Raw genomic sequence first — 45,593 nt, 5'->3', positions numbered from 1 at the left:
CTGCCAAGAACGAGCTCATGCCAACCGGCTGAGCCAAGAAAAACAGTCTCCGGAAACTCCGGGGCGGTTCACGCCGACATCTGTGTCCGCCAGGGCACGTGCGAGACCACGGCCAACCCCAACGGCGGCCCGCCGAAGCCGAAGCACATGGACTCCGGCCCGTCAGAGGAGCAGTACGCCGAGGTGCGTCTGCAGCAGCTCAAGGCCTCGATCGTTGATGGACCCAACCTCGAGAACCCGCTGGAGGCGATGACGGGGATCGAGATCCCTCAGAACTACCGTTACCACGCCAGCGGTAAGTACTTCGCAGCCGCTGGAAGCTTCCTGGGCAACACGCTGAAGGTGATCGGAGAGGACTTCACTGAGTGCGGCCTCGGCTCAGCCTCTGGGGCCGGCCACTGTGCACTCGCTGCGTTTGACCTCACTGGTTTTGTCGACTTCGGCGCGAGCGACGGTCTCCGTGTGGGTGCCGCTGGCGTCCAGGCCGGAGTCCGAACAGAAGCAGAGATCCGCGCCGGTGCTGCGGCTGTAGATGCAGCAAAGACAGAATCCCGACTCCTCGACGACGTGACGCATCTGCCGTGCAATTGCTTCGTTGCCGGCACCAAGGTTGAGACCGTCAGCGGCTTGAAGCCCATCGAAGACATCGAGATCGGCGACAAGGTCTGGGCTCGCAACCTTGCGACCGGCGGGAGCGAGCTCCGCACCGTTACCGGCCTCTTCCACAAGCACGCTGATCAGGTCATGACGATCACTGTTGCCGGCGGCGCCAAGGTCACCGTCACCGAGGAGCATCCGTTCTATGTCGCGGGCCTCGGCTGGGTCATGTCAGGCGACCTTAGGGTCGGCGACCACCTAGCCCAACGAAATGGCGGCTCGACCGCCATCCAGGGGATCGACGTCCGTCCAGCCGACACCACCGTCTACAACTTCTCCGTTGGTGGTGACCACAATTACTATGTGACTGAGGCTCAGATACTCGTTCACAACTGCCCGGTCGATGACGTTCACAATATCCTCAACTCGGCAGCGCGGGGTGTCGATGTCGATCACGTCTGGGCGAACGGGGATCTCTACTACCAGGTCCGAGGCACAGATACTCGCCTCGTCCGAGTCCTCTCCCGAGGAAATGGCCAAAATGACGTTGTGATTCGTGAACTCGATGGGAGCCCAGTCACCTCGATGCTCATTTCGGACGACAGTTTGGCCGCTAGGATCGCCGACGGGAGATGGGAATGACCGAAGCGCAACTGACGAGCGAGGAAATCGTGATTATTCTCGAGGCACTTCTCGAGGGAAGAATGACTCGAGCGTCTGCTTGCTGTCTCGTCACCCCTTGGGTCGAAGGCGACCGGCGAGCGGACGCTTTAGCGGAAGACATCGCACAATCGATCCACGGTCTCGACGTAGTACGAGGCGAAGACGGACTTGATCGACACGAATCACGCGGAGCAAGTGGTACGCACATCGTCGACGACCACGCGATGCGGCAATTGCTCCTCAAGCTTCTCGCTAGACTCAAGGGACCGCCGCGGTGAATGAACTTATTCCAAGTCGGGGGACTTCCCCCGGTTTGGTTGACACTCTGACCTGCCCTACTGACTGGTTTCCAGTTCCGCTGTTGAGTCCTCAGGCGGGGACGGTGTTTGCGGGTGAGGTTAGTTCGTACTCGATGGGGGTTCTGTAAGCCGAGGGCTGAGTGACGACGTTGGCGGTTGTGGAAGATCTCGATGTACTCGAAGATCGCGTTCGCGAGTTCGACGCGGGTCTTCCATTTACGCCGGTTGAGCAACTCGATCTGCATCGAGGACCAGAAGCTCTCCATCATCGCGTTGTCGAGGCCGTCGCCGACGGTCCCGAAGGAGGGCAGCAGGCCCGCGGCGCGGATGCGTTCGCCGAAGGCCCACGAAGTGAACTGCACTCCGTGGTCGGCGTGCACGATGCCGCCAGGTGCCGGCCGGCGGTTGCGGATGGCCATGTCCAGGGCGTTGACGACCACGGTGGAGTCCTGGCGCGAGTCGATGGACCAGCCCACGATGCGGCGGCTGAAGGCGTCGAGAACTGCTGCGCAGTAGACCTTTCCCTCCCGGGTGGGGTGTTCGGTGATGTCGGTGACCCACAGCTCGTTGGAGCGCAGGCGATGGAACTTCCGGTTCACCAGGTCACCAGACGTCGCCACGCCCTTGAGGCGTTTCACGCGTGCTGGGCCGGGGAGTCCGTAGATCCCGGCCTGCGTCATCAGCACCGACACCAGGCGCGAGCTGACCTGAACGTCCATCGCCATCGTCAGCTCGGCGTGGATACGCCGGTAGCCGTAGGTACCGCGGGACGCTACGTGGATCTCGCGGATCAGGCCGGTGAGCCACTGGCGGCGCATCTGGGTCGCGGACAGGGGTCGCCGCTTGTAGCGGTAGTAGCCCTGTCGTGAGACCCCCAGGACGCGGCATGCGACGTCGGCGGGCATCCCGGCGTCGGCCAAGCGGTCGATCACCGGGTGGACCCTTTTGGGTGCGGCTTGTCCTGGTCCAAGAAGGTCGCTGCCTCACGGACGATCGCGAGTTCGGTCTCGAGCGCGCGGATCCGCTTGCGGGCCGCGCGCAGCTCGGATGACTCGCTCGTCGAGACGCCGGGCCGCTCGCCGCGATCGATCTGGTCTTGACGGATCCAGTTGTGCAGGCAGCCGGCGCTGATGCCCAGCTCGTAGGCGGTCTGCTTGACCTGCTTGCCTGAACGGACCAGCGCCACAGCACGGGCACGGAACTCGGGCGGATATGGGACAGGCACTCTCGGAGCCTTTCAGCCAGGCCCTCGACTCATCACCGGAACTGGAACCCAGGCTGTAAGGCAGGTCAAGGTGTCAACCAAACTCGGGGCAGTCCCCGATGACCTGGCAGGTGACGTTGACGAGCGGACACGTGATCCTGATTGCTGCCGATGCCACGTACGTCGACGGGGATGACCAAGTCTCTGAGATCGCGACCGTCGCAAGGCCTCCAGCGCTGATCGAGGTCGCTCGACTTCCGGCCCTACTCGTCCGCGAAATCACATCGACCGCAAGGAGCACTCGCTGAAACAGTCGGGACTGGTGCACCAAATTGGGGACACCTCGAAGGGTTTTTTCGCGTGGGGAGGATGCCGGGTTCGGTGACGCGTGGTGGATCACGACGCTCGCTCCCGCTCCTGACGATCTCGCATGGCTACGCCTGCGTCCTTGAGCACCCGCCACACTGCTGACTTGTCTCTTCTGATCGCTTCAGCGACTGCGAGTGTCGACATCCCGGTGGCGTAGAGCTCGATGCAGGTTGAGATCTCGTCCTGGGTCATCGGGCCGCCTCGGAGCGTGACGCCGGCAGCCTTGAGCTGCTTGGCGATGGTGGTGCGATTCAGCCCGAACTCCACGGCCAGCTCCCGAACCAGGGCTCCTGCCTCGTAGCGGGCCACCAGGCGATCACGTTCGCCGTCGTTGATCCATCGGGCTCGCTTCGGCACCGTCCGCTCAGGCTTAGCAGGCTCCTCGGGCGCCGCGGTGACACCGGTCAGATCCAGCTCTCGGTACGCCCGGAGCACTACGTCCAGTGTGGGGTAGGAGTTCGCCAACCATCCGCTCAGGACCACCAGATTCCGCGGAGGTCACCTCCGTCGTCGAGGTCTCGTCGATGAGACCTCAGTCGGAACAGCGTCACTGATGTTCCAGCGCTCGCGGTCGGAGGCCGGCCTCAGAGCGGTTCACATGCGCTCAGCTCGACGTCCGTGATTGGCTCCTCCTGACTCCGGCCGTCAGCGAGGTGCATCGCCACGCGAGCGGCCGTGTCTCGACCCCCACCGCAGATCTCGGAGACCCTCATGCGCATGGCCCGTCGCCTGGCGACCCTGACCCTCGGCATCGTGGGAGCGGGTGGGCTCGTCGTGCCCTCCGGGCCCGGGCTCGCGGCGGACGATCCGGTCGCGCGTCCCGAGATGGGCGTCGACCTGGTCGCCGACCTGCGGCCGGGGCCGGCGTCGGGACGGCCCGAGAAGGTCGTCGACGTGGGCGGGCGCGCCTTCTTCCTGGCCCGGACCGGGCCAGCGGGGGAGACGGAGCTGCACGCCCACGATCCGCGCAGTGGCGAGTCGACCCGACTGGAGGTCCCTGCGCCCGGGTCTCCGGTCGCGGCGGGTGACCGCGCCTTCCTCAGCGGGGCGGCCACGTCGGGCGGACGTGCCCTGTGGATCACCGACGGCACCCCCGAGGGCACCCAGGAGCTGCGGGCCGTGCAGCCGTTCACGAGGCTGATGGCCGTCGGCGGGCGGATCTACTTCGGCGCCTCCGAGCCGGGTGGAGCCGATCGGGAGCTCTGGACCAGCGACGGCACCGTGAGCGGGACCCACCGTGTCGCCGACATCAGGGCGGGCGACGGCTCGTCGAGCCCGGTGCCGCTCGCGGCCGTCGGCGACGAGCTGTGGTTCGCGGCGAACGACGGCATGCACGGCGAGGAGCTGTGGCGCACCGACGGCACCGAGGCCGGCACCCGCCTCGTCGTCGACCTGCGACCCGGTGAGGCACCGGACGGCCAGGCCCTGTCGGCCGCGCCGCGCGACCTCGTCACGGTCGGTGACGCGGTGTACTTCGTGGCCTACGAGGACGTCCGCGGGCTGGCGCTGTGGCAGACCGACCGAGCCGGCACGGCCCCGCGACCGGTCGTGCCGGACGACCGCGTCAGCCAGCGCTCGGACATCCGCCCGATCGCGGTCGGTGGACGGGTGGTCTTCGGGCTGCGTGCCTCCGCCGGCCAGCCGGTCGCCCTGTGGGCGGCCGATCCCAGCGATGGCAGCGTCGGCGAGATCGCCCCGGCGGTGCCGGCCACGGTCACGGGCTCGCCGGCGTTCCTGGGCGGCGTCCTGCACTACCTCGCCGAGGACGCCTCCGGGCGCAGGGAGCTGTGGCGCACCGACGGCACCGCCGCGGGGACGCGCCGCGCCGTCGATCTGGTTCCGGCCGGCCAGGGCGGCACGAGCTGGATCGTCAGGCCGGAGCAGCTGACCGCCGCCCGTGGTCGCCTCTTCTTCGCAGCCTCCGACGCGGTGCACGGGCGGAGCCTGTGGTCCTACGCCCCCGGCGAGGCCGGGCCGGTGATCGCCGAGGACACGGACCTCTCCTTCTACGATCTCGGGCTCCCGACTCCGGTGCTCGAGAAGCTGGTCGGCAACCTCGCCGCGGTCGGCGACGAGCTCTACCTCGGGGTGGGCGACCTCGAGCACGGGTTCGAGCTGTGGAGCACGTCGGCGCCGTCGGCCACGGTTCCGCGCGTCACCTACGACGTCGCCCCGGCCATCGAGGGCACTCCCGGCGTCGGCAGGACCCTGACGGCCGTCTCCGGCTCCTGGACCCCGGGCACGGCCACGCTGAGCCACCAGTGGCTCCTCGACGACCAGCCGATCCCCGGCGCCACCGCGACCACCCTGCGCCTCGACGCCTCGACCGCGGACCATCGGGTCCGGTTGCGGGTGACGGCGGCCGCGCCGGGCCATCGCACGCGCAGCGCCACCACGCAGGCACTGGAGGTGCACCAGGACGTCGTCAACCTGACGCCGCCGTCGATCGTCGGCACCGCGCGCGTGGGCTCCACCCTCACGGCCCGCGTCGGATCCTGGGCGCCGGACGGGCTGAGGTACGCCTACTCCTACGAGTGGTTCGCCGGCACGGACCTGATCCCCGGCGAGGTGGGACGCTCGCTGCGACTCCCCGCGAGCACGGTGGCGCGGCGCATCTCCGTGCGGGTGCGCGCCTACGCCTTCGACGGGCGCTGGGCGGTCGCGAGGTCGTCGGCGACCGTCCCCGTCGAGCGGGCCGTCTTCCGGATCGTCCGCCGCCCGTCGATCAGCGGCACCGCTCGCGTCGGCTCCACGCTCCGCGTGTGGACGGGCTCGGCCACCCCGTCCGCCGGGATGATGGAGATCCGCTGGCTGCGCGCCGGCCGCAGGCCCCAGACCGGTGGATCGCGCTACCTGATCCGCCGCGAGGACGCCGGGCACCGCATCGTCGTCGAGGTCCGGCGCTATCGGCGCGGGTGGCGCACCTCCGTCGTCACGGTGCAGTCGGCCCGGGTGGCGTCGCGCTGACCTCGACGTCTCAGGGGACGGCGCCGGTGACCGTTGGCTGCGTCAGCGGGCCGGTCGCCGGTCGACGATGCGGCGCATCTTGCCCACCGACCGCTCCACGGCGTCGGGCGCGACCACCTCGACTCCCACCGTGACGCCGATGCTGTTCTTCACCCGCTCCGCGAGCCGGACGCCGGCGACTGCGGCGTCGGCGGTGGAGGCCTGCTCGCGGCGCTCGACGACGACCGTCATCGAGTCCAGGGTGCCCTCGCGCTCGAGGCGGCACTGGAAGTGGGGGGAGAGCTCGGGCAGCGCGAGGATCAGCTCCTCGATCTGGGTGGGGAAGAGGTTCACGCCGCGCAGGATGATCATGTCGTCGGTGCGTCCGGTGATCTTCTCGATGCGCCGCATCGTGCGCGCGGTGCCCGGCAGCAGCCGGGTGAGGTCGCGGGTGCGGTAGCGGACGATCGGCATGCCCTGCTTGGTCAGCGAGGTGAACACCAGCTCGCCCACCTCGCCGTCAGGCAGCACCTCGCCGGTGACGGGGTCGATGACCTCGGGGTAGAAGTGGTCCTCCCAGACCGTCAGGCCGTCCTTGGTCTCGACGCACTCGCTGGCGACGCCCGGGCCGATCACCTCGGAGAGGCCGTAGATGTCGACCGCGTGGATGTCGAGGCGCTCCTCCATCTCCCGGCGCATGTCATTGGTCCACGGCTCGGCGCCGAAGATCCCGACCTTCAACGAGGTCGAGCGCGGATCGACGCCCTGGCGCTCCATCGCGTCGATGATCGCGAGCATGTAGGACGGCGTCACCATGATCAGATCGGGGCGGAAGTCGACGATCAGCTGCACCTGCCGCTCGGTCATGCCGCCCGACACCGGCACGACCGTGCAGCCCAGACGCTCGGCGCCCGCGTGGGCGCCCAGGCCGCCGGTGAACAGGCCGTAGCCGTAGGCGTTGTGCAGGACGTGACCGCGACGCCCACCGGCCGCGCGGATGCTGCGCGCCATGACGTCGGCCCACATCGACAGGTCGCCCTGGGTGTAGCCGACGACGGTGGGCCGGCCGGTCGTCCCGGACGAGGCGTGCACCCGCGCGATCTCCTCGCGCGGCACCGCGAACATCCCGAACGGGTAGTGGTCGCGCAGATCGGCCTTCGTGGTGAACGGGAGCCGCGCGAGGTCCTCCAGCGACGTGACGTCGTCGGGGTGCACGCCGGCGGCGTCGAAGGAGCTTCGGTAGAACGCCACGTTCTCGTAGGCGTGACGCACGCTGGCCCTCAGCCGCTCCAGCTGCAGGGCGCGCAGCTCGTCGACGGAGGCGGTCTCGATGGGCTCGAGGTCGCTGGGGCGTGGTGCGAGGTCCTCCACCGTCACGTGCTCCCGTCCGTGATCGCCCGGCCCCACCCGAGTGCGACCGTGACGGCCAACGTAGACGATGCGCTACCGGGTGCGCGCGAGCAGCGTGGCCAGCGGCTTGGGACTCCAGTCCTGGTAGGCCAGCGAGCCGTAGTTCTGGGCGTGGATCCAGCGGTTGCGGCCGGCGTCGCGGATCGCGTAGATCATCGCCGGCCCGGAGTACGGGACGTCGGCGAGCACCCCGAGCAGCGCGAGGACGTAGTCGGCCTGCTGGTCGGCGTTCGGCCCGCCGGCGACCGTCGGGACGCCGAGCTCGGTGGCCCAGATCAGCCGGTCGCCGTCGCCGTGGTCGGCCAGGGTGCGGTGCAGGTCCTCGAGGTCTGCCAGCGTCATGGCGCGCCCCTGCACCTGCGCGCGATAGGTGAAGTAGGGGTGGATCGAGAGGGCGTCGAAGGAGTCGCCGCCGCCGTCCTGGTAGACCGCCTCCAGGAAGGCCACGGGATCCGAGCCGCCGAGCGTCAGGCCCCCGAGCAGCACCTGGGCGTCGGGGTCGCTGCGCCGGACGGCGTCGGCCGCGGAGACGAGCAGGCCGGTGTAGGAGGCGGGGTCGACCCGACCGCCGTAGAACTTCGCGAGGTTGGGCTCGTTCCAGATCTCGTAGGCCGCCACCTGGCCGCGGTAGCGGGTCGCGGCGGCCTCGACGAAGGCGCTCCACGCGGGCAGCGAGCGGGGCGGTGCCGAGGCGCGCGAGAAGCGTCCCCGTGCCCAGGCCGGCGCGTAGGAGATGTTGGCCAGCACCCGCAGTCCGTGGGCGCGCGCGGCGGCGACGACGCGGTCGGTCGCGGTCCAGTCGGGCTGCCCCTGACGGGCCTCGACGACGTTCCACTGCACGGGGACGCGCAGCCAGGTGGCGCTGGTGGCCGTGACCAGGTCGAGCTCGTGCTCGAGGTCGGCGGGGGAGAGCTGCAGGAGGCCGGCGCCGTCCTGGAAGCCGTAGCCGCCGCGCGGCACCCGCACCTCCCCGGCCGCCGCGGGCGCGGCGCCGGGCTCGTCGCCGGACGTCAGCACGCCCGCGCGCTCGGAGACGGCGTAGGCGGTCAGGGCGACCACCACGAGGAAGGCGAGGAGACGCAGGGTCGGGAAGCGGGGGGAGGTGCTCACGGGGGATTCCTGGGGGAAGGTGCAGCAGCGCGGTCCGCGGTGCGGGGACGGGAGGGGCACGTCCGGGGACGAGCGGCGGGATCGACCGCTGCGACGTCACACGTGGGGCGCGTGGTGCAGGTGTGGCGAGATGGTCGCAACCTAGGGCGCGGTGGCGATGCTGTGCAAACCCGTCTCGGGCCCCGGGTGTGTCGCGGCCCGAGGTCCGGCGTCGGCCTCCGCGGGGGTCTCGGCGGCGAGGCGACGCGGGTCGCCCTCGGGCAGGTCGGCGAGCCGGATGCGGCGCGGGTGGGCCGCGGAGCCGGTCACCAGCCACACCTGGCCCGGACGGATCGACGCGGCCTCGGCCACACGCGGGTCGTGGATCGGCTCCGGTGCGTCCCGGGCGGCACCTGGCGCGGCAGCGGCGGGCCCGCGCAGCGCGTCCTGCACGAGCCGGCGCGGCTGGTAGCGGGAGAGGTCCCGGGCCCGGTCGAGCGGCACGCCGAGCTCGGTCTCGGCCTGGGCGCGCGCGGCGTCGAGCAGCGAGCGCAGCGAGCGGAGGGTCGCGGCGAGGCGGCGCGCGTGCTCGGGCAGCCGGTGCGGGCCGACGACGAGCGCCGCCACCAGCCCCACCAGCACCAGCTTCTCGAGGGTCAGGCCGAGCATGAGGGGCTCCCGGAGGTGAGGGCCGCGGCCCGGCGTGCCACCCGGTGGTCGTGCACGCCGGCGATCGCGACGGAGGCGAGGAAGAGGGCGGTCATGGGCGCGGCGACGAGGAACATCGCCAGCACGTCGGCGGCCGGCGTCACCAGTGCGCTGAACAGCGTGATGACGACGACGATCGCGCGCCAGCCGCGGCGCAGGGTGCGCGCCGGCAGCACGCCGAGCAGGTTGAGCACCACGACGAACACCGGCAGCACGAACGCCAGGCCCAGGGCCAGCACGACCCGCAGGACGAAGTCGACGTAGTACGAGGCGTCGAGGATGGTGCTGTCCTGGTCGGAGGAGAAGCCCGCCATCACCTCGATCATGTGCGGGAAGAGCAGGAGGCCCATCGCGCACCCGGCCGCGAACAGCGGGATCGCGGCGGCGGCGAAGCCGACGACGTAGCGCCGCTCGCGGGCGGTGAGCCCGGGCGTCACGAAGCCGAACAGCTCCAGGAGCCACACCGGGCTGGAGAGGATCACGCCCGCGACGACGGCGATGCGCATCCGCAGGTCGAAGGCGGCGGTGACGGTGGCGTGGTTCAGGCTGGCCTGCCGCTCCCCGGCGAGCTCCTCGATGGGCGCCCGCAGGACGTCGAGGATCTCATCGGAGAGCAGGAAGCCGGCCACCATCGCCACCGCGAGGGCGAGCGCCGCGCGGGTCGCCCGCCGGCGCGCCTCCCGGACGTGCGCGGCGAGCGGCATCGCGCCCCCGGACGTCGGGGGGCGGCCGGGCGCGGCGACCGGTGCGGCGAGGCTCACGACGCCGAGCGGTCGTCGGCGGCGCTCACGCGGGAGAGGTTCGCGGGGGCCGGCTCGTGCACCTCGTCCTTGAGGATCCGCACGGACTGGCCGACGCTGCGCGCCAGCATCGGGAGCTTCGCGGAGCCGAAGACGAGCAGGACGATGGTGAGGATGACCAGCGCGTGCCAGCCACTGAGGTTCGAGAGCATGGGAGCTCCTCCTGGTTGAGGTTCGGTGGGGGTCGGATCAGGTGATGGATCGGGTGGGATCAGCTGGACTGGGGACGGCCGCTGGGCGGGGTGCCGCCCGGGCCGCCGCCCTGGCCGCCGCTGGGCGGGGCGCCGCCGCCGGCCTCGGTGGTGGTGTCGATCGCCACGGCCAGCGAGCCGGTGTAGCCCGAGCTCGGGTCGCCGTCGAAGGTGCCCATCTGCAGGTCGTAGCCGTCGCTGAAGACGTTGTCGGTGGCCAGTGAGATCTGGGCCAGGTTCGCGGCGGAGCCGTCGTAGGATTCGAGGGCGTAGACCTTCGTCAGCATCGCCTCGGGGAAGGCGAGCTGCGAGGTGGCGATGGCGTTCTCGACGTTCGTGGCGGACGTCGCGTCGGGGTAGACCTCGAAGTGGACGTGGGTCCAGCGGCCCGCGTAGCAGCCGGGGACGATCGTGGTGAAGGTGACCTTGCCGTCGGCGTCGGCCACCTGGATGCCGCGCAGGTACGTCTCGTCCTCGAGGCCCTCGGAGTACATGGAGTACCCGCCCTGGGCGTCGCAGTGCCAGACGTAGACCGCCGCGCCCTCGAAGGGGGCGTCGTCGTTCGCCATGTCGGTGAGGGTGAAGGAGAGCTCCAGCGGGACGCCCTCGGCGACGGTGCCGCCCTCGAGGCTCGCGGTGATGTCGCGGCGCACGATGCCGGAGTCGTCGAGCACGTTGACGCCGTTGGTGCCGTCGGAGGGGTAGGGGCCGTTGGTCTCCTGCGGGATCTCGCCGGACGCGGCCGTGCTGCTCGTGCCGGTCGAGCTCGAGGCGGACGCGCTCGCCCCGGACGAGGCGGAGGAGGCGGTGTCGCTGCCGCAGGCGGCCAGCGCCAGGGCGCCCGCGCCGAGGCCGACGACGGCCAGCACGTTGCGGCGGGTGATGAGGGTGCCGAGGTCGAAGCCGGCGCCCTGGTCGACGACCTCGTCGTCGGGACGCACGAGCAGGCGGCCCTCGTAGGCCGGGCCGTCCGGGGTCTGGTCGGGCTCGGGGATGGTGCTCATGGGGGCCTCCTGGCTGCGTCGTGCGGTGGGTCGGTGCGGTCGGTCGGTGCGGTGGTCCGCGTCGTTCGAGGAGGACACTGCCGACGCCGTCTGTGCGTCTCCTGTGGCGCCGGTGCGAGTCGTCGATGCGTCGGATCCGGCCGATCCGGCGTCACAGGGGACGCACAGGAGGGCCATGCCATGAGCAGAGATCGACGCGTCATCGTCAGGACCATGACCACCTCACCCGGCTCACCCGACACGCGCGGCCCCTCCGAGCGCCGCCGCCGCACCACCGCCTCGCTCATCCTCGGCTCGATGGTCGGCACCGTCGCGCTCACCGCCTGCGGCACCGCCGCCCTCGACCAGGCGGGCGGGTCGGGCAGCACGGGCTCGACCGGCTCGTCCAGCAGCTCGTCCACCTCCGGCTCCAGCACGGGCTCGACCTCGAGCGGCACCTCGGTGTCCTCGGGCTCCGGCGACGCCCAGGCCTCGAGCCACGGCTCATGAGCACCGGCACCGGGACCAGGGCCGGGATCGACCTCGGCGTCCGCGAGTGGCCGCTGTGGTCGACGACGGCCCGCCTGGTCGTCACCGACTCCCGCGCGCTCGACGAGGCCCACGCGCTGGCGGTCGACCTGCTCGCCGACGTCGACCTCGCCGCCAGCCGCTTCCGCGACGACTCCGAGCTCTGCGCGGTCGACGCCGCAGCGGGGGAGGAGATCGCGATCAGCCCGCTGCTGGCCCACCTCGTGCGCGTCGGCCTGACCGCCGCCGAGCAGACCGCCGGCGACGTCGACCCGTGCCTGGGACGCCAGATGCGCGCGCTGGGCTACGACCGCGATCTCGCGCTGCTGACCGCCGTGCCGGCGGCGAGCCTGCCGGGCGCGGCGTCCCCGCGGCGCGACACCACGCTGCTCACCTCGGCCGGGCACCGCGTGGTGGTCTCGCGCCCGGTGGGCTGGCGCGACGTCGTCCTGACGCAGGAGGCCGGCGTCGACCGGCTGCGCGTGCCGGCGGGCCTGTCGCTCGACCTCGGCGCCACCGCGAAGGCCGTGGCCGCCGACCTCGTCGCCACCGTGATCCCCGCCGAGCTCGGCGTCGGCGTCCTGGTGAGCCTCGGCGGCGACATCGCCACCGCGGGCCCCGGTCCGGCGCACACCGCGGGCTCGGACTGGCAGGTGCTGGTGGGCGACGGACCGGGGGAGCCCGAGGGTCTGATCGCGCTGCCGGCGGGATCGGCCGTGGCCACCTCGAGCACGCTGCGGCGTCGCTGGACCCACGACGGCGAGGTCATGCACCACGTGCTCGACCCGCGCACCGGACGCCCGGCCGCCGAGGTGTGGCGCACCGTCTCCGTCGCCGCCGAGACCTGCGCTCGCGCCAACACGCTCACCACCGCCGCGCTGGTGCGCGGCGAGGCCGCGGTGCCGTGGCTGCGCGGGCTGGGCGTGCCGGCGCGGCTGGTGGCCCAGGACGGCTCCGTCGTCCGCCTCGGCGGGTGGCCCGCGGACGCCTGAGGCGCATTCGCCCGGCGCAGTCCTCAGGCGCGGGGGCCGGTCTCCTCGCCGGCCCGCTCGACGGCGTCCCCGGCGATCAGCATGAGCACCCGCCCGAGCAGGTCGTCGGGCACGGCCTCGGGGTCGATGCCGGCCTCGACGGCCAGGCCGTTGGAGAGCGCGAGCAGGACGATCGCCAGCTGCGGTGCCGGCAGCGGCAGGGTCAGGCCGACGGCCTCGCTGACGTCGACGAGCACGCGGGCGAGCGCGTCGCGCACCTCGCGATGACGCAGCCGCAGGGCCTCGCGTCGGCCGGGGTCGTGGGCGGCGAGGGCGAAGAACTCGGCCAGCAGACGGTGCCAGGCGGCGTCGGCCCGCATGCCGTGCACCAGGGCGTCGGCCATCGCCGTGAGCGACGCGCGGCCGTGGCCCGCGCCGTCCCAGCCGGCGAGCGCCGCCTGCATGCGGTCCGACGCGTGCTGCTCCATCAGGGCGAGCACGAGCTCGTCCTTGCTCGCGAAGCTGGAGTACACCGCGCCCTTGGTGAGCCCGGCGGCGGCCGCCACCTGCTGCAGGGAGGACGCGGCGATCCCGCCCGTGGAGAAGACCTCGAAGGCGGCCTCGAGGATCCGCTCGCGGGTCTGGGCGCGCGGCGGGCGGGTGCGGGTCATGGGGTCCTCGTCGGCGATGGCGGTGGGGTTGACAGGGTGACGGGCATCACAATACTGGTGGGTATCCAATACCGAGCGGTATCGAGTCGCCGACCCGAGGTCCGCTCCCTCAGGAGGACCCCATGATCCGACGACTCAGCGGCGTCCTGACCACCGCGGTGCTGGTGCTCGGGGCGCTCGGCGTCGTGACGACCCCCGCCCAGGCCGCGCCGTCCAGCGGCGTCAACGACCTCTCCTGCCGCCCCGGCGCGGCCCATCCCGAGCCTGTGGTGTTCCTGCACGGGCTCGGCGCCACGTACTACGAGGACATCAACCTCCTCCAGGCGCACGTGGCCCGCCAGGGCTACTGCACCTTCGCGCTCACCTACGGCGACCACCCCGGCTTCCCGTTCGTCGGCGGCCTGCGGCCGATCGCCGACTCCGCCACCGAGATCCGCGCCTACGTCGAGGAGGTGCTCGCACGCACCGGGGCGGCGAAGGTCGACCTCGTGGGCCACTCCGAGGGCGGGTTCCAGTCGCTCTACGTGACCAAGACCCAGGGCATCGCCGACCGGATCTCCACGGTGGTGGCCATCGCCCCGCCGACCCACGGCACCACCTTCGCGGGGCTCTACCGCCTGGCCTACGTGCTCGGCGGCGCCTCGCGCGCGCTGGTCAGCACGGTGCTGCGCACCTTCGGCTGCCCCGCCTGCGACGACCTGGGGATCGGGGGACGCGCCGTCCAGCGGCTCACCGACGGGCCGATCGCCCAGCCGGGCGTCGACTACACGATCATCACCTCGCGCTACGACGAGCTGGTGACGCCGACCGACACCGCCTTCGTGCGCGAGCCCGGCGTGCGCAACCTCTACGTCCAGGACTCCTGCCCGCTCGACCCCGTCGGCCACCTCGGCGAGGCCTACGACACCAACGTGTGGAACCTGGTCACCCAGGCCCTCGACCCGAGCACGGCCGGCCCGTTCACCTGCTCGTTCGGCTCGCCGGGCTGAGCCTGCCTCAGCAGCGCAGCGAGGAGATCTGTCGGACGTCGGCGAAGGCGCCGTCGGAGGAGTCCTGCAGGCGGACGACCGCGCGGCAGGTGCGCACCTTCGGCGTCGGGAACGTCACGGAGAGCCGGCTGCCCGGGCTGAGGCGGGTGACCTTGTAGCCCACCTGGCGCCAGCGGCCGTCGCTGCGCACCTGCAGCTCGACGCCGACCAGGCGGCCGCCGCGGTTCGGCGCGACGGTGCCGCTGAGCCGGATGCCGCGCCCGGCGACCCGCTTCACCGGCGCCGTCACCGCGACCTGACGCGTGCTCGTCGGCCACACGCCGCAGGTGCCGCCGGGGCAGGCCTGCCAGTCCAGGGCGCCGTGCCGCACGGTGCGCGAGGAGCCGTCGAAGAGGGTGATCACCTGGCCGGTCGAGGCCTGGGCGCCGTCGACGAGGATCGCCGCGCCGCTCGGCGACCAGCTCACGACCGGCGCCACGACGCCGGTGGTGTCGGGCAGGATCGCCGACGGGGCGGTGTCGCCCGAGCGCACCAGGGCGACGTCGCGCTTGACCGTCGAGGCGCTGCCGTCGGCCTTCGGGGTGCGGGTGTAGTGCGCGGCGACGAGGGCCGTGCCGTCGGGGGACCAGTCGAGGTCGCCGGAGTAGCCGTCGAAGGGGTCGCAGGGGTCGGTGTCGCAGAACTCCTGGTCGTCGGTGGTGAAGGCGGTGAGCGCGCCGGTGGCGGGGTCGACCAGCGAGATCTGGTCCTGGTCGCCGGTGACGATCCGCGAGATCGCGATCGCGCCGGTGACCGGGTTCCAGGCGAGGTCGTGCACGTAGCGGACCGCCTGGCCGGTGCTGCCGGCCTCGAGCACCGTGCGCTGGGCGCCCGACGCCACGTCGAGGACGACCAGCCGCTCGACGGTCGGGGCGCCGGAGGTGAAGACGAAGCTGAGCAGCGCCACCTGCCGGCCGTCGCCGGACCACGACAGTCCGGTGATCGCGCCGGGCACCGCCGCCACGACCCGCGGCGCGCCGCTGGTGGCGAACAGCAGGACGTCGGTGACCAGGCCCTCGTCGTCGGGGCAGGTGGCTCGCGCGCACCGCAGCGACGTCGTCGCGAGCCGGCGGCCGTCGGGGGAGAGGGCCGTCTGGGCCTCGGACTCCAGGTTGACGCCGATCGAGCGGCCCGTGCCCGTGCGCGGGTTCTGCAGCGACGCGGGCGCGGTGGTGGAGGTGCCGGGGTAGAGGAGGGGGCCGTCGGCCGGGTAGGCCGCCTGCGCCTGACCGCCGGTGGCGACGAGCAGGGAGGCGGCGAGGGCGGTGAGGGCGGCGGCCGCCGTCGCGGGACGGCGGAGGATGCTGCGTCGCACGGGGGTGCTCCGATCAGGCGGGGTGGCGCGCCGGGGCGCGGGGAGAGTGCTCGGAGGCTACTGCCCGGAGATCGTCGTCACACGAGGATCGCGCGATACCGCTGCGCGGGGCAGGTCGGCTCCGGAAGGCTGGAGACGCCCCGGCAGCGAGGCCATCCCCCTCTCCCTCTCTCCACCCCTCCCCCACGCCCCATCTGAGCCCAGGAGTGCCCCCATGCTCGGCAGGAAGAAGGACGCCGCCGCGTCCGCCGCCGCCCCGGTCGACGCGTCGGCGGAGGTCCCCGTCGACGCCCCCGTCGACGCCCCCGTCGACGCCCCCGTCGACGCCCCCGTCGACGCCTCCGTCGACGCCTCCGTGGAGGAGGCCGGCGTCGTCGCGGCGCCCGGCCGCCGCCGCGGACCGGTGCTCGTCGCCGCGGCCGTGGTGCTGCTCGGCGGCGCCGTCGCCGCCGGGGTCACCTGGCTGTTCGAGGACGACGCCCCCGCGCCGGCCGCGGCCGCCCCGAAGGACGCCCCCGGTCCGCTCGGCGAGGACTCCACCGGCGGCACCCAGGACGCGCCCGTGGCCGCGGCCGACGCCGATCCGGTCGGCCGGATCACTCGCGCCGTGGCGCTCACGCCCGACGCCACCTCCGACTCCTCCGAGGCCACCCCGGGCTCCGCCGAGGAGATCCCGAGCACGTCGACGGACGGTGGCTCTGACGACGGCTCTGACGACGGCTCTGACGACGGCTCGAGCGAGGAGCCCGGCCCGACCCCGACGCCGACCCCCGAGCCCGGGCCGGCACCCGGTCCGATCTCTGCGGCCGTCGACCCGGTCGTCGCCACCGTCGCGCACGGCCTCGACGCCGGCACGGGTGGCGCCACCACTCCCGTGACGACGCCGGTCGTCACGGTGGTCGACACCGCCACCGACGCCCTCGACGGGGCCGTCGGCGGCCTCGTGGGCGGACTGCTCGGCGGCGCACCGGTGGTGCCCGCCACGCGCTGAGCCGCTCGGCACCTCCCGACGACGAACGCCGGACCGATCCCCTCGGGATCGATCCGGCGTTCGCGCTGTGCTGGGTGGCTCAGGAGTGGCTCAGGCCATCCCGAGCGCGCCCTGCTCGATGGCCTCGCGGATGCGCACGTAGGTGCCGCACCGGCAGATGTTGCGGATGGAGTCGAGGTCGGAGTCGCGGATGGAGCGGCCCTCGCGTCGCACCTTCTTGACCAGCGCGACGGCGGCCATGATCTGGCCCGGCTGGCAGTAGCCGCACTGGGAGACGTCGTTCTCCAGCCAGGCGCGCTGCATCGGGTGCAGGTCGGCCCCGGGGTCGGTGTCGGCCAGGCCCTCGATGGTGGTGACCTGGTCGGTGCGCTGGAGGTCGCCCACCCGCACGGCGCACGGGTTGAACGCCTTGCCGTTGATGTGCGAGGTGCAGGCCTTGCACACGTTGATGCCGCAGCCGTACTTGGGTCCGGTGACGCCGAGGACGTCGCGCAGGACCCAGAGCAGCCGGACGTCGTCGTCGATGTCGACCGTGACGGGCTTGCCGTTGAGGATGAAGGTCTGGTTGGGCATGGGAGACGCCTCGCTCTCAGTAGGTCCGGCTCAGGCCGTTGGTCGGGGACGGCGGGATGGGCGGCACGAACGACTTCGGCTTGAAGGAGATCGTGCCGTGGTTGATCGGGAAGACCTTCGGGATCGAGCCGGTGGCCCGCGCGTAGGCGCAGGCGATGGCCGCGGCCGAGGTGCCGACGGCCGCCTCGCCGGCGCCGCCGGGCGTCGAGAGGCCGGAGTCGACGATGTGCACCTCGACCTTCGGCGGCACGTTCCACTGGCGCGTGTAGAAGTAGTTGTCCCAGCTGGCCTCGAGGAACGCGCCGTCCTTGAGGTGGACGCTGCTGGTGAGGGTCAGCGCCATGCCGTCCATGAACCCGCCCTGCATCTGGGCCTCCAGGCCGCGCGGGTTGATGACCAGGCCGGGGTCGACCGCGATGACGGCCTTGGTGACCCGCGGGCCGGTGACGGTCTCGGGTCCGAGGTCGCGGTTGACCGTGGCCGGCCGGGTGTCGAGCTCGACGAGGACGGCCGTGCAGCCCTTGTACTCCTTGTGGATCGCGATGCCCTGCGAGACGCCCTTGGGCAGCGTGCGCCCCCAGCCGCCCTTCTCGGCGACGGTCTTGAGGACGTTCTTGACCCGCTTGTCCTTCAGGTGGGCGAGGCGGAAGGCGAGGGGGTCCTGGCCCATCAGCTTCGCCAGCTGGTCGACGGCCAGCTCGGCGGCCACCGCGACGTCGGGGGAGTAGATGTTGCGCATCGAGCCGGTGTGGAAGCGCTTGTCGGTCTCGCTGAGCAGCTGGGTGACGGCCCCGAAGTTGTAGGGCAGCTGCTGGGTGAGCAGGAAGATCGACTGGGAGAGGCCGAGCTTGCCCAGGCCGGCGGGCAGCTTGTCGACGGTGGCGGTGAGGAACTCGCCGAGGCCGTGGCTGAAGTCGGTGACGATGCTGGTGTGGCGCTGCTCGAAGCTGAGCACCTGCCCGGCCAGCACGGTGGCCCGCACGCGGGAGGTGGCCGCCGGGTGGAGGCGGCCGTGACGCGGCTCGTCGGCGCGGTGCCACATCAGGCGCACCGGGACGCCCATCTTCTTGGAGATCTCCGCGGCCTCCTTGGCGTGGTCGCTGAAGAGCTTGTGGCCGAAGGACCCGCCGCCGGTGACGACGTTGACCTTCACCTTGTGCTGGGGCAGGCCCACGATGTTGGCGATGTCCTGCTGGGCCAGGATCGGCACCTTGAGGCCGGCCCAGATCTCCGCGGAGTCGGGACGGACGTCGGCGACGGCGCAGTAGGGCTCGAGCGCGGCGCTGGAGCGGAAGGCGAACGCGACGTCGACGTCGACGTGCTTGACCAGCGGCAGCGGGAGGGCCGGCACCGCCAGCGGCAGCTGGGCCCGGCGGAGCTTGGCGAGGATGGTGGCGTCGGACTCGCCGTCGACCGGGCCCTTGTTCCAGTCGACGTCCATCGCGCGGATGGCGTCGATGCACTGGCCGAAGGTCTCGGCGCGCACGGCGATGCCCACCGAGATCTGCTCCACGTGGGTGACGCCGGGCATCTTCAGGATCTCGGCGCGGTTGCGCAGCGCCTTCGGCGTGCCACGGTGCTGCGGCGCGCGGCAGATCATCGCGGGCAGGGCGCCGGGCACCTTGATGTCCATCGCGAAGTGCTTCTCGCCGGTGACGGCGTCGCGGGCGTCGAGCCGGTTGTACGGCTTGCCGATGACCTTGAAGTCCTTCTCCGGACGCAGGGTCACCGTGATCGCCTTGACGACCTGGCTGGCGGCGCTGACGGCGAGGTCGCCGAAGGAGCGCGAGGCGCCGGTGAGGGGGTCGCGGACGACGCCGCCGATGGTGACGAGCCGGTCGGCGTTGGCGCCGAGCTCGATCGCGGCGGCCTCGAGCAGCTGCTTGCGGGCCAGCGCCGCGGCGACGCGGATCGGGGTGTAGGTGGAGAAGGTGGTGTTCGAGCCGCCGGTGAGCTGGTTGAGCAGCAGCTCGGGGCGGGCCGGGGCGAGGGTGACGTTGACCTTGCGCACCGGCAGGTCGAGCTCCTCGGCGATGATCATCGCCGTCGAGGTGAGGATGCCCTGGCCGACCTCCATGCGGGGGATCGCGAAGCTGGCCGTGCCGTCGGTGTTGATCTGGATCGAGATCAGCGCCGAGGTCGGCAGCGCGCCGTCGGTCTGGAGGTCCTCGAGGTCGTAGACGTCGGCGATCTGCGGCAGCGACGGGAGCGCGGCGGCCGCCGGCGCGGCGTTCAGGCCGAGGTCGGCCGCGACCGACAGCGTGCTGCCGGCGAGGACGTAGCCGAGGAAGGTGCGGCGCCGGGTGCCGCCGCTCTCGGTCTCGTCGCTCTCCTGCGCCTCGAGCGCGTCCACGCCGTCAGGGCGTGCGGGCATGTCGATGGTCATGTCATGTCCTCCCCATGAGGACCGTCCCGGGAGGATCCCGAGAGGTCTAGACAACCTGGGCAGTGTGACACCAGTCACCGGCCGGTGGCGTCTGACAGACCGTAATTCCCGTTATCTGGACAGGTGCACCGGCGTGTCGAGCACGCCGAGCGGGGCCCCGGAGCCACCCCAGCGGCGGGCGACGATCTCGGCCGCGATGCTCACCGCGGTCTCCTCCGGCGTGCGGCCGCCGAGGTCGAGGCCGACGGGGCTGGAGAGGCGCGCGAGCTCCTTCTCCTCCAGGCCCGCCTCGCGCAGCCGGGAGAGCCGGTCGAGATGGGTGCGTCGCGAGCCCATCGCGCCCACGAACCCGACGGCCGGCAGGCGCAGCGCCACCTCGAGCAGGGGGACGTCGAACTTCGGATCGTGGGTGAGCACCGCGAGCGCGGTGCGGCCGTCGACGCGACCGGCCTCCTGCTCGGCGGCGAGGTAGCGGTGCGGCCAGTCGACGACCACGTGGGAGGCCGCGGGGAAGCGCTCGGCGGTGGTGAAGACCGCGCGGGCATCGCAGACCGTCACCTCGTAGCCGAGGAAGGAGCCGATCCGGGCCAGGGCCGCGGCGTGGTCGACGGCGCCGAAGACGATCAGGCGGGGGGCCCGGGCGAAGGCCGCCACGTGCACGCGCAGCCCCAGGCCGCGTCGCTCGCCGTCGGTGCCGTAGGTGAGGGTGCCGCTGCGCCCGGCCGCGAGCAGCCCGCGGGCGTCGTCGCGGACGGCGGCGTCGATGCGTCCTCCGTCGAGGGTGCCGGTGGCCTCGACGTCGGTGAGCGCCACCGAGCGCCCGACCAGCGCGGGGTCGGGGTGCTCGACGACGGTGGCCAGGGCCACCGGATGGCCGGCCTCGACGGCCGCGAGCGCGGCGCGCACCGCGCGGCCCTCGGCGGCGTCGGGACGCACGGCGCTGACGAAGACCTCGACCTCGCCGCCGCAGGTCAGGCCGACGGCGATGCCGGCCTCGTCGGCGATGCCGAAGCGCTCCAGGCGCGGCGGTGCCCCGGCCAGCACCTCGAGGGCGGCGTCGTAGACGGCCCCCTCGACGCAGCCGCCCGACACCGATCCCACGACGGTGCCGTCGGCGCGCACGAGCATCGCCGACCCCACCTCCCGCGGTGCGGATCCGCTCACGGCGGTGACCTGCGCCAGGGCGGCGCCGTCTCCGGCGGCCAGCTCGGCGGCGAGCTCGGTCCAGGGTGCGCGCATGGAGTCTCCCGTCTCCCGACCGCGAGCCCCCATGCCCACGGCGTCGGCGTCCGGTCACCCTAGCCCCGGGCCGTCGAGGCGGCTCCGGGCCCGTCCGCATGGTGAGTGACGTGGGTCACGTCCGAGCGTGGGCGGGCGGGGCGCTCACCCCTGCGGGTTCCCGGCCCCCACGACGCCCGGTCGTAGCGTCGAGAGGTCAGTCAACCGCCTGATCCCAGGGAGAGATTCGTGGCCACCACCGTCAAGGCCTACGCCGCCCCGTCCGCCACCGAGCCGCTCGTCGCCACCACGATCGAGCGCCGTGACGTCGGGCCGAAGGACGTCCAGATCGCCATCCGCTACGCCGGCATCTGCCACTCCGACATCCACACCGTCCGCGGCGAGTGGGGCAAGGTCCCCTACCCGCTCACCGTGGGCCACGAGATCGTCGGCGAGGTCACCGCCGTCGGCGACTCCGTCACCAAGTTCGAGGTCGGCCAGCGCGTCGGCGTCGGCTGCATGGTCAACTCCTGCCGCGAGTGCGAGAACTGCCTCGCCGGCGAGGAGCAGTACTGCCTCCAGGGCGAGACCGGCACCTACGGCTCGCAGGACCGCGACGGCTCCGTCACCCAGGGCGGCTACTCCGAGTCGATCGTCGTCGACGAGGACTTCGTGCTCCGGGTCCCCGAGTCGATCCCCTACGAGGCCGCCGCCCCGCTGCTGTGCGCCGGCATCACCACCTACTCCCCGCTGCACCACTGGAACGTGGGCCCCGGCAAGAAGGTGGCCGTCGTCGGCCTCGGCGGCCTGGGCCACATGGCCGTCAAGATCGCCCACGCCATGGGCGCCGAGGTCACCGTGCTCTCGCAGTCGCTGAAGAAGCAGGAGGACGGCCTCCGCCTGGGCGCCGACCACTACTTCGCGACCTCCGAGGAGGAGACCTTCGCGCACCTGAAGGGCACCTTCGACGTCATCCTCAACACCGTCAGCAGCGCCAGCCTCGACTTCAACGGCCTCCTCGGCCTGCTGAAGCTCGACGGCACGATGGTCAACGTCGGCGCCCCCGGCGAGCCCATCAGCCTCGGCATCTTCAACCTCTTCACGAACCGCCGCCGCCTCGCCGGCTCGAAGATCGGCGGCATCCGCGAGACCCAGGAGATGCTCGACTTCTGCGCCGAGCACGACATCGCCGCCGAGGTCGAGGTCATCTCCGCCGACCAGGTCAACGAGGCCTACGAGCGCGTGCTCGCCTCCGACGTCCGCTACCGGTTCGTCATCGACACCAGCACGCTCTGAGCGTCCTGAGCCCGCGCTGAGCGGGCCGCCCGCTCGTCCCCGCGGCGCCGTCCACCTCATCCGGGTGGGCCGCGCCGCGGCGCGTCACGCGAGGATTCCCGCGCGACGGGGTGCCCCGCGCTACCCTGACAGCGGCGGCCCGGCCGGCGCGACCCACTCGCGCGGCCCCGCCCCGTCGTCGGAGGTCAGCCGATTCCTCGACGTCGGCCCGCGTCGGCAGCAGTGGACGCGGCTCGGATCGCGGCGCCCCGGCCCGCGACGCACGCACGTCGAGGCAGGCGTGCCAGGACCGGCACGAGGGCGTGCCGATGCTCAGGAGGATCAGTGGCTCGAGGCGGTCAGCGCCAGGCCGGCGGCGCGCGCGGAGGCGCGCGCTCCAAGCGCAACGGACGTCGCGTCGACAACGAGGGGATCATCCCGGTCCTCGCCCGCGCCGTGCGGGAGGTCGAGCTGGCCGTCCAGCGCAGCCGCGTCGACTCCCGCACCCGCAGCACCTTCCAGGTCGTCGCGCTCCTCGTGCGCGAGGAGCGGGCCCGGATCAAGGTCGACGCCGCGCTCACCGAGCACCAGCGCGCCGAGGAGCTCAAGCGGCTCGACGGCATCGCCACGATCCTCGCCAAGACCGCCGCCCGCGAGCCGTCCCTGCTCTCGCTGCTCGCCGAGGACGCCCAGCTCAGCGAGTCCGCCCGCGAGCTCAAGGCCGAGATGCTGCACGCCGCCGGGCTCGAGGCGCCCGTCGAGGTCGCCCAGAAGGACCCCGAGGCCGACGGCGCCGTCGCGCTCCAGGTCGACCGCCGCGTCGTCCCGCAGTCGGTGATCGCGCGTCGCCTGGCCAACCCGTTCCTGGCCCCCGACTTCTCCGGCGCCCAGCCCGGCTCCGGCGTCGCCAAGCGGCTCTCCGGCTGGGAGCTGCTCGGTCCGCTGTTCCGCTCCTTCGAGTACGTCGGCGGCGGGGCTCCGGCCTGCATGCCGCTGCCCGACGCCGAGTCCCTGCCGCTCACCGGCCTGGTGCCGGCCGGGCTGGAGCTGATGCCGCACCAGGCGCAGCTGATCGCCTCGGCCGCCGCCGGCCACCGCAGCTACCTGCTCGCCGACGAGCCTGGCCTCGGCAAGACCGCGCAGGCGCTCCTCGCGGCCCACGCCGCCGACGCCTACCCGCTGCTGGTCGTCGTCCCGAACGTCGTGAAGACCAACTGGGCCCGTGAGGCCACCCGTTGGACGCCGCAGCGCGCCGTCACCGTCATCCACGGCGATGGCGACGACGTCGACGGCTTCGCCGACATCGTCGTCGTCAACTACGAGGTGCTCGACCGGCACGTCGGCTGGCTGGGGGAGTTCGGCTTCCGCGGCATGGTCGTCGACGAGGCCCACTTCATCAAGAACAAGACCTCCCAGCGCTCCCAGCACGTGCTGCACCTCTCCGAGCGCATCCGCGCCCGCACCGTGCGGCCGCTGATGATGGCGCTCACCGGCACCCCGCTGATCAACGACATCGAGGACTTCCGCGCCATCTGGCAGCTCCTGGGCTGGATCGACGACGTCAAGCCGCTGGGCCGCCTCATGGACCGGCTCGAGGAGACCGGCCTCACCCCGGCCGAGCCGGCCTTCTACGGCGCCGCGCGCTCGTGCGTCATCGAGATGGGCATCGTGCGCCGCCGCAAGCTCGACGTCGCCGCCGACCTGCCGGCCCGCCGCATCGCCGACCTGCCCGTCGAGCTCGACGACGCCGCCGGCCGCTCGATCCGCGACGCCGAGCGCGAGCTGGCCCGCCGGATGGTGCAGCGCTACTTCACCGCCCTCGAGACCCGCACCAGCGGCATCGTCACCGAGGGCATCGACCACGAGCTGGTGCGTCGCGTCGCCGGCTGGGAGCTCGCCGACAGCGCCGACCGCAAGGACGGCGAGAACGTCTTCACGATGGTGCGCCGCATCGGTCAGGCCAAGGCCGGCCTCGCCGCCGACTACGCCGCCCAGCTGGCCCGCAACGTCGGCAAGGTCGTCTTCTTCGCCAAGCACATCGACGTCATGGACGTGGCCGAGGAGACCTTCGCCAAGCGGGGCCTGCGCTACGCCTCCGTCCGCGGCGACCAGACCCCGAAGGCGCGTCAGACCGCCATCGACTCCTTCACCAACGACCCCGACGTGTCGGTCATCGTCTGCTCGCTCATGGCCGCCGGCGTCGGCCTGAACCTGCAGGTCGCCTCCAACCTGGTGCTCGCCGAGCTGCCGTGGACCGACGCCGAGCAGACCCAGGCCATCGACCGCATCCACCGCATCGGCCAGGAGGAGCCGGTCACCGCGTGGCGCATCGTCGCCGCCCAGACCGTCGACACCCGCATCGCCGAGCTGATCGACTCCAAGGCCGGCCTCGCCGCGCGAGCCCTCGACGGCTCGGACGAGGAGATCGGCGCCTCGGCCGACGTCCAGCTCGAGGCCCTCGTCGCCCTGCTCACCGACGCGCTCGAGCTCGAGCGCACCACCGGCGCCCCGCGCCGCATCGTCGTCCGCTCCTGACGGCCCCGCTGACCGCCGGCCGCGTCCCTCCCGGGCGTCGTCCGGTGGTCGTGGCGCGCCCTCGGCCGGCCGGGCAGTTTCCCCGGGCATCCGGGGAAGCTGCCCCGTGGCGACGCCCGGCGTGTCGCCCGGCCTCACTCCAGCAGCAGGACGACGGCGAGCAGCACGCCGATGAGGACGACGGCGACGGTGAGGGCCGCGCCGAGGGTGAAGGCGGGGAGGGGCTGACGCAGTCGCATGGCGTGCTCGACGCGGGCCCAGCGCACGTAGGCCAGCACGGTGGTGAGCGAGCCGAGGCTCACCAGCAGCAGCACCATCGCCGCGCGCGCCCAGCCGGCGTCGGGGACGCCGAGGGAGTGCAGGGCGACGGCGCCGGCGATGAGGGCCAGCGAGGTGCGCACCCAGGCGAGGAAGGTCCGCTCGTTGGCGAGGCTGAAGCGCGGGTCGGGCTCCTCTCCGGCGTCGTAGACCCAGTGCGGTCGGCGCTCGCCCACGCGGGTGCCCCTTCTGATCGGGCCGGCGGTCCGGCGCTCCTGGACGCCGCCGAGGCCCGGACTCAGGCGGACAGCGACGCGGCGGTGTCCACGTCCAGCAGGGCGGGGCCGACGTCGCGCCACCACCGTACGGCACGCTCGACCTGCGGATCCGCGGTGGTGAGCCCCGCGAGGGTGGTCGGCGCCCGGAGCCCGAGCGCCGCGAGGGCGTGGGGACGCTCGTCGAGGGAGCCCTCGTCGGCGACCCGGGCCACCGCGCTGCTGTGCCGCTCGTCCAGGGGGCTGGAGCAGCCGCGCAGCGCGGCGAGGGCGGCGGCCGCGACGGCCGGGCGGCGCTCGGTGATGACGCGGTCGGCGACGACGTCGGGATAGGAGCAGTGGCCCATCGCCAGCAGCGCGTCCCAGGCGCGGATGGCCACGAGGTCGCGCTCGTCGATGGTGAGGGAGAGCAGCGCGGTCTCGAGCGTGCGGGCGTACGGGCTGGCGCCGAGCAGGTGGGCGGCGGCGGCGCGCCGCGGCTCGTGCACGTGGCACAGCAGCTCGTGGACGAGGTGCTCGAGCATCCGGTCGGACTCGCCGCCGGCGTGCTGGAAGGGCCGCTGCGCGCGGATGCTGACGGCGCGCGCCAGTGCGCGGCCGAGCTTGGTGGGGATCAGCTCGGCGTGCTCGCGGGCCAGCTCGGCCCGGGTGCGCACGAGCCGGTCCTGGACGGCGCGCACGATCGAGTCGAAGGCGCGCTGCGGCAGGTGCGCGGCGACGTCGAGGCCGTTCTGCACGCGGATCGGATGCAGGGTGTCGACGATGTGGCGCAGCCCGTGGCGCTCGACCCGGCCGATCGTGCTGGGGTCGAGGTGGCCGCGGGCGAGCTTGGCGGCGGCGACGGTCAGCGCGTGGTCGCGGATGGCCGGCACCTCGGAGTCGAGCAGGCGCACCGAGAGGGTGCTCGCGGCCTCGACGTCGATCTCCTGCAGCAGCGAGAGCATCGGGCTGACCAGCTGCACGTCGCTGCGCGTGAGCCACTCGCCGAGGGAGCGGATGACGTGCTGCTGGCTGTGCGGGTGCTGGGTGAGGACGACGGCCGCCTCGTAGCGGCGCAGCTGGTCGAGGCCGGTGGTGCGGGCCAGCTCGTCGATGAGCCGCGAGCACAGCAGCCGCCAGCTGGCGCGGGGGATGAACACCGACTCGAAGCGGGAGAGCTCGACGGCCAGGCGCAGCCAGTCGCCGCCGCCCAGCTGCGGGCGTGGGCCGACGGCCAGCTCCAGCAGCGTCTCGAAGTCGAGCCCGCCGTCGCGCCAGTCGTCGGTGTAGGCGCTGGCCTCGACCCGCGAGGAGCGCAGGGTGGAGGTGCGCTGCAGCTCGCGGGTGACGGCCAGCAGCGAGCCCGAGGGCCGCTCGAGGACGGTCTCGTAGGCCAGCACCACCCGGCCCGGGATCGGGACGACGCCGGACTCCCAGCGGCTGACCCGGCTGAGGTCGGCGGTGATGCCCTGCTCGCGCAGCGCGGCCACGAACGCCGAGCGTCCGGGGTCGCGCGGGTGCAGCAGGCGGGTCGTCGCCAGCAGCCAGGCGACGCGGGGCCAGGGGTCGACCTCGACGGCCTCGAAGGGCGTCGGATCGAAGGGAAGGCGCTGTGGACGACCCCGCCGGCGTGCAGGCGCAGGAGGGGGCATCGGGAGGCTCTCGGGGGAGCGGTGAGGGGTGGGCTCGTCCATGTGGGTTCGCGCGCATCACCGCACATGCGGCGCATCCCGAGCAGGTTTCGTGCAAGTAAAAAGTAAAGAAGCACAAATGATCTGGCGATTGAGAGAACTCCCTAGGTTCGCCTCTGCCTCGGGTCGCGATTACTGCGTTCGGAGCCGTGCATTCCACCCAGGTGGGCGAAATGCACGAAATGCCCGCGGGGACATCCGCGGGACCTCTTTTCGAAAGGTTCCACATCCATGAACAGCAGCGGCATCAAGCGCGGGCTCGCGGCCTCGGCCATCGCGTCCCTCGCGGTCACGGGTCTCCCGTTCTTCCTCTCCTCCGCCGACGCGGCCACCCTCCAGCTCGGCGGCAACGCCGCGGCGGTGACCCTCGTCAGCCCGGCCGACAACGGCGTCGTCTCGATCAAGAACGACGGCACCGACGCCACCGTCCGGCTCACCGCGCGCGCCAGCGCCGCGGTCTCCTCGGTCGCCTTCGAGTACACGATCAACGGCACCACCTGGACGCCCATCGGCACCGCCACCGGTGACGACGGCGCCTTCGCCTACGAGTGGGCTGTCCCCGCCTCCCTCATCGGCGCGGCCAACCTGCAGGTGCGCGCCGTGGCCGGCACGGTCACCTCGGCCGCCGCCGACGTCACCGCCTCCTCGACCGCCGAGACGGTCAACGTCGCGGCCGGCTCCGCGCTCGGCGTCTTCCAGTCGCCCTACAACGGTCAGACCCAGAACGTCATCGTCTCGGGCACCGCCTCCTACGCCGGCACCGTCGGCCTCTCGTGGCTCCAGGGCAACGACACCTTCAAGGCTCCGGTGAACGTCACCTCCGCCGCTCCGTCGGGCTCGACCACCAACGCGTGGAAGGGCGTCCTCGACATCTCCGGCTACGCCTACGGCGCCGGCGACCAGCTCCTGGTCCGCGCCTCGGCCGCGAACACCGAGGACACCGAGGCCTACAGCCTCTACAAGCAGGTCATCACCTCGGTCACCGCCGTGGCCGCCGACCCGAACGTCCCCGCCCCCGGCTCCTCCGACGTCACCGTCACCGTCAAGGACCAGCAGGGCAACCCGATCGCCGGCGCCCGCGTCGGCAAGGTCGGCAGCACGACCACCCTCGGCTACACCGACGCCAACGGCCAGCTCAAGGGCGCCATCACCCAGACCGGCGGCACCACCGGCGCGTACTACGCCGACGCCACCGACAGCGCCGGCTACGAGCCCGTCCTGGGCGACAAGAAGTCCGACGACCTGACCGTGGGTCAGTATGCGGCCGCGCCCACCAGCCTCGACGCCACCTCGGCCGACGGCTCGGCGTTCGACTTCGACGAGTACGCCGGCGGCGACATCGCCGTCCAGGTCCGCGACCAGAACGGTCGCGCGTTCGACACCACCGGCCAGAGCCTCCAGTACTACTGGGCCATCACCCCCTTCGCGGGCGGCCCCGTGCAGTACGTGCCGGCCAAGGACGCCCAGGGCAACACGCAGTTCGACTCCCAGGCCACCGACACCAACGGCAAGTTCCTCGTGACCTTCCCGAACAGCGTCGAGGGCACCTATGAGCTCTACGCCCGCCTGGGCGCCAACGGCCTCGGCAACGGCGCGATCGCGGTCTCGAAGGTCCTCACGGTCAAGGCCGGCGAGGCCGACCTGACCCTCAAGCCCAAGCGCGCGCAGGCCTCCATCGGCGGCACCGCCTCGGTCGTGGGCACCCTGGCCCTCGAGGACGGCACCGCCCTGCCGGGCCGCTCGGTCGACGCCAGCTACGCCGGCGACAACGCCGGGATCGTCCAGGCCACGGGCAACCCGGCCGCGACCCGGAGCTACACCACCAACGCCTCCGGCTCGTTCACGGTCGACGTCAAGGACCAGGCCACCCCGGCCACCGCCGAGTCCGGCACCGTGTCGGTCGACAGCGCGATCGTCGCGGGCAACCCCGACGACACCGCCGACATCGACTTCGCGGTCAGCCTGGTCCCGGCCGAGGTCACCGTCGCCGGTGGCTCCGGCACCGACGTCGCCGGCACGGTCAAGGGCTACACCGTCACCGTCTACGCCGACAGCAACCCGACCCAGGCCGGCGTGCAGCAGCAGGCCCTCGCCAACACCGAGGTCACCCTGACCCTCGACCACGGCTTCTTCACCGACGGCAAGGACGCCGCGACGCCCACCACCGGCGCCGACGCCGGCAACCTGAAGAACCTGGGCTCCTCGATCAAGGTCACCACGGACGAGAACGGCGAGGTCGACGTCCTCACCTCCATCGCCCGCGACGCCGGCTTCGACGACGACGGCTACGTCGACGCGAAGATCACCGCCACCGCCGGCTCGGCCTCGGCCAACGACACCGACGAGTGGACCAGCTACAACCCGCTCAACGGCGGCACGGTCAGCGTCTCGCTGGCGGCCGACAAGTACCAGGAGTCGACGGTCCTGCCGAAGGCCCGCAACGACCAGCGGGTCGCCTACGACCTCAAGACCACCGACCAGTTCGGCAACGCCGTGGGCAACTCCTTCGTGGCGCTGAAGGTCGAGGGTGCCGGCGAGAGCTACACCGACGCCGCGACCACGAACTTCAACGAGTCGCCCGACTTCTACGTCTACGGCGCGTCGGGCACCGGCGACCTCACGGTCACCGCCACCTGGGTGGCGAACACCAACAAGTACGACGCCTCCACCCCGCCGGCGATCGCCACCGGCCAGGAGACCCTCACCGGCTCGAAGACGATCACGGAGTACGCCTACGCGATCACGACGGCCACCGCGACCCTGAGCGACGACGTGAACAGCCAGGCCAAGATCGGCCAGGCCGTCACCGAGACCGTCAAGGTCGTCGACACCGAGGGCCAGCCGATCCAGGGCGTCGACGTCGCGTTCCTGCGCCAGGGCCCGGGCAACGAGGGCACCGGCGACACGAACTTCACCACCTCGACCAACGCCAAGGGCGAGGCGTACTACACGTTCGTGGGCACCACCGCGGGCACGGCCAACGTCAGCGCGGTCCTCCAGGACGGCACCGGCCGTCGCGTCCTCACCGACGCGGTGACCATCGGCGGCAGCACGACGCCGAGCAACCCGGAGGACATCCGCGTCATCCTGTCGGGCTCGGACAACAACAAGTACTCCGACAAGCTGACCGTCGACACCTCGCCGAAGGCCGTCGGCGCGACGATCAAGATCTACAAGATCACCTCCACCGGCAAGAAGGGCCCCCTCTTCGCCACCAGCAAGGTGACGGCCTCGGGACGCACCCTGGTCGTGATCAAGGACACCAACGGCAACCAGAAGTCGACCTACGTCGCCAGCGTGCTGTCCACCGACGTGACCAAGCAGGGCACGTCCAACCGCAAGACCGTTCGCTGACCGTCGGCGAACTCGCCTGAGCGAGCCTGTCTGCCCCATGCGGGCAGGCCCGCTCGGCACCCGCTCGGCTCCGGAGCCCCCCTTCCGGAGCCGGGCGTCGTCGGATGTCCGACGCACCCGGACGCGGTCCGGGCCGATCTCCTTCGCCGCTGCTGGGAGTTCGGCCCGGACCGCTTCGCGCACCCTAGCCGGGTTCGCGCTGTTGTGCGGGAAATGCCCTGGCATGCATGGATGGGGTGCCTGCCGGGGCATTTCTCGTTGAATTTCGAAGGATCGCGATCCTGCCCGGATCGGGTCCGCTCGTGTCCGATTCGACCCGAGTCGATCCGGGCCGACCGATGGTGATTAGTGATGCCTGACTATCGCCGCCCGGAAATGCCTGCGACACGGTGTCGGGAAATGTCGGGTGAAGGCGGTTCGGGCCCCGGCCCCGGACGCCGATCGGCGCGAACGGCCCCGCCTCCTAGGCTGCGACGCGTGAGGATGGCCGAGCTCGACCGCGACCTGCAGGTGCACCCGCTCGGGGACGGCCGTCTGGCCGCCGAGCTCCCGGCCGGCTGGCAGGTGGGCGGCGGCGTCAACGGCGGCTTCCAGCTCGCCCTGGTCGGCGCGGCGCTGCGCACCGAGCTCGCCGACGTGCAGGGGCTCGGCACGCCGGACCCGCTGGTCCTCGCCGCCACCTACCTCTCCGCCGCCGTGCCCGGCCCCGCCGAGCTGCACGTGCGCGTGCGCCGCTCAGGAGGCCGCACCACGGTCGCCGACGTCGAGCTGCGGCAGGGCGACGCCGTCCGGCTCGCGGTGCTGGCCACGTGCGGCGATCTCGCGGCGCTGCCCGACGACGTCCGCACCACCGCGGCTGCGCTGGCGCTGCCGCCGCGCGAGCAGTGCGTGTCGAACGAGCACGCGCCGCCGCAGCTGCGCGCGATCGCCCCGCTCATGGACCGCTTCGAGATGCTCTTCCCCGCCGAGCAGGCGGGCTGCTTCGTCGGGGCGCCGACCGGCCGCGGCGAGCTCTCGGCCTGGTTCCGCCTGAAGGACGAGCGCGAGCCCGATCCGCTCGCGCTCCTGCTGGCCGTCGACGCCCTCCCGCCGGTGACCTTCGACCTCGGCAGCCTGGGGTGGGCGCCGACCATGCAGCTGACGGCCCACGTCCGCGCGCTGCCAGCGCCGGGCTGGCTGCGGCTGGTGCACCGCACCCGCAACATCGCCGGCGGCATGTTCGAGGAGGACTGCGAGGTCTGGGACGCCGCCGACCGCCTCGTCGCGCAGGGCCGCCAGCTCGCCCTCCTCCCGCGCTGAGCGCGCGGCTCTCCTAGGCTCAGCGCCATGGAGCGTCTGGTGGTGGGAGCGGCCCTGCTGCGCGGCGGCCGCGTGCTGGCCGCCCGTCGCGTCGGGCCCCCGGCGCTCGCCGGTCGCTGGGAGCTGCCCGGCGGCAAGGTCGAGCCGGGGGAGCGCCCCGAGGACGCCCTGGTGCGCGAGCTCGCCGAGGAGCTCGGCGTCGACGTCGAGGTCACCGGATGGCTCGCCGCCCGTGCCGACCTCGGGGAGGGCCGGACGCTGCGCGTCGGCGTAGCCCGCATCCACGGCGGCGAGCCCGAGCCCGACGGCGCGTCCCACGACGCGCTGCGCTGGCTGGGGCTCGACGAGCTCGAGGGCGACGCCGCCCCGCACTGGCTCGAGTCCGACACCGTCTTCCTGCCCGAGCTGCGGGCCGTGCTCGCCGCCGAGGCCGCGGGCTGGCGCCGGGCCGTGCTCTTCGAGGACGACGACGCCTCGGCGGTGGCGGCCCGGCTGCGCGCCGACGGGTACGAGGCGCTCGTCGAGCGGGAGCGGCTGGCCGGCGAGGACGACGACGAGGACCATCCGTGGGCCGTCGTCACCGACGCCCCCGCGCTCCTGGTGGAGATGCTGCTCGACGAGCACGACGGCTGGCTGGTCGAGGACGACCCGGCCGCCCCGGCGCACCCGACCCCGCCGCCGGTCGCGCTGCCCGAGGCGCCGCGTCGGATCAAGCGTCCGCCACTAGGCTGATCCCATGCCCGAGCACCGCCTCCTCCTCGTCCACGCCCACCCCGACGACGAGGTCATCGGCCAGGGCGCCACGATGGCCAAGTACGCCGCCGAGGGCCGGGGCGTCACGCTGGTCACCTGCACCGCCGGCGAGCAGGGCGAGATCCTCGTCCCCGAGCTCGCCCACCTGGCCGCCGACCAGGAGGACCGGCTCGGCGAGCACCGCCGCGGTGAGATCGCCGACGCGATGGCCGCGCTCGGCGTCACCGACCACCGCTGGCTGGGCGGCTTCGGCCGCTTCCGCGACTCCGGCATGAAGTGGCACGAGGACGGCTACGCCATCGCCGCCGACGACATCCACGACAACGCCTTCTGGCGCGCCGACCTCACCGTCGCCGCCGACCACCTCGTCGAGGTCATCCGCGAGGTGCGTCCGCAGGTGCTGGTCACCTACGACCAGTTCGGCGGCTACGGCCACCCCGACCACATCCAGGCCCACCGCGTCGCCACCTACGCCGTCGCGCTCGCCGCCGCGCCGTCCTACCGCCGCGACCTCGGCGAGGCCTGGGACGTCGCGAAGGTCTACTGGGGCGCGATGTCGGAGAGCCGCATGCGCGAGGGCCTGCGGATGATGCGCGACGCCGGCGACGCCGTCTCCTTCGAGGGCATGGACCCCGACGGCCCGCTGCCGCCGTTCGTCGTCCCCGACTCCGATCTCACCTGCGCGGTCGACGCCACCGCCTTCGTCGAGCAGAAGATGGACGCCCTGCGCGCCTACCCGACCCAGGTGGCCACCGACGGCCCGTTCTTCGCGCTGTCGAACAACGTCGGCGCCACGGCGCTGGGCATCGAGGTCTACCGCCTCGTCAAGGGCACGCCGGGGCCGGTCGGCCCCGACGGGCTCGAGGACGACCTCTTCGCCGGCGTCTGAGCCGTGCGGGTGCTCGTCGGCGGCGCGCTGATCGTCCTGGGGGTGCTCGGCGGCACGGCCACGGTGCTGGTGCACCGCTGGTGGTGGGGCCTGGCGCTCGGCGTCGTGGTCGCGCTGCTCACCGCCCGCGCGCTCCCCGCGCGTCCGGGCGGTCGTCTGGCCTTCGCCGGCGGCTTCGCCCTCGTGGTGCTGTGGCTGACCCGCTCGCGGCCCGAGGGCGACTACCTCATCGCCCAGGACGCCCACGGCTACGCGCTCCTGGGCGCGGTGATGCTGCTCGTGCTCGGCTGCACCCTGACCCTCGACCGGCGGGCCCCGAGACGATCCGAGGCGTCCACCGGGAGCGGCGCGGCGTCGCCGCCCGGGGGCGATTCGTAGGATCGGCGCCATGGAGCAGGAGACGAAGGCCCGCACCCGCACCGGAACCTCGGCGGTCGTCGCCGTGGTGCTCGTCCTCCTCCTGCTCGCCGGCGGCGGGTACGCCGCGGCCTACGCCTACGCCGGCGACGACCTGCCGCGCGACACCCGCATCGGCGGCGTCGCCGTCGGCGGGCTGAGCCCGCAGGCCGCCGAGCAGCGGCTGCGCTCGGGCCTGGCCGAGCAGGTGGCGCGCCCGATCGAGGTGCGCGTCGAGGGCCGCACCCAGCAGGTCGACCCCGCCGACGCCGGCCTCGCGATCGACTACGGCGCCTCGGTCGAGGCCGCCGTCCGCGAGCGCAGCTGGAGCCCCGGCTCGCTGTGGGGCCACTACGTCGACCGCCAGCGCATCGACCCCGTGCTCGCCGTCGACGAGCAGGCGATGACCTCCTTCCTCGAGGGCCTCTCCGCCGGCGACGGCCAGGAGCCGGTCGACGGCGCCGTGCGCTTCACCCGCGCCGGCGTCGAGACCACGGCCCCGCGTCAGGGCCGCTCGGTCGAGCCCGCGGCCGCCCGTCGCGCGCTCGAGGCGGCGTTCCTCGCCCCGACGGCCGCGCCCGTCGACCTCACCGCCACCGTCGTGGAGCCCGAGATCGACGACGCCGACCTGCAGAAGGCGCTCGACGAGTTCGCGAACCCCGCGATGTCGGCCGCCGTCGTGCTGCGCTTCGGCGACTCCCCGGTGCGGCTCCTGCCCTCGCAGTACGCCTCCGCGCTCAGCATGGAGGCCCAGGACGGCGTCCTGGTGCCGAAGGTCGACACCGCCCGGCTCGATCGCCTCGTGAAGGCGCAGGTCGGCGACGCCGACGCGCCCGTCGACGCCACCGTGCGCCTCGTCGACGGCCGCCCGACGGTGGTCCCGGCCAAGCCCGGCGTCGACTTCGAGGCCGACGCCGTCGAGAAGGCCTTCCTCAGCGTGCTGACGAGGAGCTCGAAGCGGGAGGCGCGGGTCAGCGCCACCACCGCCGAGCCGAAGGTCACCACCAAGCAGGCCACGGACTGGCGGATCAAGGAGAAGGTCTCGACCTTCACCACGTACTTCCCCTACGCGGAGTACCGCAACGTCAACATCGGCCGGGCCGCCGAGCTCATCGACGGCACCGTGCTCAAGCCGGGCGACACCTTCTCGCTGAACAAGATCGTGGGGGAGCGCACCCGCGAGAACGGCTTCACCGCGGGCTTCATCATCAGCGACGGCATCTTCAAGGAGGACCTCGGCGGCGGCGTCTCGCAGTCGGCGACCACCACCTTCAACGCCGCCTTCTTCGCCGGCCTCGAGGACGTCGAGCACAAGCCGCACTCGCTCTACATCGACCGCTACCCCGAGGGCCGCGAGGCCACCGTGGCCTGGGGCTCGGTGGACCTGCGCTTCCGCAACGACACCAAGTACGGCGTCCTGGTCGACACCTCGTTCACGCCGTCGACGCCGTCCTCGCGCGGCTCGATCACCGTCTCGATGTGGTCGACGAAGGTCTGGGACATCACCACGAGCACCAGCAAGCGCTACGCCTTCACCCAGCCCTCGACGCGTCGTCTGAGCACGCCGGACTGCGAGCCCAACGGCGGTGGCCCGGGCTTCTCCGTCGACGTGTTCCGCTACTTCCGGCGCCCGGGCAGCAGCACGCTGGTGCGCACCGAGAAGCTGCACACGGTCTACAACGCCTCGGACCGCGTCGTCTGCGTCGCGCCGAGCACCTCGTCCTCGCGCTGAGGACGAGGCGCCCGGCGGCGCTCAGGAGCGGACGTCGAAGGTGGCGGTGATGGCGTCGCGACGCACGCCGGCGCTGTCGGTGACCCGCATGCGCAGGGTCTGCACGCCCTGGTGGGCCGGGAGCCACGGGTGCTCCCACTCGACCCACAGGCCCTCGACGTTGGGGCCGGTGAGGGTGGCCTCCTCCCAGGTCGCGCCGGCGTCGAGGCTCAGCTCGACGTAGCGCAGGGTGCCGTGCCCGGCCCGGGCCTGGCCGCGGAGGACCTCGGTGCGGCCGACACACGGCTCGTCACAGCCGTCCACGAGGATGACGCGGGGGGCGGTGGCGAGAGCGGTCTGGTCGGTCATGGCGTGAACCGTAGTCAGCCGATCGACTTAAGACCTCATCGGTGTCCGCATGATGGATGGGCGTCTCGTCTGTCGGACGCACCGGCCGTCGGCTAGCGTCGGAGCCCGATCGAGGAACGGTCGAGGAACGGTCGAGGCACGGAGGGGTGCGAGACATGGGGACGAGTCAGAGCCAGCGGGGCGCGCTGCGCCTCGGCGCCGTGATGCTGCTGGTCGCTGCCGCGGTGCTGGCCGGGTTCGCCCTGCTCGGCGGCGGCTCCTCCTCCGCCTCCGAGGTCACGAGGGTCGAGGACCCCGGCTCCATCGCCCTGCCGTCGCTGGGGCTGTTCGGCGGCAGCGTCACGGTCTACGGCGACGTCCCTCCGGAGGGCGTCGGCACCAGCGGGGTCGACTGCACGCTGCGCACCGCCGACGGCGCCGAGCTCAGCTCGGCCAAGATCAGCGAGCTGGCCGTCGCCGGGCGCGGCGACGGCGTCGAGCTCGACGGCACCACGCTGCGTCCGCTGCTCGAGGTGCGCGGCTACCCGACGGGGGCCACCCTGGCCTGCGCGTCCGGCTCGTTCCCGCAGACGGCCGCGGTCGGGGGCTCCTCCACCTTCGGCGGCCTCGGGGGAGTGGTGCGCGGCTTCGCCGGCCTCATGGCCGTGGTGTGCCTCGTGCTCGGCGGCGTCGCGCTGCTGGTGCTGCGCCGTCCCCGCCGGACCGCCTGAGCGCCGGTCCTCACGGCTGCGCCTCAGGCCTGCGGCGCGAGGTACTGGTAGCGGTGGTGGTCGACGAAGCCCAGTCCCGCGTAGAGCCGCCGGGCCGGCTCGTTGGCGTCGAGCACCTGCAGGTAGGCGGTGGTGGCGCCCTGCTCGGCGCCCCACTCGACGAGCGCCGCCATCACCGCGAGCGCCAGGCCGCGCCCACGGGCGTCGGGTCGCACCTCGACGCCGCGGAAGCCGATCCAGTCGCGGTCGACGACCGCGAGGCCGCGGGCGTCCTCGCCGATGCGGGCCACGGCCAGGCCGTCCTCGAGCGCGATGGCGGCCTCGGGCAGGTCGGTCGGCAGCGAGCGGGCGGTGCGGGCCACCGAGGCGAGGGCGAGGACGGAGTCCGACTCGACGCTCTCGGCGCCCCAGCCCAGGCCGCGGAGCAGCTCCTCCTCGGCCGTGCCGACCTCGACGGCGGCGACGGGGCGGCGTCCGGCCCGGCGGTAGTGCTCGACGACGCCCGCGACGAGCGCGTCGTCGACCTCGCCGGAGGGCCCGAAGGCCAGCGCGGAGTTGGCGCGCCGGGCGGGATGGGCGTCGTCGAGGCGCAGCGTCCAGGGCCCCAGAGGGGTGGTCCGCAGGTGGGGGAAGAGCGCGTGGGCGCGCTCCTGCGCCTCCCGCGCGCCGACCCTCAGCCGGGTCGCCGGCCGCGGCGGCACCGGCTTGCCCGAGACGATGTCGGCGAGCGGGATGCGCACGGGTTCTCCCTGCTCAGGGGCGATGACGCAGTGATCGTACTCCCAGGCCAGGCACTGTCCGAGCAGGTCGGTGAAGGCCGGGCCGCCGGTGGGACCGGCCTCGCCGCGCACGAGCCGGCGCACCACGACGCGCTGTCCGACGACGTGCTCACCAAGCAGGTGCTTGCCCACAGCGTGGGGTTCCCGATCGCCAGCCACCCTCGGATACTAGGCTGACGCCAGAGCAGCCCACCGTGCGCATCTCGCGCCGTCCTCAGGAGGAACCCGGTGACCTACGTCATCTCCCAGCCGTGCGTCGACGTCAAGGACCGTGCGTGCGTCGACGAGTGCCCTGTCGACTGCATCTACGAGGGCAAGCGGATGCTCTACATCCACCCCGACGAGTGCGTCGACTGCGGTGCGTGCGAGCCGGTCTGCCCGGTCGAGGCGATCTTCTACGAGGACGACCTCCCGGCGGAGAACAAGGAGTACTACGACGCCAACGTGCACTTCTTCGACGACCTCGGCTCGCCCGGCGGTGCGGCGAAGATGGGCGAGATCGACCACGACCACGCGTTCGTGGCGGGCCTCGCTCCGCAGAACCAGGACCACTGAGCCCCGTGGGCTCCCCGGCGCCGGTCTCGGGCCGGCTGCCGGACTTCCCGTGGGACCGGCTGACGGCCTACGCCGCCACTGCCCGCTCGCACCCTGACGGCATCGTCGACCTCTCGGTCGGCACGCCCGTCGACCCCACGCCCGAGGTCGCCCAGGCGGCCCTGCGCGGCGCGGCCGACAACCCCGGCTACCCGACGACGATCGGCCTGCCGTCCTCGCGGCAGGCCGTCGTCGACTGGCTCGCGCGCCGCCACGGCGTCACCGGCCTCGGCCTCGAGCACGTGCTGCCGGTGGTGGGCTCCAAGGAGCTCATCGCCTCGCTCGCGCTGCACCTCGGCATCGGGCCCGGCGACCTCGTCGGCTACCCCGCGCTGGCCTACCCGACCTACGAGGTCGGCGCCGCGCTGGCCGGCGCCCGGGCCCTGGCCACCGACAGCCTCGAGGAGCTCGATGCCCAGGGCGCCCCGCCGGCGCTGCTGTGGATCAACTCCCCGGCCAACCCCAGCGGCCGGGTGCTCTCGGCCGAGCGGCTGCGCGAGATCGTCGCGTGGTGCCGCGAGCGGGGCACCCTGCTGGTCTCCGACGAGTGCTACCTCGAGTGCGCCTGGGAGGCCGAGCCGGTCTCGGTGCTCCACCCCGACGTCTGCGGCGGGTCCACCGAGGGCCTGCTCTCGGTGCACTCGCTCTCCAAGCGCTCGAACCTCGCGGGCTACCGCTGCGCGTTCGTCGTCGGCGACCCCGCCGTCGTCGCCGAGCTGCTGGCCGTGCGCAAGAACCTCGGCCTGCAGATGCCCGGACCGCAGCAGGTGGCGCTCAAGGCCGCCCTCGACGACGACGCCCACGCGCTCGAGCAGCACGGCCGCTACGCCGCGCGCCGGGCCCGGCTGCGCACGGCCCTGGAGTCGGCCGGCTTCCGCATCGACCACTCCGAGGCCTCGCTCTACCTGTGGGCCACCCGCGACGAGGACTGCTGGACCACCGTCGGCGCCCTCGCCGAGCAGGGCGTCCTCGTGGCGCCCGGCGCCTTCTACGGCGAGGCCGGCGCGCGCCACGTGCGCGTCGCCTTCACCGCCACCGACGAGCGGGTCGAGGCCGCCGTCGCACGGCTCTCGCGCTGACGCTGCCCTGACGCGGCCCGTCGCTCAGGCGAACACGTCGACGTGGACGTGGTCGCGGTGCTCGAGCACCGCGCGGTCGCCCGCGCTGGAGGCCGGCGTGTAGTCGCGCCAGCCCTGCCCGGAGCGGCGCGCGGTCCAGATGCGGCCGTCGTAGATGACGGTGGCGATGTCGAGGCGCTCGGCCTGGGCCACCAGGAACTGCGCCATCGCCCAGCCCTGCACGCGGTTCGCGGCGTTGACAGGCCGGAAGAAGACGTCGACCGCCCGGCCGTCGTAGTGCGCGGAGCCCTTCATGTGGCCCGTGGTGACGCCGCCCGGCGCGAACCCGCCCAGCGACTGGCGTCCGAAGACCCGCTCGACCTCGGCGCGCACGCGGGCCGCGCGGCCGGTGAGGCCTGAGGAGTCGAGGTCGGCGGAGGAGGAGTCGGCGCTCGCGCCGACGGTGCAGGTGAAGGAGTGCGGGGAGTAGCCGGTGAGGGAGGACGACAGGACGCGGGCGTCGTCCTCGTGGTCGGCGTAGGCCTCGGGGAAGCCGGAGCGCTGCACCGCCTGGGCCGCCTCGGTGATCCGCAGGCCGCGGTAGCCGTCGACCTTCTCGAGCGCGTCGTAGAAGGCGTTGGTGGCGTAGACGGGGTCGAGGATCTGCGCGCGGGTGCCCCAGCCCTGCGACGGACGCTGCTGGAAGATGCCGAGGGAGTCGCGGTCGCCGCCCTCGAGGTTGCGGATCTTCGACTCCTGGTAGGCCGTGGCCAGCGCGATCGACACCGCCCGGGCCGGCAGTCCGCGTCGGACGCCGATGGCCGCGATCAGCGAGGCGTTCTCGGCCTGCTCCTGGCTGAGGTCGACGGTGCGCCCGTCGACGGTGGCGGTGCAGCCGCGCAGCCCGAGGTAGGGCGCCACCGCCCGGTGGACGCCGAACGCGACGGCGGCCACGACGCCGACCGCCAGGACCAGGGTCACCACGAGGGTGCGGCGCACCCCTCGACCCCCCTGTCGCATGAGGCGAGCCTAACCAGCGACCGGTGGCGGCCCGCAGGCCACCACCGGTCGTCGCAGGTCGTGCTGAGGATCAGTTCGCGTGCAGCGCGGCGTTGAGCTCGATGCCCTGGCCCTTCCAGGCCACCGCCTCGACGGCCCCGGTGATGGAGTTGCGGCGGAAGAGCACGTTGCTGGCGCCCGCGAGCTCGAGGGCCTTGACGACGCGGCCGTCCTCGCCGGGCAGCGTCACCTTGGTGCCGGCGGTGACGTAGCAGCCGGCCTCGACGACGCAGTCGTCGCCGAGGGGGATGCCCAGGCCCGCGTTCGCGCCCAGCAGGCAGCGCTCGCCGATCGAGATCGTCTGCTTGCCGCCGCCGGAGAGCGTGCCCATGATCGACGCGCCGCCGCCGACGTCGGAGCCGTCGCCCACGACGACGCCCGCGGAGATGCGGCCCTCGACCATCGATGCGCCGAGCGTGCCGGCGTTGAAGTTCACGAAGCCCTCGTGCATGACGGTGGTGCCCTCGGCGAGGTGGGCGCCGAGCCGCACGCGGTCGGCGTCGGCGATGCGCACGCCTGTGGGGATGACGTAGTCGACCAGGCGCGGGAACTTGTCGACGCCGAAGACGGTGACGTGCTGGCCGTGCATGCGCAGGCGCGCGCGGGTGGCCTCGAAGCCCTCGACGGCGCACGGGCCGGCGGAGGTCCACACCACGTTGGCGAGCAGGCCGAAGACGCCGTCGAGGTTCTGGCCGTGCGGGCGCACCAGGCGGTGGGAGAGCAGGTGGAGGCGCAGCCAGACGTCGGCGGTGTCGACCGGCGGCGCGGCGAGGTCGGCGATCTCGACGAGGCGGATCTCGCGCCGCACCCGTCGCGCGTGGTCGCTGCCGGTGAGGTCGACGAGCTCGCCGGGCGCCTCGGCCTCGGTCGGGCGGGTGCCGAGCGCCGGCGTCGGGAACCAGACGTCGAGGACGGTGCCGTCGGTGGTCACGGTGGCGAGGCCGTAGCCCCAGGCGGAGGTGGTCACGTGGCCTGAGTCTAGGGAGCCGCGGCTACTGGCCCACGCGCCCGTCCACGCACTCCCGCAGGAGGTCGGCGTGGCCGCAGTGGCGGGCGTACTCCTCGATGACGTGGACGGCGACGTCACGCACCTCGATGTGGTCGCCGCGCACGTCGACCAGCTCGTCGAGCCCCCGGGTGGCCAGGTGCGACTCGAAGGCGTCGCGCTCGCGGCGCCAGACCTCCCAGGCCTCGGCGACGACCGCGTCGTCGGCCACCGCGCCGTCGAAGTCGGCGTCGCGGGTCTCCTCGCAGCCGTAGAGGCGCGGCTCGTCCAGGCCCTGCAGGAAGATCTTGTTCCACGTGTGCTCCACCTTGCCCAGGTGGCGCAGCAGCCCGAGCAGGGAGAGGGTCGAGGGCGGCACCGAGCGGCGGGCCAGCTGCTCGGCGTCCAGGCCCTGCAGCTTCAGCTCGAAGGTGAGCCGGAAGTGCTGCAGGTACTGCTCCAGCACCGCCCGCTCGCCGCGCGGGGAGTCCGAGGGCTGCAGGCGGGGGTCGTCGGCGGGGTCGAGGAAGAAGTCGGCGGGCACGGGCCCACCCCATCACGGACGGGTTCCGCGCCGCGACCGGGTTCGGCGCCGGTCAGGCGTCGGTCAGGCGTCGGGACGCTGGCGGCGCACGTAGATCTGACGCCGCTGCACCGCCACGACGGTGCCGTCGTCGAGGGTCAGCGCCACCTCGAACCAGCGCAGCAGCCGCTCGCCGCCGGCGGTGGCGACCCGCACCTCCTCGACGACATGGTCGCCGACCTCGACGACCGCCGTCACCGGGCCGGTGCCGGGGCGGCGGAAGTCGATCTCGACGAGCCTGTCCCACACGACGTGCCCGGCGCCGAGGCGCTGGCTGAGCATGATCGGCAGGAACGGGTCGATCATCGAGAACAGCGAGCCGCCGAACGCGGTGCCGAACCAGTTCGCGTTGGCCTCGGTGAGGTCGAGCCGCACCTCGACCCGCGACCAGTCGTCGGCCACCTCCAGCACCGTGATCGCCTGCGCGGCGAAGGTCGGCCAGGCGTTCATCAGCTCGCGGAACTGCGCGGCGGTGAGGTCGCTGCCTCGGGGATCGCTCACGGGCCCAGCCCACCACGGCGGGGGAGCGGCGAACTGATTCGACCACGCTGCGGACCCGGCCGTACGCTGGCCCCACAGGCGCTCGAGCCGTCATCAGCGGCGAGCCTCCGGAAGAACGGCGGGTCCCGACCCGCTCAGTAGAACCGGACGGGGCCGGCCCGTCACAGCCGTCAACGAAGGGGTCCGCCGCGAGGCGGGCAAGCAGGGTGGTACCGCGGTCCGCGCGACGGATCGTCCCTGGTCCGTGACGAGCATCCGAACCAGACCAGGACCAGCGATGACCTACCCGAAGGTGACCTCCGACGCGTCCGGCGTCGTCCCCGCGAGCCCCCGCCTGCCCGAGATCGAGGAGCGGATCCTCGCCTACTGGGCCGCCGACGGCACCTTCCAGGCCTCCATCGACCAGCGCGAGGTCGCCGCCGACGGCGAGGGCGAGTTCGTCTTCTACGACGGCCCGCCCTTCGCCAACGGCCTGCCGCACTACGGGCACCTGCTCACCGGCTACGTCAAGGACCTCGTCCCGCGCTACCAGACGATGCGCGGCCAGCGCGTCGAGCGCCGCTTCGGCTGGGACACCCACGGCCTGCCCGCCGAGCTCGAGGCGATGCGCCTCAACGGCATCAAGACCACCGACGAGATCGTCGAGATGGGCATCGACCGGTTCAACGACGCCTGCCGCGAGTCGGTCATGAAGTACACCGGCGAGTGGCGCGAGTACGTCACCCGCCAGGCCCGCTGGGTCGACTTCGACAACGACTACCGCACCTACCAGCCCGACTACATGGAGTCGGTCATGTGGGCCTTCAAGACCCTCCACGACAAGGGCCTGGTCTACGAGGGCTTCCGCGTGCTGCCCTACTGCTGGAACGACGAGACGCCGCTGTCGAACCACGAGCTGCGCATGGACGACGACGTCTACCAGAACCGTCAGGACCCCGCCGTCACCGTCGGCTACCGCCTCGACGAGCGCGGCGACGACCCCGTGCTCGACGGAGCGCACGTCCTCATCTGGACCACCACGCCCTGGACGCTGCCGAGCAACCTCGCGGTGATGGTCGGCTCGGAGATCGACTACGTCGTCGTCGAGGGCCCCGTGCCCGGCGTCGAGGGCGCCACCGCCCGCTACCTGCTCGCCGAGGCCCGCCTGGGCGCCTACAAGCGCGAGCTCTTCCCCGACGCCGACGAGCCGACCGTGCTGGGCCGCTACCGCGGCGCCGACCTCGTCGGCCGCACCTACGCGCCGCCCTTCTCCTACTACGCCGGCCACGCCAACGCCTTCCGCGTCGTCGCCGCCGACGACGCCGTCACCACCACCGACGGCACCGGCGTCGTCCACACCGCCGGCGCGTTCGGCGAGGTCGACAAGGAGGTCACCGACCGCGAGGGCATCGAGGCCGTCATGCCCGTGGGCAAGGACGGCCGGTTCACCGTGCCCGTCGCCGAGTACGAGGGAATGCAGGTCTTCGACGCCAACCCCCACGTCATCGACCACCTCAAGGCCGCCACGCGCGGCGAGGTCGCCGGCTCGGTGACGCCCGGCACGATCCTGCTGCGCCGCGAGACCTACGACCACTCCTACCCGCACTGCTGGCGCTGCCGCGAGCCCCTGATCTACAAGGGCGTCTCCTCGTGGTTCGTCGAGGTCACGGCCGTCAAGCAGCGGATGCTCGAGCTCAACCAGGAGATCAACTGGGTGCCCGAGCACACCCGCGACGGCTCGTTCGGCAAGTGGCTGGAGAACGCCCGCGACTGGTCGATCACCCGCAACCGCTTCTGGGGCTCCCCGGTGCCGGTGTGGAAGAGCGACGACCCCGCGTACCCGCGCCTGGACGTCTACGGCTCCTTCGAGGAGCTCGAGCGCGATTTCGGCCGCCTGCCGCTCAACGCCGCCGGCGAGCGCGACCTGCACCGGCCGTGGGTCGACGAGCTGACGCGTCCCAACCCCGACGACCCGCGTCCCGAAGGCGAGCGCTCCACGATGCGCCGCGTCACCGACGTCCTCGACGTGTGGTTCGACTCCGGCTCGATGTCCTTCGCCCAGGCCCACTACCCGTTCGAGAACGCCGACTGGTTCGACGGCACCGCCGAGGCCCGGGGCCACTTCCCGGGAGACTTCATCGTCGAGTACGTCGGCCAGACCCGCGGCTGGTTCTACACCCTGCACGTCCTGGCCACCGCGCTGTTCGACAAGCCGGCCTTCAGCAACTGCGTCAGCCACGGCATCGTGCTGGGCTCGGACGGCAACAAGATGAGCAAGTCGCTGCGCAACTACCCCGACGTCCGCGAGGTCTTCGATCGCGACGGCGCCGACGCCATGCGCTGGTTCCTCATGTCCAGCCCGATCCTGCGCGGCGGCAACCTCGTCGTCACCGAGCAGGGCATCCGCGACTCGGTGCGCCAGGTGCTGCTGCCGCTGTGGAGCTCGTGGTACTTCCTGCAGCTCTACGCCAACGCCTCGGGCTACGAGGCTCGCGGGGAGACCACCTCGCAGGACGTCCTCGACCGCTACCTGCTGGCCAAGACGCGCGCCCTCGTCGAGGACGTCACCGCCTCGCTCGACGAGTACGCCATCGCCGAGGCCAGCGAGACCGTGCGCGGGTTCCTCGACGTCCTCACCAACTGGTACATCCGCCGCAGCCGCGAGCGGTTCTGGAGCGACGACCTCGCCGTCTCCGGGCCCGCCTTCGAGACCCTCGCCGCGGTGCTCGAGACGCTGTGCCGCGTCACCGCGCCGATGCTCCCGCTGCTCTCCGAGGAGATCTGGCGGGGCCTGACCGGCGGCCGCTCGGTGCACCTCACCGACTGGCCCGACGCCGCCGTCCTGCCCGCCGACGAGGCGCTCGTCGCCGCAATGGACCAGGTGCGCGAGGTCTGCTCGGCCACCTCCGCGCTGCGCAAGGCCCGCTCGCTGCGCACCCGCCTGCCGCTGAGCTCGCTCACCGTCGTCGTCCCCGACCCCGCCGCGCTGGCCGGGCTGGAGGCGATCATCGCCGACGAGCTCAACGTCCGCTCCGTGCGCCTGCTCGCCGCCGACGCCCCCGAGGCCGCCGCCTACGGCGTCTCGCAGCGGCTCTCGGTCAACGCCCGTGCCGCCGGACCGCGCCTGGGCAAGGACGTCCAGGTGGCCATCAAGGGCTCGAAGTCCGGCGACTGGTCGGTCGACGCCGACGGCGTCGTCACCTCCGGCGGCCTGCGCCTGGAGGAGGGGGAGTACACCCTCGAGACCGTCGCCGGCTCGGCCGACGAGGGCGTCGCGCTCGGCATCCTCGCCGGCGGCTTCGTCGTGCTCGACTGCGTCGTCACCCCCGAGCTGGCCGCCGAGGGCCTGGCCCGCGACGTCGTCCGCGCCGTCCAGCAGGCCCGCAAGGACGCCGGCCTCGAGGTCTCCGACCGCATCGCGCTCACCCTCGGCGGCACCGACGACGTCCGTGCGGCCCTCGAGGCCCACCGCGACCTCATCGCCGGGGAGACCCTCGCCACCTCGGTGACCCTCGTCGACGGTCCTGTCACCGACGGGGTCTCCGAGGTGCCCGTGGGCGAGGCGCAGTCGGTCTCGGTGGCGGTCGCGCGGGCCTGAGTGGAGGGTCGGCCGCTGAAAGC

Annotated in this window: 38 protein-coding genes and 1 pseudogene; 18 read left to right on the top strand and 21 right to left on the bottom strand. The window is 72.7% G+C overall.

Features of this window, described 5'->3' with window-relative positions; translation table 11 throughout:
• Positions 1-1,239: polymorphic toxin-type HINT domain-containing protein (locus tag ACZDWJ_RS11460; protein WP_463521088.1), on the top strand; the 1,239-nt coding region annotated here is incomplete at its 5' end.
• Positions 1,240-1,672: 433 nt separating this feature from the next.
• Here ACZDWJ_RS11460 and ACZDWJ_RS11455 read toward each other — a convergent pair.
• Together ACZDWJ_RS11455 and ACZDWJ_RS11450 are read right to left on the bottom strand one after the other, a co-directional pair.
• A pseudogene (locus tag ACZDWJ_RS11455) lies at positions 1,673-2,784 on the bottom strand (IS3 family transposase); the annotation flags it as partial.
• Between the two features lie 375 nt (positions 2,785-3,159).
• On the bottom strand, positions 3,160-3,567 hold the full coding sequence (locus ACZDWJ_RS11450; RefSeq protein ID WP_463521087.1) for a hypothetical protein: 408 nt from the start codon (positions 3,565-3,567) through the stop codon (positions 3,160-3,162).
• A 282-nt stretch (positions 3,568-3,849) separates the two neighbouring features.
• Here ACZDWJ_RS11450 and ACZDWJ_RS11445 point away from each other — a divergent pair, with 282 nt between their 5' ends.
• Positions 3,850-6,099: a hypothetical protein gene (locus tag ACZDWJ_RS11445; protein ID WP_463521086.1), complete on the top strand. Its 2,250-nt coding sequence runs from the start codon at positions 3,850-3,852 to the stop codon at positions 6,097-6,099.
• 42 nt (positions 6,100-6,141) lie between these two features.
• Here the strand turns inward: ACZDWJ_RS11445 and paaK are convergent, their stop codons facing one another.
• From paaK to ACZDWJ_RS11415, 6 genes are all read right to left on the bottom strand, one after another.
• Entirely contained in the window at positions 6,142-7,455 is a 1,314-nt protein-coding gene (paaK, locus tag ACZDWJ_RS11440; RefSeq protein WP_463521085.1) for a phenylacetate--CoA ligase PaaK, read from the bottom strand.
• 66 nt (positions 7,456-7,521) lie between these two features.
• Positions 7,522-8,598, bottom strand: a complete 1,077-nt coding sequence (locus ACZDWJ_RS11435) for a cellulase family glycosylhydrolase (RefSeq protein WP_463521084.1) — start codon at positions 8,596-8,598, stop codon at positions 7,522-7,524.
• Positions 8,599-8,739: 141 nt separating this feature from the next.
• A complete protein-coding gene (locus ACZDWJ_RS11430) occupies positions 8,740-9,246 on the bottom strand; it encodes a Sec-independent protein translocase subunit TatA/TatB (protein ID WP_463521083.1) in 507 nt (168 codons plus the stop codon).
• A complete protein-coding gene (gene tatC, locus ACZDWJ_RS11425; protein WP_463521082.1) occupies positions 9,234-10,046 on the bottom strand; it encodes a twin-arginine translocase subunit TatC in 813 nt (270 codons plus the stop codon). The genes ACZDWJ_RS11430 and tatC overlap by 13 nt, the downstream gene beginning before the upstream one ends.
• Positions 10,043-10,237, bottom strand: coding sequence for a Sec-independent protein translocase subunit TatA/TatB (locus ACZDWJ_RS11420; RefSeq protein ID WP_463521081.1), 195 nt, complete (start codon positions 10,235-10,237; stop codon positions 10,043-10,045). Before ACZDWJ_RS11420 ends, tatC begins: the two co-directional genes overlap by 4 nt.
• Positions 10,238-10,296: 59 nt before the next feature.
• Complete coding sequence (locus ACZDWJ_RS11415; RefSeq protein WP_463521080.1) at positions 10,297-11,280, bottom strand: intradiol ring-cleavage dioxygenase; 984 nt, start codon at positions 11,278-11,280, stop codon at positions 10,297-10,299.
• Positions 11,281-11,493: 213 nt separating this feature from the next.
• On the opposite strand from ACZDWJ_RS11415, the gene ACZDWJ_RS11410 reads away from it, so the two are divergent.
• Both ACZDWJ_RS11410 and ACZDWJ_RS11405 read left to right on the top strand, forming a co-directional pair.
• Positions 11,494-11,769, top strand: coding sequence for a hypothetical protein (locus tag ACZDWJ_RS11410; protein WP_463521079.1), 276 nt, complete (start codon positions 11,494-11,496; stop codon positions 11,767-11,769).
• Complete coding sequence (locus ACZDWJ_RS11405) at positions 11,766-12,779, top strand: FAD:protein FMN transferase (protein ID WP_463521078.1); 1,014 nt, start codon at positions 11,766-11,768, stop codon at positions 12,777-12,779. Before ACZDWJ_RS11410 ends, ACZDWJ_RS11405 begins: the two co-directional genes overlap by 4 nt.
• 23 nt (positions 12,780-12,802) lie before the next feature.
• Here the strand turns inward: ACZDWJ_RS11405 and ACZDWJ_RS11400 are convergent, their stop codons facing one another.
• On the bottom strand, positions 12,803-13,429 hold the full coding sequence (locus ACZDWJ_RS11400) for a TetR/AcrR family transcriptional regulator (RefSeq protein ID WP_463521077.1): 627 nt from the start codon (positions 13,427-13,429) through the stop codon (positions 12,803-12,805).
• A gap of 122 nt (positions 13,430-13,551) precedes the next feature.
• Between ACZDWJ_RS11400 and ACZDWJ_RS11395 the strand changes: the two genes are divergently transcribed.
• Entirely contained in the window at positions 13,552-14,418 is an 867-nt protein-coding gene (locus ACZDWJ_RS11395; RefSeq protein WP_463521076.1) for an esterase/lipase family protein, read from the top strand.
• A 7-nt stretch (positions 14,419-14,425) separates the two neighbouring features.
• On the opposite strand, the gene ACZDWJ_RS11390 is transcribed toward ACZDWJ_RS11395, so the two are convergent.
• Positions 14,426-15,772, bottom strand: a complete 1,347-nt coding sequence (locus ACZDWJ_RS11390) for a hypothetical protein (protein WP_463521075.1) — start codon at positions 15,770-15,772, stop codon at positions 14,426-14,428.
• 214 nt (positions 15,773-15,986) lie between these two features.
• On the opposite strand from ACZDWJ_RS11390, the gene ACZDWJ_RS11385 reads away from it, so the two are divergent.
• Positions 15,987-16,763, top strand: a complete 777-nt coding sequence (locus tag ACZDWJ_RS11385) for a hypothetical protein (RefSeq protein WP_463521074.1) — start codon at positions 15,987-15,989, stop codon at positions 16,761-16,763.
• 90 nt (positions 16,764-16,853) lie between these two features.
• Here the strand turns inward: ACZDWJ_RS11385 and ACZDWJ_RS11380 are convergent, their stop codons facing one another.
• The 3 genes from ACZDWJ_RS11380 to ACZDWJ_RS11370 all read right to left on the bottom strand — a co-directional run bounded on the left by ACZDWJ_RS11380 (position 16,854) and on the right by ACZDWJ_RS11370 (position 20,961).
• A complete protein-coding gene (locus ACZDWJ_RS11380) occupies positions 16,854-17,336 on the bottom strand; it encodes a (2Fe-2S)-binding protein (protein WP_463521073.1) in 483 nt (160 codons plus the stop codon).
• Positions 17,337-17,352: 16 nt separating this feature from the next.
• Entirely contained in the window at positions 17,353-19,722 is a 2,370-nt protein-coding gene (locus ACZDWJ_RS11375; RefSeq protein ID WP_463521072.1) for a molybdopterin cofactor-binding domain-containing protein, read from the bottom strand.
• Positions 19,723-19,833: 111 nt separating this feature from the next.
• Positions 19,834-20,961 carry an XdhC family protein gene (locus ACZDWJ_RS11370; protein WP_463521071.1) on the bottom strand — a complete coding sequence of 376 codons (1,128 nt, stop codon included), beginning with the start codon at positions 20,959-20,961 and terminating at the stop codon, positions 19,834-19,836.
• A gap of 228 nt (positions 20,962-21,189) precedes the next feature.
• Here ACZDWJ_RS11370 and ACZDWJ_RS11365 point away from each other — a divergent pair, with 228 nt between their 5' ends.
• Both ACZDWJ_RS11365 and ACZDWJ_RS11360 read left to right on the top strand, forming a co-directional pair.
• Positions 21,190-22,236: an NAD(P)-dependent alcohol dehydrogenase gene (locus tag ACZDWJ_RS11365; RefSeq protein ID WP_463521070.1), complete on the top strand. Its 1,047-nt coding sequence runs from the start codon at positions 21,190-21,192 to the stop codon at positions 22,234-22,236.
• A 324-nt stretch (positions 22,237-22,560) separates the two neighbouring features.
• A complete protein-coding gene (locus tag ACZDWJ_RS11360) occupies positions 22,561-24,750 on the top strand; it encodes a DEAD/DEAH box helicase (RefSeq protein WP_463521069.1) in 2,190 nt (729 codons plus the stop codon).
• 134 nt (positions 24,751-24,884) lie between these two features.
• Here the strand turns inward: ACZDWJ_RS11360 and ACZDWJ_RS11355 are convergent, their stop codons facing one another.
• Together ACZDWJ_RS11355 and ACZDWJ_RS11350 are read right to left on the bottom strand one after the other, a co-directional pair.
• The gene (locus ACZDWJ_RS11355; protein WP_463521068.1) at positions 24,885-25,244 is read right to left on the bottom strand and encodes a YidH family protein; all 360 of its coding nucleotides are present in this window, start codon (positions 25,242-25,244) and stop codon (positions 24,885-24,887) included.
• Positions 25,245-25,306: 62 nt separating this feature from the next.
• A complete protein-coding gene (locus tag ACZDWJ_RS11350; protein WP_463521067.1) occupies positions 25,307-26,914 on the bottom strand; it encodes a hypothetical protein in 1,608 nt (535 codons plus the stop codon).
• A gap of 270 nt (positions 26,915-27,184) precedes the next feature.
• On the opposite strand from ACZDWJ_RS11350, the gene ACZDWJ_RS11345 reads away from it, so the two are divergent.
• The 6 genes from ACZDWJ_RS11345 to ACZDWJ_RS11320 all read left to right on the top strand — a co-directional run bounded on the left by ACZDWJ_RS11345 (position 27,185) and on the right by ACZDWJ_RS11320 (position 35,376).
• Positions 27,185-30,307, top strand: a complete 3,123-nt coding sequence (locus tag ACZDWJ_RS11345; protein WP_463521066.1) for a beta strand repeat-containing protein — start codon at positions 27,185-27,187, stop codon at positions 30,305-30,307.
• 483 nt (positions 30,308-30,790) lie between these two features.
• Positions 30,791-31,606: a thioesterase family protein gene (locus tag ACZDWJ_RS11340; RefSeq protein WP_463521089.1), complete on the top strand. Its 816-nt coding sequence runs from the start codon at positions 30,791-30,793 to the stop codon at positions 31,604-31,606.
• Positions 31,607-31,633: 27 nt separating this feature from the next.
• Entirely contained in the window at positions 31,634-32,338 is a 705-nt protein-coding gene (locus ACZDWJ_RS11335) for a (deoxy)nucleoside triphosphate pyrophosphohydrolase (RefSeq protein ID WP_463521065.1), read from the top strand.
• Positions 32,339-32,342: 4 nt separating this feature from the next.
• Positions 32,343-33,248, top strand: a complete 906-nt coding sequence (gene mshB / locus ACZDWJ_RS11330) for an N-acetyl-1-D-myo-inositol-2-amino-2-deoxy-alpha-D-glucopyranoside deacetylase (RefSeq protein ID WP_463521064.1) — start codon at positions 32,343-32,345, stop codon at positions 33,246-33,248.
• A gap of 3 nt (positions 33,249-33,251) precedes the next feature.
• Positions 33,252-33,626, top strand: coding sequence for a DUF6113 family protein (locus tag ACZDWJ_RS11325; protein WP_463521063.1), 375 nt, complete (start codon positions 33,252-33,254; stop codon positions 33,624-33,626).
• Positions 33,627-33,636: 10 nt separating this feature from the next.
• Positions 33,637-35,376 carry a VanW family protein gene (locus ACZDWJ_RS11320; RefSeq protein WP_463521062.1) on the top strand — a complete coding sequence of 580 codons (1,740 nt, stop codon included), beginning with the start codon at positions 33,637-33,639 and terminating at the stop codon, positions 35,374-35,376.
• A 21-nt stretch (positions 35,377-35,397) separates the two neighbouring features.
• Here ACZDWJ_RS11320 and ACZDWJ_RS11315 read toward each other — a convergent pair whose 3' ends face one another.
• On the bottom strand, positions 35,398-35,724 hold the full coding sequence (locus tag ACZDWJ_RS11315; RefSeq protein WP_463521061.1) for a hypothetical protein: 327 nt from the start codon (positions 35,722-35,724) through the stop codon (positions 35,398-35,400).
• 155 nt (positions 35,725-35,879) lie between these two features.
• Here ACZDWJ_RS11315 and ACZDWJ_RS11310 point away from each other — a divergent pair, with 155 nt between their 5' ends.
• Positions 35,880-36,434, top strand: coding sequence for a hypothetical protein (locus tag ACZDWJ_RS11310; protein ID WP_463521060.1), 555 nt, complete (start codon positions 35,880-35,882; stop codon positions 36,432-36,434).
• Between the two features lie 23 nt (positions 36,435-36,457).
• On the opposite strand, the gene ACZDWJ_RS11305 is transcribed toward ACZDWJ_RS11310, so the two are convergent.
• Positions 36,458-37,372, bottom strand: coding sequence for a GNAT family N-acetyltransferase (locus ACZDWJ_RS11305; protein WP_463521059.1), 915 nt, complete (start codon positions 37,370-37,372; stop codon positions 36,458-36,460).
• 69 nt (positions 37,373-37,441) lie between these two features.
• Between ACZDWJ_RS11305 and fdxA the strand changes: the two genes are divergently transcribed.
• Both fdxA and dapC read left to right on the top strand, forming a co-directional pair.
• Positions 37,442-37,768, top strand: coding sequence for a ferredoxin (gene fdxA, locus ACZDWJ_RS11300; RefSeq protein WP_463521058.1), 327 nt, complete (start codon positions 37,442-37,444; stop codon positions 37,766-37,768).
• Between the two features lie 5 nt (positions 37,769-37,773).
• Positions 37,774-38,886 carry a succinyldiaminopimelate transaminase gene (dapC, locus tag ACZDWJ_RS11295; RefSeq protein ID WP_463521057.1) on the top strand — a complete coding sequence of 371 codons (1,113 nt, stop codon included), beginning with the start codon at positions 37,774-37,776 and terminating at the stop codon, positions 38,884-38,886.
• Between the two features lie 24 nt (positions 38,887-38,910).
• Here dapC and ACZDWJ_RS11290 read toward each other — a convergent pair whose 3' ends face one another.
• From ACZDWJ_RS11290 to ACZDWJ_RS11275, 4 genes are all read right to left on the bottom strand, one after another.
• On the bottom strand, positions 38,911-39,885 hold the full coding sequence (locus ACZDWJ_RS11290; protein WP_463521056.1) for a hypothetical protein: 975 nt from the start codon (positions 39,883-39,885) through the stop codon (positions 38,911-38,913).
• Between the two features lie 70 nt (positions 39,886-39,955).
• On the bottom strand, positions 39,956-40,891 hold the full coding sequence (gene dapD / locus ACZDWJ_RS11285) for a 2,3,4,5-tetrahydropyridine-2,6-dicarboxylate N-succinyltransferase (RefSeq protein WP_463521055.1): 936 nt from the start codon (positions 40,889-40,891) through the stop codon (positions 39,956-39,958).
• A 25-nt stretch (positions 40,892-40,916) separates the two neighbouring features.
• Complete coding sequence (locus tag ACZDWJ_RS11280; RefSeq protein WP_463521054.1) at positions 40,917-41,453, bottom strand: mycothiol transferase; 537 nt, start codon at positions 41,451-41,453, stop codon at positions 40,917-40,919.
• A 63-nt stretch (positions 41,454-41,516) separates the two neighbouring features.
• A complete protein-coding gene (locus tag ACZDWJ_RS11275; RefSeq protein ID WP_463521053.1) occupies positions 41,517-41,993 on the bottom strand; it encodes a PaaI family thioesterase in 477 nt (158 codons plus the stop codon).
• 277 nt (positions 41,994-42,270) lie between these two features.
• On the opposite strand from ACZDWJ_RS11275, the gene ileS reads away from it, so the two are divergent.
• The gene (ileS, locus tag ACZDWJ_RS11270; RefSeq protein ID WP_463521052.1) at positions 42,271-45,570 is read left to right on the top strand and encodes an isoleucine--tRNA ligase; all 3,300 of its coding nucleotides are present in this window, start codon (positions 42,271-42,273) and stop codon (positions 45,568-45,570) included.
• The last annotated feature ends 23 nt before the right edge of the window (positions 45,571-45,593 follow it).

The sequence above is a fragment of the Nocardioides sp. B129/18 genome (genome assembly GCF_055282735.1).
The sequence above is the reverse complement of the archived record's forward strand: the minus strand, read 5'-3'. Positions and strand labels throughout refer to the sequence as shown.

Bases quoted from the DNA above. Each gene is read 5' to 3' on its own strand.
- ACZDWJ_RS11445 (WP_463521086.1), top strand. From the start codon at position 3,850: ATGGCCCGTCGCCTGGCGACCCTGACCCTCGGCATCGTGGGAGCGGGT.
- ACZDWJ_RS11430 (WP_463521083.1), bottom strand. From the start codon at position 9,246: ATGCTCGGCCTGACCCTCGAGAAGCTGGTGCTGGTGGGGCTGGTGGCG.
- ACZDWJ_RS11420 (WP_463521081.1), bottom strand. From the start codon at position 10,237: ATGCTCTCGAACCTCAGTGGCTGGCACGCGCTGGTCATCCTCACCATC.
- ACZDWJ_RS11415 (WP_463521080.1), bottom strand. From the start codon at position 11,280: ATGAGCACCATCCCCGAGCCCGACCAGACCCCGGACGGCCCGGCCTAC.
- ACZDWJ_RS11410 (WP_463521079.1), top strand. From the start codon at position 11,494: ATGACCACCTCACCCGGCTCACCCGACACGCGCGGCCCCTCCGAGCGC.
- ACZDWJ_RS11405 (WP_463521078.1), top strand. From the start codon at position 11,766: ATGAGCACCGGCACCGGGACCAGGGCCGGGATCGACCTCGGCGTCCGC.
- ACZDWJ_RS11400 (WP_463521077.1), bottom strand. From the start codon at position 13,429: ATGACCCGCACCCGCCCGCCGCGCGCCCAGACCCGCGAGCGGATCCTC.
- ACZDWJ_RS11395 (WP_463521076.1), top strand. From the start codon at position 13,552: ATGATCCGACGACTCAGCGGCGTCCTGACCACCGCGGTGCTGGTGCTC.
- ACZDWJ_RS11385 (WP_463521074.1), top strand. From the start codon at position 15,987: ATGCTCGGCAGGAAGAAGGACGCCGCCGCGTCCGCCGCCGCCCCGGTC.
- ACZDWJ_RS11380 (WP_463521073.1), bottom strand. From the start codon at position 17,336: ATGCCCAACCAGACCTTCATCCTCAACGGCAAGCCCGTCACGGTCGAC.
- ACZDWJ_RS11375 (WP_463521072.1), bottom strand. From the start codon at position 19,722: ATGACCATCGACATGCCCGCACGCCCTGACGGCGTGGACGCGCTCGAG.
- ACZDWJ_RS11370 (WP_463521071.1), bottom strand. From the start codon at position 20,961: ATGCGCGCACCCTGGACCGAGCTCGCCGCCGAGCTGGCCGCCGGAGAC.
- ACZDWJ_RS11350 (WP_463521067.1), bottom strand. From the start codon at position 26,914: ATGCCCCCTCCTGCGCCTGCACGCCGGCGGGGTCGTCCACAGCGCCTT.
- ACZDWJ_RS11345 (WP_463521066.1), top strand. From the start codon at position 27,185: ATGAACAGCAGCGGCATCAAGCGCGGGCTCGCGGCCTCGGCCATCGCG.
- ACZDWJ_RS11340 (WP_463521089.1), top strand. From the start codon at position 30,791: ATGGCCGAGCTCGACCGCGACCTGCAGGTGCACCCGCTCGGGGACGGC.
- ACZDWJ_RS11335 (WP_463521065.1), top strand. From the start codon at position 31,634: ATGGAGCGTCTGGTGGTGGGAGCGGCCCTGCTGCGCGGCGGCCGCGTG.
- mshB (WP_463521064.1), top strand. From the start codon at position 32,343: ATGCCCGAGCACCGCCTCCTCCTCGTCCACGCCCACCCCGACGACGAG.
- ACZDWJ_RS11320 (WP_463521062.1), top strand. From the start codon at position 33,637: ATGGAGCAGGAGACGAAGGCCCGCACCCGCACCGGAACCTCGGCGGTC.
- ACZDWJ_RS11315 (WP_463521061.1), bottom strand. From the start codon at position 35,724: ATGACCGACCAGACCGCTCTCGCCACCGCCCCCCGCGTCATCCTCGTG.
- ACZDWJ_RS11310 (WP_463521060.1), top strand. From the start codon at position 35,880: ATGGGGACGAGTCAGAGCCAGCGGGGCGCGCTGCGCCTCGGCGCCGTG.
- ACZDWJ_RS11290 (WP_463521056.1), bottom strand. From the start codon at position 39,885: ATGCGACAGGGGGGTCGAGGGGTGCGCCGCACCCTCGTGGTGACCCTG.
- ileS (WP_463521052.1), top strand. From the start codon at position 42,271: ATGACCTACCCGAAGGTGACCTCCGACGCGTCCGGCGTCGTCCCCGCG.